This window comes from Pseudomonas sp. GW821-FHT09A09 (assembly GCF_059418405.1).
The window spans coordinates 1-53,375 of record NZ_JBWKPU010000041.1 but is presented as its reverse complement, the minus strand read 5'-3'; the positions used below and the strand labels follow the sequence as shown (position 1 = coordinate 53,375).

Below are 53,375 nucleotides of genomic sequence, written 5' to 3'. Positions count from 1 at the left end.
CCCCCCCCCCCCCCCCCCCCCCCCCCCCCCCCCCCCCCCCCCCCCCCCCCCCCCCCCCCCCCCCCCCCCCCCCCAGGCCTGCTGCAAAATTGGGCAGCGTGCCCACCGGCTGGTTGAATTCATACGGAATCGATACCAGCCCCGCCTCCGTGGCACGCTGCACCACAAAATGCAGGTGCGGCCCGCTGCTGTTGCCGGTATTGCCCGACAGTGCCAGCGGGCTGCCCACGCTCACACGCTGCCCTGTCCTGACACTGACCGAGCCTTGCTTGAGGTGCAGGTACACCGCCTCACTGCCATCGTCATGGCGCACCCGCACAAAATTCCCCGACGCATCATTGCCACGCCCGACTTGCTCGTTCTCGGTTTTCACCACCATGCCACTGCGCGCCGCAATGATCGGCGTGCCTTCGGGCATGGCGATGTCCATGGCGTAGCGGCTTTTGGCGTCGGTATGGCTGAAGTTGCCGTTGGGGCCTTGGGTGAGGCGAAACGGTCCACCACGCCAGGGCAGCGGGTAGCGGTAGGCTTGTTGCGGATAAGTCGGCTTAGGCCTTTCGAGCAACACACGCGCAGGCTTGCGCTCCTGAATCACGAACGCCTGGGCACCGGGGCTTTGCCGGTCGCTGTAGACCACGTTGCCCTGGGCATCGATGGATTTGTAGACGGTCATGGCCAGGGCCGAAGGAACGACCGTGGCCAGCCCGCAGCACAGCAATACGCGCATGAGCATGGCGTGTCCCTGCCAGAATGAATGAACGGCAGGCTAGCAAGCGAACATGACGATTGTAGTGAGCGGGCTTGCCCCGCGCTGGGTGGCGAAGCCGCCCAACACCTGGCAGCGCGGTTTGACTGAAGGGCTGCAGTGCCTGAATGGGGGCGGCTGCGCGGTCCGATGCGGGGCTCGGCGTGGGGCCCGGCGTGGGGCCCGGCGCGGGGCCCGGCGTGGGGCCCGGCGCGGGGCCCGGCGCGGGGCCCGGCGCGGGGCAAGCCCGCTCACTACAGAAGCCCTGCAATCGGGCGATAGGTTTTTATCAGGCGCCTGGCACGAAGTGCTTTTGCGCCGTGCCGCGTGCGATCAGGCGGGAGATGTAGTCGAGCTTCTGCGCGTCCTGGTCGATGAAGCGGAAGGTCAGTTGCAGCCAGTCGCTGTCAGGCTTGGGCTCGTAGGCGACGATGGCGTGCAGGTAGCCGTTGAGGCGCGCCACTTCGGCGTTTTCACCTTGCTCAAGGTCGAGCACCGCGCTTTCCAGTACCTGAGGCAGGACTTCACCACGGCGTACCACCAGCAGCGCTTCCTTGATGCTCAGCGCCTTGATCACGCATTGCTGGTTGCCGCTGGACAAGCGCAGTTGGCCTTGGCCACGACCGCCCGCCGGCGCGGCAGCAGGTGCCTGGACCGGTGGGCTGTTGAGCAGGCCTTTGCTCGGTGCGGGTGCCGCTGCGGCCACCGGTGCCGGGCGTACTGCTTCGGGCTTACCGCCGGTCAGGGCGCTCAAGGAGTCGTTACCGAAAGCCGAGCTCATCTTGGTCGGGGCACTGGCGATCAGGGCGTCGAGGCGGCCGATCTTGTGCAGGGCCTGCTTGACCTTGTTCAGCAACTGCTCGTTGGTGAACGGCTTGCTGACGTAACCGGAGACGCCGGCCTGGATCGCCTGGACCACGTTTTCCTTGTCGCCACGGCTGGTCACCATCACGAAAGGCATGGCCTTCAGATGGGCTTGCTCACGGCACCAGGTCAGCAGCTCCAGGCCCGACATTTCCGGCATTTCCCAGTCGCACAGCACCAGGTCGAAGGTCTCGCGCATCAGGATGGCCTGGGCCTTTTTGCCGTTTACCGCATCTTCAATCTTGATCCCGGGGAAGTAGTTGCGCAGGCACTTCTTCACCAGGTCGCGGATAAACGAGGCGTCATCCACCACCAATACACTGACTTTACTCATCGACCCTTCACCCTATAAACGGCACGCAAGACGCCTGACTGATGGCATTTTGCCAAAACTCGGTAGTCACAGTCGGACTTTATTGCCCCGGCTGCGCAAAAAAATTCATGTGCCACAAACAAAAACGCCCGGCCTGAGGCCGGGCGTTAATTTCTCGGGCAACCTTACTTATCGTCAGGTTCGCCCGGAACATTAGGGATTTGGTCGGCTGTGCCTTCAACTTCGGCTTTCATGCGTTTGAGGCCCATGTGCCGCACGTCGGTGCCGCGCACCAGGTAGATCACCAGCTCAGAGATGTTGCGCGCGTGGTCGCCGATACGCTCCAGGGAACGCAGCACCCAGATAATGTTCAAGACCCGCGAGATAGAGCGTGGGTCTTCCATCATGTAGGTGGCCAGCTCACGCAACGCCGTCTTGTATTCGCGGTCAATGATCTTGTCGTACTGCGCCACCGACAACGCCAGTTCGGCGTCGAAGCGGGCAAACGCGTCCAGAGCATCGCGCACCATGTTGCGCACCTGGTCGCCGATATGGCGCACTTCCACATAACCGCGCGGGGCTTCGCCTTCTTCGCACAGCTGGATGGCACGGCGGGCGATCTTGGTGGCTTCGTCGCCGATGCGCTCCAGGTCGATCACCGACTTGGAGATGCTGATGATCAAACGCAGGTCGGAGGCCGCTGGCTGGCGACGGGCCAGAATGCGCAGGCATTCTTCGTCGATGTTGCGCTCCATCTGGTTGATCTGGTCATCGATCTCGCGCACTTGCTGGGCCAGGCCCGAGTCGGCCTCGATCAGCGCGGTGACGGCGTCGTTGACTTGCTTCTCCACCAGCCCGCCCATCGCCAGGAGGTGGCTGCGCACTTCCTCAAGCTCGGCGTTGAACTGCGCGGAGATGTGATGGGTAAGGCCTTCTTTGCTAATCATGTGGGTGTCCTTGGAGCGTCCGGTAAGGTGCGGAGAACCGCAGCATTCAGTGCAATCAGAACCAGCGTGCTCTAGCCGTAGCGACCGGTGATGTAGTCTTCGGTCTGCTTCTTGGCCGGGTTGGTGAACAGGGTATCGGTGTCGCCGAATTCCACCAGCTTGCCCATGTACATGAACGCGGTGTAGTCGGAAACCCGTGCCGCCTGTTGCATGTTGTGGGTCACGATCACGATGGTGAACTTGGACTTGAGCTCGTAGATCAGTTCTTCGACTTTCAGCGTAGAGATCGGGTCGAGTGCCGAGCACGGTTCGTCGAGCAGCAATACTTCCGGCTCCACGGCGATGGTACGGGCGATCACCAGACGTTGCTGCTGACCACCGGACAGACCGAGTGCCGAGTCGTGCAGACGGTCCTTGACCTCGTCCCACAGCGCCGCACCTTTCAACGCCCACTCAACGGCTTCGTCGAGGATGCGTTTCTTGTTGATGCCCTGGATGCGCAGGCCGTAGACCACGTTTTCGTAGATGGTCTTGGGGAACGGGTTTGGCTTCTGGAACACCATGCCCACGCGGCGACGCAGCTCGGCCACGTCTTCGCCCTTACGGTAGATGTTGCTGCCGTAGAGGTTGATGGCGCCTTCCACACGGCAACCGTCCACCAAGTCGTTCATGCGGTTGAAGGTACGCAGCAGCGTGGACTTGCCGCAGCCCGACGGGCCGATGAAGGCGGTCACGCGCTGCTTGGGGATGTTCATGCTGACGTCGAACAGCGCCTGCTTTTCACCGTAGAACAGGCTCAGGCCCGGGACTTCGATGGCCACGGTTTCCTGGGCCAGGCTCAGGCTCTGCTTGTCGCGACCCAGGGCAGACATGTTGATGCCGTGGGTAGGGGTTTCGTGTTGCATGGGATGCTCCCTGTGCTGTTGTGTGGGAGGGGGCTTGCCCCCGATGGCAGTGTGTCAGTCAGCACATCTGTTTCTGATCCGCCGCTATCGGGGGCAAGCCCCCTCCCACATTTATTCTGCGTTGACTTATAAATCAGCTATCCAGCGCTTTGTATTTCTCGCGCAGGTGGTTACGAATCCACACTGCCGACAGGTTTAGCGTGGCGATCACCAACACCAGCAGCAAGGCGGTGGCGTACACCAGTGGCCGTGCGGCTTCGACGTTCGGGCTCTGGAAGCCGACGTCATAAATATGGAAGCCCAAGTGCATGATCTTCTGGTCCAGGTGCAGGTACGGGTAGTTGCCATCCAGCGGCAGCGACGGCGCCAGCTTCACCACACCGACCAGCATCAGCGGCGCCACTTCACCGGCGGCGCGGGCCACGGCGAGGATCATGCCGGTCATCATTGCCGGGCTGGCCATCGGCAGCACGATTTTCCACAGCGTTTCCGCCTTGGTCGCGCCCAGTGCCAGGGAGCCTTCACGCACAGTGCGAGGAATTCGCGCCAGGCCTTCTTCAGTGGCCACGATCACCACCGGCACCGCCAGCAGCGCCAGGGTCAGCGAAGCCCACAACAGGCCCGGGGTACCGAAGGTCGGTGCCGGCAAGGCTTCGGCGAAGAACAGGCGGTCAACCGAACCACCCAGTACATACACGAAGAAGCCCAGGCCGAACACGCCGTAGACGATGGCCGGTACGCCCGCCAGGTTGTTCACCGCAATGCGGATAACCCGCGTCAGGGTGTTCTGCTTGGCGTATTCACGCAGGTACACCGCCGCCAGTACGCCGAACGGGGTCACGATCATCGCCATGATCAGGGTCATCATCACGGTGCCGAAGATGGCCGGGAAGATCCCGCCTTCGGTGTTGGCTTCCCGCGGGTCGTCGCTGAGGAACTCCCAGACCTTGCTGAAGTAGAAGCCGATCTTGGTCATGGTGCCCATGGCGTTCGGCTGGTAAGCGTGCACCACTTTGCCGATGCCGATTTCCACTTCCTTGCCGTTGCCATCGCGGGCCGTCAGCGAGTCGCGGTTGAACTGGGTGTGCAGGTCAGCCAGGCGCGCTTCGATCTCTTTATAGCGGTTGTTCAGCTCGGCACGGCCCGTGTCCATGTCGGCCTGGGCGGTGGCGTCGAGCTTGCCTTCCAGCTCCAGTTTGCGACCGTGCAGGCGGATGCGCTCCAGCCCGGCGTTGATCGCGCCGATATCGGTTTTTTCCAGACTTTTGAGCTGGGCCGCCAGCTTGTTCACACGGTCGACACGCGCCTGCAGCTCAGGCCATGCGGCCTCGCCTTCAGCAATGACCTTGCCGTCCTGCTTGACGTTGACCAGGGTGCCGTAGAAGTTGCCCCACTCGCGACGCTCGATGGCCATCAACTCGACCGGCTTGGTCTGGTCCTTCAACCATTCGCCGACGATCCAGGTGAAATCGTTGCCGTTCAGGTCCCGGTTACCGACCTTGATCAGCTCGCGGGTCATGAATTCCGGGCCTTGCTCCGGCACAGGCAGGCCAGCGCTTTTCAGGCGCTCGCGCGGCACTTCTTCCTTCTGCACCACTTCGCCGATGACGATATGGTTTTCCAGACCCGGCACGCTGTAGTTGGCCTGGATCAGGTCGGCCGGCCAGAAGTGGCCGAGGCCACGCACGGCAATCACCGCCAGCAAACCAATGGTCATGATGACCGCGATGGACACCGCGCCACCGCTGATCCAGACGCCGGGGGCGCCGCTCTTGAACCATCCATTCAGGGAGTTCTGTTTCACAGACTTCTACCTTTCTTAAAGCGACGAGTATTTCTTGCGCAGACGCTGACGGATCAGCTCGGCGAGGGTGTTCATGATGAAGGTGAACAGCAGCAGTACCAGTGCCGAGAGGAACAGCACACGGTAGTGACTACCGCCCACTTCCGATTCCGGCATCTCGACCGCCACGTTGGCCGCCAGGGTGCGCAGGCCTTCGAACAGGTTCATCTCCATCACCGGGGTGTTACCGGTGGCCATCAGCACGATCATGGTTTCGCCGACCGCACGGCCCATGCCGATCATCAGCGCCGAGAAGATACCCGGGCTGGCGGTCAGGATGACCACGCGGGTCATGGTCTGCCATGGCGTGGCGCCGAGGGCCAGGGAGCCCAGGGTCAGGCCGCGTGGCACGCTGAACACGGCGTCTTCGGCGATGGAGTAGATGTTCGGGATTACCGCAAAACCCATGGCCAGGCCGACCACCAGTGCGTTGCGCTGGTCGTAGGTGATGCCCAGGTCGTGGGAGATCCACATGCGCATGTCGCCGCCGAAGAACCAGGTTTCCAGGTACGGGCTCATGTACAGCGAGAGCCAGCCCACGAACAGGATCACCGGGATCAGGATCGCGCTTTCCCAGCCATCAGGAACGCGCAGGCGCAACGACTCGGGCAAACGGCTGAAGATGAAACCAGCCACCAGGATGCCAATCGGCAACAGCATCAGCAGGCTGAAGATGCCCGGCAGGTGCCCCTCTACATAAGGCGCCAGGAACAGGCCGGCGAAGAAGCCGAGGATCACCGTCGGCATCGCTTCCATCAACTCGATCACCGGCTTGACCTTGCGGCGCAGGCTCGGGGCCATGAAGTAAGCGGTGTAGATCGCAGCGGCAACGGCCAGCGGTGCAGCCAGCAGCATGGCGTAGAACGCAGCTTTCAACGTACCGAACGTCAGCGGAGCCAGGCTCATCTTCGGTTCGAAGTCGGTGTTGGCGGCGGTCGATTGCCAGACGTATTTAGGCTCGTCGTAGTTTTCGTACCAGACCTTGCTCCACAGCGCGCTCCAGGACACTTCCGGGTGCGGGTTGTCCAGCACCAGCGGTTGCAGCTTCCCGCCGGCTTCCACGATCACGCGGTTGGCGCGCGGCGACAGGCCGAACAGGCCTTGGCCATCAACCACCGGATCGACCAGCAGAGTGCGGTGGGCGGTGCTGTGGAACACGCCGAACTTGCCGGACGCATCCAGGGCGGTGAAGCCTTTGCGACGTTCTTCAGCGGTGATTTCCACGATCGGCGCAGTGCCCATCTGGAAGGTGCGGATCTGTTTCAGGCGTTGCTCGCCATCCGGGTCGCGGGCCATGAACCACTGGGCCAGGCCACCCTTGGAGTTACCGACGATCAGCGAGATACCGCCCACCAGTTGAGTGCTGGCAGTGATGTCGGCAGCGCCGTCTTCGAGCAGTTTGTAGCGGCCGTTGAGGCTCTTGTCACGCAGGCTGAACACATCGGCCAGGGCGCGACCGTTGATCACGTACAGCCACTGCTGGCGTGGGTCGATGAAGATCGCCTTCACCGGCTCGGTCATTTGCGGCAGCTCGATACGCTTCTGCTCGCTGGTGACTTCACCGGTCATCATGTTTTCTTCGCGGCTCAGCGACAGCACGTTCAAGTGCGAGCCCGACGAACCGGCGACCACCAGGGAGGAGTCAGTGGCGTTCAGTGCAACGTGTTCCAGCGGGCGACCGCCATCGTCCAGCACGATTGGCGTTTCACCGTAAGGGTATTCGACTGCTGGGTTGATGGTTTTCTTGCCGTCCGGGTACGACACCTTATAGGTGTGGCGGAACACCAGGGATTGGCCATTGGACAAACCGAGGATCACCAACGGGCTGCCCGGCTGATCTTTACCAATGGACACCACTTGGCTGCCAGCCGGCAACGGCAAGTCGACGCGCTTGATCTCAGCGCCGCTGTCCACATCAAAGAACAGCGCCTGGCCCTTGTCGGAAACCCGCATGGCAACCTGGTTCTGCTCTTCCAGAGAGATCATCAGCGGCTTGCCGGCGTCCTGGATCCACGCAGGCGTGAGGGCGTCTTCCTTGGTCAACGAGGCACCCTGGAACAACGGCGCGACGACATAGGCGAGGAAGAAGAAGATCAGGGTGATGGCGCCGAGGACGGCGAGGCCGCCGATCAAGACGTACCAACGGGTCAGGCGATCTTTGAGCGCGCGAATGCGGCGCTTGCGTTGCAGCTCAGGCGTATTGAAATCAATGCGCTTGGGGGGAGAAGTCGTCGTCATGGTGGAATTGGCCAGATCATTCATGCGCACACCCTAGCGATCCTGTATGACAGAAAGATGACAATGCAGTGACGCAAGAAATCCGCCGCGGAGCAGGGCTGGCAGCGGACTAAAAAATAGTGGTGTAGGTAGGCTTGTGTGGGAGCGGGCTTGCCCGCGATGGCATCAACACGATTTCAATCTTGAACCGCGTCGCCAGCATCGCGGGCAAGCCCGCTCCCACAGAAAAGCCTGCCCCTACACAGGGTATTGCAGGCTTAGTTGCCTTCTTTCAGACCCAGGTCAGCCAGGGCCTTGGCGGCGACTTTGGCTGGCAGTGGGATGTAGCCGTCTTTCACTACAACTTCCTGGCCCTGTTTGGACAGAACCAGCTTCACGAACTCAGCTTCCAGCGGGGCCAGAGGCTTGTTCGGGGCTTTGTTGACGTACACGTACAGGAAGCGGGACAGCGGGTATTTGCCGTTCAGGGCGTTTTCTTCGCTGTCTTCGATGAAGTCAGTGCTGCCTTTCTTGGCCAGAGCAACGGTCTTCACGCTTGCAGTCTTGTAGCCGATGCCCGAGTAACCGATGCCGTTCAGCGAGGAGCTGATCGACTGCACGACCGAAGCCGAGCCTGGTTGTTCGTTGACGTTTGGCTTGTAGTCGCCTTTGCACAGGGCTTCTTCTTTGAAGTAGCCGTAGGTGCCGGATACCGAGTTACGACCGAACAGTTGCACTGGCTTGTTGGCCAAGTCGCCGGTCACGCCCAGGTCACCCCAGGTTTTCACGTCGGCTTTGGCGCCGCACAGACGAGTCGAGGAGAAGATCGCGTCGACTTGTTCCATGGTCAGGTGCTGGATCGGGTTGTCCTTGTGCACAAACACAGCCAGGGCGTCTACGGCAACCGGGATAGCGGTTGGCTTGTAGCCGTACTTCTGCTCGAAGGCAGCCAGTTCGGTGTCCTTCATCTTGCGGCTCATCGGGCCCAGGTTGGAGGTGCCTTCAGTCAGCGCAGGTGGTGCAGTGGCAGAGCCGGCAGCCTGAATCTGGATGTTGACGTTCGGGTATTCCTTTTTGTAGGACTCAGCCCACAGGGTCATCAGGTTAGCCAGGGTGTCGGAACCAACGCTGGACAGGTTGCCCGATACACCGGTGGTCTTGGCGTAAGCCGGAATTGCCGGGTCAACACCAGCGGCCACCGCGTGGGCGGTCGCAACGCCAGCAGCGACAAAAGTCATTGCCGCCATCAAACGCTTCAGTTTCATGCCTTGCTCCTAGCAGATAGGGATAGTTGGATCGGGGCCAAGTATCGGTAGGCCGTGTGAACACTCTATGTCTGGAATATGACAATTAGATGAAAGGCCAGCATTTGTGAAAATCCTGACAGGAAGGGCAAAGATCAATAAAACCGGGGCTTGCGGGGGAAAAGCGGGGATTTAGGCGATGTTTCAGAAACACTCTGCAAACGTTGGCATAAACGAAACGTGTAGCGAGGCAGCTTGCGCCCTCGCTACACGGTTATCAGCGAGTCAGCGCCCGCGCTTCCACAGGTAGCCACCCACCAGCGTCCCCATCACACACAGCACGGCGACATAGTAGGCAGGGCCCATCGGGCTTTCCTTCATCAGCAGCGACACCGCCAGCGGCGTCAGGCCGCCGAACACGGCGTAGGCAACGTTGTACGAGAACGACAACCCGCTGAAACGCACCACAGGCGGGAAGGCTTTCACCATCACGTAGGGCACCACACCAATCACGCCCACAAACAGGCCGGTCAGGGTGTACAGCGGGAAGAGCCAGTTCGGGTGCTCGATGAGGCTGTGATACAGCGTCCACGAGGTCGCCAGCAGCAGCAGGCAACCGATCACCAGCACACGGCCTGCGCCAAAGCGGTCGGCCAGGGCACCGGAGGCAATACAACCCAGGCTGAGGGTGACGATGGCCAGGCTGTTGGCTTGCAACGAAACCGTCGGGCTGAAGTGGTAGACAGTCTGCAACACGGTCGGGGTCATCAGGATGACCACCACCACACCGGCTGACAGCAGCCAGGTCAGCAGCATCGACAGCACGATGGCGCCACGGTGGTCACGCAACACCGCACGCAACGGCAGCTCGGCCGCCAGGGCTTTGCGTTGCTGCATTTCGGCGAAGATCGGTGTTTCATGCAGCCAGCGGCGCAGGTACACCGAGAGCAAACCGAACACGCCGCCGAGCAGGAACGGGATACGCCATGCGTAGTCCGAAACCTGTTCCGGGCTATAGACGGTATTGATGCCAGTGGCCACCAGCGAGCCCAGCAGGATGCCCGCAGTCAGGCCGCTGGTCAGGGTGCCGCAGGCGTAGCCGATGTGACGGGGTGGCACGTGTTCGGACACGAACACCCAGGCGCCCGGCACTTCGCCGCCGATCGCCGCGCCCTGGATGACGCGCATCAGCAGCAACAGCAGCGGCGCCCACAAACCGATCTGCGCGTAGGTGGGCAACAGGCCCATGATCAGGGTTGGCACGGCCATCATGAAGATGCTCAAGGTGAACATCTTCTTGCGGCCCAGCAGGTCACCGAAGTGCGCCATGATAATGCCGCCCAGGGGGCGAGCCAGGTAGCCCGCGGCGAAGATGCCGAAAGTCTGCATCATGCGCAGCCACTCGGGCATATCGACGGGGAAGAACAGTTTTCCGACCACAGTGGCGAAAAACACGAAAATGATGAAATCGTAGAATTCCAGCGCCCCGCCCAAGGCAGACAGCGACAGGGTTTTGTAGTCGTTGCGGGTCAGCGGGCGCGAAGGTTGCGCACTGCTTGCGGGCACGGAGGACATGGCAAGGCTTCTCTTATTGTCAGGACGGCGAACGCGAGACCCCGGCAAGCGCCGGGGTCGGTTCGGCACGATAACAAATCGCCCGCAAAAGCACAGCGTTGCTTAACGCCCGCGCTTGCAGAGGTATCCACCCACCAACATGCCCATGACGCACACCAGCGCCACATAGTAGGCCGGGCCCATCGGGCTCTCCTTGAGCAGCAGCGACACGAATACCGGGCTCAGCCCGCCAAGCACGGCATAGGCCAGGTTGTAGGAAAACGACAGGCCACTGAAACGCACGGCCGCCGGGAAACCCTCGACCATGACGAAAGGGGCTGCGGTCACGGTGCCGACAAACAGCCCGGTCAACATGTACAACGGGAATAGCCATTCCGGATGGCCAGCCAGGCTGGCGTACAGCGCCCAGCACGTCACCATCAAGCCGAAACAGCCAAACACCAACACGCGGCCAGCCCCCAGGCGGTCGCACAACTTGCCGGCAATCACCAAGCCCAGCGCCATGCTGATGATCGCCAGGCTATTGGCCTGCAACGCCACTTTAGGGGCGACATGGTAGACACCTTGCAGCAGGGCGGGCGTCATCAGGATCACCACCACCACACCGGCCGACAAGAACCAGGTCATCAACATCGACAACACAATCGATTCACGACTCTCGCGCAGTACCGTGCGCAGCGGCACTTCCCGGGACAACGCCTTGCGCTGCTGCAACTCGGCGAACACCGGCGTTTCATGCAGCCAACGGCGCAGGTACACCGACATCAAGCCGAATACCCCGCCCAGCAGAAACGGAATGCGCCACGCATAATCGGCCACCTGCTCGGGGCTGTACGCACCATTGATACCCGTGGCGACCAGCGAGCCGAGCAGAATCCCCAGGTTCAGGCCCACCGACAACACACCGACGGCATAGCCAATTCGCTTGGCCGGCACGTGTTCGGCCACAAAAATCCACGCGCCCGGTACCTCACCGCCAATCGCCGCGCCCTGGATGATGCGCATCAACAGCAACAGCACCGGCGCCAGCAGGCCGACCTGTGCATACGTCGGCAGCAAGCCGATGGCCAGGGTCGGCAACGCCATCAGGAAGATACTGAGGGTGAACATCTTCTTGCGCCCCAGCAGGTCACCGAAGTGCGCCATGACGATGCCGCCCAAGGGCCGGATCAGGTAGCCGGCCGCAAAAATGCCGAAGGTCTGCACCAGGCGCATCCATTCGGGCATGTCCGGCGGGAAAAACAGCTTGCCCACCACGGCCGCGAAAAACACAAAGATGATGAAGTCATAGAACTCCAGCGCACTGCCCAGGGCGGAAAGCGACAGGGTTTTGTAGTCGCTGCGGGTCAGCGAGCGCGCAAGGGGCGCAGCAGTCGGCATGGCAAGGCTTCTCTATAAAGACGGGTACTTGCCGGAACAACACTCCACGCCCGGTAAATATTCCGTGCAACGAGCACAGTTTCCGGAAAAAGCCCCATTACAGCTGGGATTTGGCGACCAAATGAACGCTGGGAGGTCGTCGCGACGCCAGCGTCTCGATATACTCGGCCCTTGCAAGCGCCAAACCCGCTGTCTTGAGGGGCTGCTGTGCCAAAACGTCGTTGGGTGCCATCCAGCCGATTTGGCAGAGTTTCCCTTTAGTACGCCTTACGAGAAACGCATCACGCGGTGTATGTTGGTGCTGAAACGTTTTTTTCGAAGACGGCTATCCACTTGAAATACCCATGAAGCGTTACGGGTCAGAGGCACCCTTGGCATGATCGAACTCGAACAAGAAGATCCTATCCCGCAAGGCGATCTCGCCCTGCAAATCACCGCGCTCCCGCGTGAAACCAATGGTTTTGGCGATATCTTCGGCGGCTGGCTGGTCGCGCAGATGGACCTGGCCGGCACCGCCATGGCCAGCAAGGTCGCAGGCGGCCGCGTGGCCACCGTGGCCATCGATCGCATGGCGTTCCTGGTACCGGTCGCTGTGGGCGCGCAGTTGTCCTTCTATACCCAGGCCCTGGAAATCGGCCGCAGCTCGATCCAGATGATGGTCGAAGTGTGGAGCGATGACCCGCTGTCCAGCGAATGGCGCAAGGTCACCGAGGCCGTGTTCGTGTTCGTCGCCATCGATGGCAGCGGTCGCACGCGCTCGGTTCCGTCGCGCGCACGTTAAACCTCATCGGGTTTTGACGGTCAATTGCCCCATTGCCTGCCATAAAGAGTGCTTTGTATGCCTGTGCCCCACGTTGAAACCGTGAAAATCGACGAGCTGGACTGCTGGCGCATTCGCCACAACGGCGCTGAATTGATGATCGCCCAACAAGGCGCGCATATCTTCAGTTACGGCCGCGAGGGCGAACAGCCGCTGATCTGGCCCAACCCTGAGGCAGTGTTCAAGCAGGGCAAAGGCATCCGTACTGGCGTACCGGTGTGCTGGCCGTGGTTCGGCGTGTTCGACCGCAACCCGCCCAGCGTGAAGGCCATGCGCCAAAGCGAACAGCCTGCCGGTGCCCACGGTTTTGTGCGCACGGCGCTCTGGGAATTGGCCGGAACCACACTCGAAGGCGAAGCACTGCGCGTGGACCTGGTGCTTCCAGTACCTGCAGGCGGCTTCCCGGGCTGGCCCCACAAGGTCGACCTGAACCTGAGCCTGCTGCTGGACGACCAACTGCACATCCGCCTGACCAGCCATAACCGTGGCACCGACACCGTGACCCTCAGCCAGGCACTGCACACCTACTTCGCCGTGAGCGACGTGCGCAATGTGCACGTCGAGGGGTTGGACGGTGGAACCTACATCGACACCGCCGACGGCTGGACCACCAAGCAACAGGCTGGGCCCCTGCACTTCACCGCCGAGACTGATCGCATCTACCTCGACACCCCGGCGCAACTGAACATCGTCGACAAAGACTGGCAGCGCCGCATCCAGCTCACTGCCGAGGGGTCGACGTCCACCGTAATCTGGAACCCATGGACCGAGCGCGCCAAGGCGTTCGACGACATGGCCGATGATGGCTGGACGGGCATGCTGTGTATCGAGACGGCGAATGTGCTGGATGATGTGGTGACCTTGGCACCAGGCCAACACCACACCTTGGGCTTGAGCATCACCAGTATCGCGCTGTAAACCCGATCCAAATGTGGGAGCTGGCTTGCCTGCGATAGCATCGCCTCGGCGACACTGATACACCGAGGTGCCTGCATCGCAGGCAAGCCAGCTCCCACATTGATAGGTGTTGGGTTTTAGAGATCCGACTCCTTCACCACCCTCACCTTCCCCGCATCCAGCGCATACGCCGCGTCCGCCAGGTCGTTATTGACCTTCTCCACCTTCAGTGTGCCCGTGACCCACAAAGGCGTGTAGATATCATCCAGCCTCAACCCTTTGGGGTAGCGCACCAGCACCAGCTGATTAGGCGGCGGTGGCGGCACATGGATGCAGGCGCCTGGGTACGGCACAAGGAAGAACAAAGTGCTGCGGCCCTTGGCGTCGGTTTCCAACGGCACCGGGTAACCGCCGATGCGGATGTTCTTGCCGTTCATGGCAGCCACGGTCTTGGTGGAGTACATCACCGCCGGCAAGCCTTTGCTTTGCTTCAAGCCACCCTTGTCGGTGAACGTGCCTTGGGCTTCAGGGGAGTTGTGGTCGATCTCGGGCATGGCCTCGAGGGCTTTCTGATCCGACAGTGGCATCAGGTCGAGCCAGTCGGTTTCCGGCAGTTCGCCGGCGTGCGCCAGGCCAGAGCCCAGCAGGAGGAGAGTCAACAGAAGACGGCGCATGGAGAGGCTCGACAAATACAGGTGGCGAGCATTCTAGCCCTCTGCGCCTGCGCAGCGCAGAGGGCTTTGTCGCTTAGATCATTTCTTTTTGATCAGGCCGTAGATCACCAGCAGCACGATGGCGCCGATCAGTGCGCCGATGAAGCCTGCACCCTGGCCCGCCTGGTAGATACCCAACGCCTGGCCACCGTAGGTGGCGACCAGGGAACCGGCGATACCCAGCAGGATGGTCATGATCCAGCCCATGCTGTCGTCGCCTGGCTTGAGGAAACGCGCCAGCAGGCCGACGATCAGGCCGATAAAGATGGTTCCGATGATACCCATGGCATTTCCCTCTGAATGAAGTGAGCTACACGAAAGCCTAGTCAGACTTTGGCGTCCTGCAATCAGAGAGACGACGGTCACCAATGGTTCCCGTCGGACTTGGCTTATTGCTCGGCGATCAGCGCTTCAACCTTGAGGATCTGCGCCTGCAACGTCGCACGGTCCTTGCAACGCAGGTTGGCGTGACCCACCTTGCGCCCGGCCTTGAAGGCCTTGCCGTAGTGATGCAGGTGGCAGTCGTCGATGGCGATGACTTTTTCCACCGCAGGCACGGTACCGATGAAGTTGAGCATGGCGCTTTCACCGACCTTGGCCGTGGAACCCAGTGGCAAGCCCGCTACCGCCCGCAGGTGGTTTTCGAACTGGCTGCACTCGGCGCCTTCGGTGGTCCAGTGCCCGGAGTTGTGCACACGCGGGGCGATTTCGTTGGCCTTGAGGCCACCGTCGACTTCAAAGAACTCGAACGCCATCACACCGACATAATCCAGCTGCTTGAGCACACGGCTGGAGTAGTCTTCGGCCAGGGCCTGCAGCGGGTGGTCGGTGCTGGCCACGGACAGCTTGAGGATGCCGCTGTCGTGGGTGTTGTGCACCAACGGGTAGAAGCGGGTTTCGCCATCCCGGGCACGCACGGCGATCAGCGAGACTTCACCGGTGAACGGCACGAAGCCTTCCAGCAGGCAGGCAACGCTGCCCAACTCGGCGAAGGTACCGACCACATCAGCCGCGGTGCGCAGGACTTTCTGGCCCTTGCCGTCGTAACCCAGGGTGCGGGTTTTCAGCACGGCCGGCAGGCCGATACTGGCAACGGCCGCGTCCAGGTCTGCCTGGGACTGGATATCGGCGAAGGCCGGGGTCGGAATGCCCAGGTCCTTGAACATGCTTTTCTCGAACCAGCGGTCGCGGGCAATGCGCAAGGCTTCGGCGCTCGGGTACACCGGCACGAACTGCGACAGGAAGGCTACGGTTTCAGCCGGGACGCTTTCGAACTCAAAGGTCACCAGGTCGACTTCGTCGGCCAGCTGGCGCAGGTGGTCCGGGTCGCTGTAGTCAGCCCGCAGGTGTTCACCCAATGCCGCCGCGCACGCGTCCGGCGCCGGGTCCAGGAAAGCGAAGTTCATCCCCAGCGGGGTTCCCGCCAGGGCCAGCATACGACCCAGTTGGCCGCCACCGATTACACCGATTTTCATCGTCAACAACCTCAGGCGATGCGTGGGTCTGGATTGTCCAGCACGCTGTCTGTCTGCTCAGCACGGAATTTTTTCAGCACCGCGTGGAACTGCGGGTGCTTGGCGCCCAGGATGCTGGCGGACAACAACGCGGCATTGATCGCGCCCGCTTTGCCGATTGCCAGGGTGGCCACCGGGATACCGGCCGGCATCTGCACGATGGACAACAGCGAGTCCACGCCCGAGAGCATTGCCGACTGCACCGGCACGCCGAGTACCGGCAGATGGGTCTTGGCCGCACACATGCCCGGCAGGTGCGCCGCACCGCCGGCACCGGCGATGATCACCTCGATGCCACGGGATTCTGCTTCATCGGCATACTGGAACAGCAGATCCGGGGTGCGGTGGGCAGAGACCACTTTCACTTCATACGGAATGCCGAGTTTTTCCAGCATATCGGCGGTGTGGCTAAGGGTGGACCAATCGGACTTGGAGCCCATGATCACGCCAACCAATGCACTCATCGTCGTGCCTCTTCTCTCTGGGCGCCCGCAGGCGCGTCAAAAAACAACAAGCCACGCGGGAAATCCGGCGTGGCTTGTTGTACGAAATTTGGCCGGTTGGACCGGCCGAAGGCCGCGCAGTATACCGTAATAATCAAGATAAACAGCCCCTGGCATGACCATCTGTCTAGCGGGGCAAAGTGGCGGTTTTATTGACTCAAGAGTCAGTCAAAACACCCTAAAACCTGTAGGAGCCGGCTTGCCGGCGATAGCGGTGGATCAGTGACACAAATGCTGCCGGACAAACCGCGATCGCCGGCAAGCCAGCTCCTACAGTTAACTGCGTTCGGCGGCCGCCCCACCTTCCAACTTGCGCCACAACAACCGCACATTCGCCTTGCGCACCAGCGCACAGCGATACAGGCGAATCTCCAGCGGCACGTGCCATTGCGGGCCGCCGCACACCACCAATTCACCACGCGCCAATTCAGCCCGCACACTCAACTGCGGCACCCAGGCGATGCCCAGGCCTTCCAGCGCCATGCTCTTGAGGCTGTCGGCCATGGCGGTTTCGTACACGGTGGTGAAGCGCAGGGCGCGCTGGCGCAGCAGCAAGTGCACCGAACGGCCAAGGAACGCGCCTGCGCTGTACGCCAGCAACGGCACGCTGCCTTCGCCTTCCAGATCGAACAACGGCTTGCCCTCGGCATCGGCGGCACACACCGGAAGCATTTCAGTATTGCCCAAGTGCAGCGAAGGGAAAATCTCGGCATCCATCTGCATGGCTGCATCAGGGTCGTAGAACGCCAGCATCAGGTCGCAACCGCCTTCACGCAGGGCGTGTACCGCGTCGCCCACGTTAGTCGCCACCAGCCGTGTGGCGATGTTCAAGCCTTCGTTGCGCAGTTGTGCAATCCAGCGCGGGAAGAAGCCCAACGCAAGGGAGTGAGCAGCAGCCACTTGCATGACCTCGCCCTGCCCGCCTTCCAGATGGTGCAAATGGCGCAGCACTTCACCCAGCTGTTCGACCACGGTACGCGCTGTCACCAGGAACAATTGCCCCGCCGCCGTCAGCTCGACCGGTGTGCGCGAGCGGTTGACCAGCGTCAGGCCCAACGCCGCCTCCAGGCTACGGATACGGCGACTGAACGCCGGCTGAGTTACAAAACGCCGTTCCGCCGCCTGGGAAAAACTGCGCGTCGCCGCCAAGGCGCTGAAGTCTTCCAGCCATTTGCTCTCAAGGTTCATCACTTCCTCCCGCAGGTACGCACCATTTTGGCACACACGCCCGCCATGATAACCGGGTCACACGCACATTATGCCGTTTGTGCATAGGTTAGTGCTTAACAGCATTGGCCCAAAAACTTCTACAAGCCTAGCATTCGCAGCGTTCCGGCCAGTTCCGGGTCCATATCGAGATGATTTCCGTCATGTCCTCCGCTGCATCTTTCCGCACAGAAAAAGACCTGCTTGGCGTACTCGAAGTACCGGCTCAAGCGTATTACGGCATCCAGACCCTGCGAGCGGTGAACAACTTCCGCCTCTCGGGCGTTCCGATTTCGCATTACCCGAAATTGGTGGTCGGCCTGGCAATGGTCAAGCAAGCGGCGGCTGACGCCAACCGCGAGCTGGGTCAGCTCAGCGAGGCCAAGCACGCTGCCATCAGCGAAGCCTGTGCCCGTCTGATCCGCGGCGATTTCCACGAAGAGTTCGTGGTGGACATGATTCAAGGCGGCGCTGGCACTTCAACCAACATGAATGCCAACGAAGTCATCGCCAACATCGCGTTGGAGGCCATGGGCCACAACAAGGGCGAATACCAGTACCTGCACCCCAACAACGACGTGAACATGGCGCAGTCGACCAACGACGCCTACCCGACCGCGATCCGCCTGGGTCTGCTGCTGGGCCATGACGCGCTGCTGGCCAGCCTCGACAGCCTGATCCAGGCATTCGCCGCCAAAGGTGTCGAATTCAGCCACGTGCTGAAAATGGGCCGCACCCAATTGCAAGACGCCGTGCCGATGACCCTCGGCCAGGAATTCCGTGCCTTCGCCACCACCTTGGGTGAAGACCTGGCCCGCCTGAAAACCCTGGCGCCAGAGCTGCTGACCGAAGTGAACCTGGGCGGCACCGCCATCGGCACCGGCATCAACGCCGACCCGCGCTACCAGGCCCTGGCCGTACAACGCCTGGCCGTCATCAGCGGCCAGCCGGTTGTTCCAGCCGCCGACCTGATCGAAGCCACCTCCGACATGGGCGCCTTCGTGCTGTTCTCCGGCATGCTCAAGCGTACTGCGGTGAAGCTGTCGAAGATCTGCAACGACCTGCGCCTGCTGTCCAGCGGCCCACGTACTGGCATCAACGAGATCAACCTGCCGGCACGTCAGCCAGGCAGCTCGATCATGCCCGGCAAGGTCAACCCGGTGATCCCGGAAGCCGTAAACCAAGTGGCATTCCAAGTGATCGGCAACGACCTGGCCCTGACCATGGCAGCCGAAGGCGGCCAACTGCAACTGAACGTGATGGAACCGCTGATCGCCTTCAAGATCTTCGACTCGATCCGCCTGCTGCAACGTGCCATGGACATGCTGCGCGAACATTGCATCACTGGCATCACCGCCAACGAAGCCCGCTGCCGCGAGCTGGTGGAGCACTCCATCGGTCTGGTCACCGCGCTGAACCCGTACATCGGCTATGAAAACGCCACCCGCATCGCCCGTATCGCCCTTGAAAGCGGCCGCGGCGTGCTGGAACTGGTGCGCGAAGAAGGCTTGCTCGACGACGCCATGCTCGACGACATCCTGCGCCCCGAAAACATGATTGCCCCACGCTTGGTTCCACTGAAGGCCTAAGCGTTTGTTGCACCGCTCACCAGGTTGAGGGACTAGACACCTCTCACCTTTTGAGGGCCTGAAGGCTCGTTCTTCAGGCCCTTTTTTTTGCCTCAAGGTTGTGAAATGACGCTTATAAAAAATCCAATATCGCCCTGCAAACCCACTCCCCCCGCCACAGCTCGGCTGAAACCTTTAATCGCCCCGTGCAGACGGATCACGCTCGCCTAGGTATAGTGCCGCCCCTCTTCGCGCCTGCGGCCGTCGGTAACGAGGCCCGGACACAACGCGAAAGCGCATGAATAACAACACCCGCAAAAGGATTGGGGTCCAAGCGTCGTGCACTGCCTGGTGCTGAGCGATGCGTCGGACCGTCCTGCGTTTGCCATTAGAAAAATCAGCGAGGAACACTCCATGCTCGAAGTCATCAACGACTTCCTCTCAGGGAAAGTACTGATCGTGCTCATTGTCGGGCTCGGCGGTTATTTCACGATTCGCTCGCGTTTCGTACAGCTGCGTCACTTTTTCCACATGTTCTCGGTGTTTCGCGACAGCCTGAAGAACAGCTCCGACCAACTCAGCTCGTTCCAGGCGCTGATGCTCAGCCTGGCTGGCCGTGTAGGTGCGGGTAACATCGCCGGTGTCGGCATTGCCGTGACCCTGGGTGGCCCGGGTGCCGTGTTCTGGATGTGGGTCACCGCGTTGGTGGGCATGTCGTCGAGCTTTATCGAGTGCTCCCTCGGCCAGCTGTACAAGCGCACCGATGCCGAAGGCACCTTCCGTGGCGGCCCGGCGTATTACATCCAGCACGGCCTGCAAAAACGCTGGTTGGGTATGGTCGTCGCGTTCTTGTTGCTGGTGACCTTCGGTTTCGCCTTCAACGGCCTGCAAGCCCACGCCGTGACCCACTCCCTGAACAGCGCCTTTGGCCTGGACACCACCTACACCGGCCTGGCCCTGGCCGTGTTGCTGGGCATGGTATTCATCGGCGGGATCAAGCGTATCGCCTCGATCGCCGACCTGCTGGTGCCGGTCAAGACCCTGATCTACATCGCGGTGACCCTGTACGTGATCGTGCTGCAGTTCGACCACGTGCCGGCCATGCTCGCGACCATCGTCAAGAGCGCCTTCGGCCTCGACCAGGCCTTCGGTGGCCTGGTCGGCAGCGCGATCATCATGGGTGTGAAGCGCGGCGTGTTCGCCAACGAAGCCGGCCTGGGCAGTGCGCCTAACGTGGCCGCAGTCGCTTCCGTAGAACACCCGATCGCCCAAGGCGTGGTCCAGGCGTTCAGCGTGTTCCTCGACACCTTCGTGATCTGCACCTGCACCGCGCTGCTGATCCTGCTCTCCGGTTTCTACACCCCAGGCTTCGAAGGCGACGGCATTGCCCTGACCCAGAACTCCCTGGCCGCTGTAGTCGGTGACTGGGGCCGCATGTTCATCTCCGTGGCCCTGGCGTTGTTCGTGTTCACCTCGATCATGTACAACTACTACCTGGGCGAGAGCAACCTGCGTTTCCTGGTTGGCAACAACCGCAAGATGCTGATGGCCTACCGTGCAGTGGTGCTGGCGCTGATTTTCTGGGGCTCGATCGAGAACCTGAGCACCGTGTTCGCGTTCGCCGACATCACTATGACGATGCTCGCATTCGTCAACCTGTTCGCCCTGGCGTTCCTGTTCAAGATTGCCATGCGTATCCTGAACGACTACGACAACCAGCGTGCAGCGGGTATCAAGACCCCGGTGTTCGACTCCAGCCAGTTCTCTGACCTGGATCTGGACCTGAAGGCCTGGCCGGCCAACCCGGTGAAACCGCAAGCGGCCCCCTCGGCTGAACTGAACGCTCAAGCGCAACGCTAAGCGTAGATAGATGACACGCCGCCCGGCCTTGGGCATGCTCTGGGCCCGGCGGCGTTTTTCGTTCAGGAGAATCTCAATGTCAGCATCCAATAACGTCATGGTGCTCTACACCGGCGGCACCATCGGCATGCAGGCCAGCGCCAACGGCCTGGCCCCCGCATCCGGTTTCGAAGCGCGCATGCGCGAACAGCTTGCCGGCCAGCCACTGCCCACCTGGCGTTTCCAGGAAATGACCCCGCTGATCGACAGCGCCAACATGACGCCCGCGTATTGGCAGCGCCTGCGCATCGCCGTGATCGACGCGGTGGACCAGGGCTGCGATGGCGTGCTGATCCTGCACGGCACCGACACCCTGGCTTACAGCGCGGCGGCCATGAGCTTTCAACTGTTGGGCTTGCCGGCACCGGTGGTGTTCACCGGTTCCATGTTGCCGGCCGGCGTGCCGGACAGCGATGCGTGGGAAAACGTCAGTGGCGCCTTGCAGGCACTGGGCACGGGCCTGACGCCGGGTGTGCACCTGCATTTCCACGGCGCAATGATCGCGCCGACCCGCTGCGCGAAGATCCGCAGTTTCGGCCGCAACCCGTTCGCGGCGCTGAATCGCCAAGGCGGTGCAGCCCGTGCAGACACCCTTCCCCTGACTCTGGACTTTCGCCTGCCCAAAGCCCTGGTCACCGTCGGCGTACTGCCGCTGGTGCCGGGTATTGGCGCTGCGCAGTTGGACGCCATGATCGGCAGCGGCATCCAGGGCCTGATTCTTGAATGCTTCGGCAGCGGCACCGGCCCGAGTGACAATGCGGACTTTCTCGCCAGCCTCCAGCACGCCCAGGAGCACGGCATTGTGGTAGTGGCGATCACCCAATGCCATGAGGGCGGTGTGGAGCTGGATGTCTACGAAGCCGGCAGCCGCCTGCGCGGCGTTGGTGTGCTGTCCGGTGGTGGCATGACCCGCGAAGCGGCGTTCGGCAAGCTCAATGCGCTGCTCGGCAGCGGGCTCGACACTCAGGAAGTACGGCGCCTGGTGGAACTGGACCTGTGCGGCGAGTTGCAGTGAATACCCGCCTTACATAAGCACCACCGCACCCGGTTCGACGCTTCCTAGCATGGCAACGCCCAGGTTTTTACTGGGCCTGTTGCCATTCTTTCGTGCAAGGAAGCGTCATGACTGCATCCCCCTCAACCGAACCTCATCAAAGCCTCACTGACGCGCTGATCGCGCAAATGTCCACTGGCCCCGCGTTTCGCGAAGTGGCCGCCACCTTGCTGCGTGAGCAATTGCAGGCGCTGTACCCCACGCTCGATATCGACCCGAATACCGCCGTGGTCGGTACTCCGCTGTGGGACATCGAGGATGACCAGATCGTACCGGCCGGCCGCCATTACCAGGTGCTCACCGACGTGCTCGCCGTGCAATCCGTGTTGGCAGTACCCACGCTCTACATCGAGGGCCAGCATTTTCTGACCCAACTGCCCGTCATTGAGCCAGCGATCCACCTGCCGGTGCGCATCCTCGATATCGCCAGTATCCTCAATACCCTGGCACCCGTGATGTTGCGCGGCTACCAACAGGCCCAACTGGAGTACTGGAACACCACCGAAAGTGACAGCGGCCCACGCTGGCACGGGCTATCGACCGTGCTGCGCGACCACTGGAACCTGGAACAAGTGCCTGGCTGGACCACGGCTGATTGCCAAATGGCACGCCAGCTGTTTCAAACCCCGGACGCGGCTACTCGCAAGCAACAAAACCCAAATGGCGCTCGAGCCTATGTGGTGGATGTCGACCAGATTGATGACGCGGGCAATACCTCCCACCTTGATGAAAACCTGATCAGCGTGCTTATCGGCAAACCGGAAGGCACCGAGGTGGTCCTCACCCATTCACTGATGGCGGGTTTCAAGAAGTACCGCTCCCTCGACGAACTGGGCAAGGACCTGTCACTGCCGGCGGTGTACAAAAAACTGGAGTGGCGCCTGGTCGAACCTGATGGTGATTTTTTCGACTACCTGGCCATTGCTTTCATCGGCATCCAGACCAAGGCGATCGGAGCTATCGACTTTTCCTACCTGCGCGAGCCGAACGTTTCACAGCACGTGCTGGCGCAACCGCCAACCCCCCGCGCCAAACGAAGCACACCGGCCCTGCTCGATTACATCCAAGCGCTCCCCGACTGGCTCACCAGCGCCACTGCGGCAGACCAGGCGGCGTACTCACGCCACCTCAAGGACCTGGCAGCCCTGCATAACGCCAACGAGGGCCGTACTTATGACGAAGGCATCAGCCCGCTCCCTCAATACACGCTCGAACAGCTCTGCGCGGAAATACTCAAGGACCACCCCGACGCACTCACGCAGTGGCTGAGCGACCTCGACATCGTCGTGCGCAGCCCCGTGGTCTGGGGCACATTCGCGGTGCCGGGGCAAATCGACACCACGGTGTTCAGCCTGGTGGAACTGGCCCTGCAAAACCTGATTGCCTTGCCGGTGGGCATCAAGTCCCTGCGCCTGCGAAACCCACACCCGCTGCCGGACTGGCTGACCGTCGAGTACCTGGAAGGCTTGATCAGCCGCGTGGACATCGGCAGCACCTACCTGGCGCTGATCCGCCGGACGCTGCTGGATAACGCTCAAGAGTCCGCACGCCGACGCTCGCTCTACGCCCAGCACTTGCGTATTCAACTGCCGTTATTGGCTTTGCAGTGCAAGTTGCGCCACGAAGATGGCATCGATGAACAAGGCTATGCGTATGTAAAGGCCGTAACACAGGCCGAGACCGCTGAACGCCAGGTACAGGGCCAGCGCATTGTGATGCGAGCGCTGGCGTTCGTGCCGACCCGTCGGCAGGGCAACATTGCCGACCAGGTCACCAATATGTTCGTGATCGGGCCGGAAGACCCGACCACCGGCCCCTGCCTGCTGTACCGGCCGCTGCTGGACAAACCCCTTTCCCAGTTCCCTTCGCAAAGCAACCTGCTCTATGCCTTGCAGCAGTCCAGAAGCCTGCGCGATTCGGTGCTGGCGTGGCTGCCGGATGACGTGCGCGATGATTATGCCCAATACGTGTTTCCCGGCGACCTGCCGTCGCCCTGGGCCGTGGTCGAATTCCTGGTAGACCCGTTCAAGCTATGGATCATGGGCGGGCCGCTGGCGCTCGGCCAGGAGACCATCGAAGGCGACCTGCCCGGCGTACTGTACGATGCCAATGCCAACGCGCTGATCACTCTCGCCGACCGGCAATCGGTGTCCAACGCCGAAGCGCGCTGGGCCACGTTCAAACGCGCCGGCTGGCTGATCTTCAATAGCGCACTGCCGTTTCTGGGGCGCACCGTCGGTGTGGCGGCCTGGATCTGGCAAATCATGGATCAGTTGCAAACCGTGGTCGACGCCCAGGAGCATCCCGAGCAGCGATCCACCTGGGCCGCACTCGCCGAATTGCTGCTCAACCTCGGCACGGCCCTGACCCTGCACAGTGTCACCCGCACCACACCACGCCGACCAACGCTCGGCAACACTGTGGTGGTGCCAAAACAACCCTCCCCTCCAACACCCGTCAGCATCACTCAACTGACGCCGATTGCCTCAGACGCGCTGATCGCCCATGACCAGCCCTTGCACGTCAGCGGCGCAATCAACCGGGCACCTACCCGCCTGGCCACCGTGCTGGACAGCTTCATGGTGGCCAAACCCGACGCGCTGGGAGAAGTCCACAACGAACCTGGGGCTTATCATCTTCTGTATGGCGACGGGCAAAGCTGGTACGCCCCGGTGGCACATCGCTGGTTCAAAGTGTTGGTCGACGAAAACGACGATGTACAGATTGTCGACCCCGCGCAACCCAGTCGTACCGGCCCGCTGTTGATTCACAACAGCAGCGGTCAGTGGTTTATCGATACCCGCCTGCGTCTGCGGGGAGGCGGTCCCAAGCTCCTGACCGCCAAGGCCCGCGCGCAAGCCAGGCAAAAGGCGCAGCAATTGCGCGAGCGCCTGGAGGCCTTCGAAAAAGGTAAACGGGCCGCCCAGGACGCGCTGCAACGGGCCCGGCAAGCGTTGGACGCCGCGCCCTCCTCCTCGGCCGATGCGCTCAGGCACACCTATATCCAGACCCTGGAGACCCAGCGTACGGAATACGAGTCGGCCCTGCAGATGCTCAAGGAGATGAATGTCCACGAACCCAGCGCAGAGTACGCGCCCAAGGCCCTCAACTACATCAAGGCCCAGGCCAGGCTGACCCAGGCCGCGCTCAGCGATATCCTCGCCCGCTTCACCCCCAAGTGGCGCACCGTGCACGATCAGATGCAGCGCCAGATCGAAGTGCCGCAAGAGCGTCATATCGAGGACTTTCGCGAACTGCGCGAGCTGGCCGGCAAGCTGCTCGTGCAGTTGGACTACATGCACGGTCGCTTCATCCAACTCAAGGGCCTGGCCAGGGATGGTGCGCTGTTACTCAATACCCTCAAGGGCTCGATGCCGGTCTACACCCCCGACGACCTCAAGGCGATACGCATATCACTGACGCGCAACCTGTGCCTGCCCGAGACAAGCATCAAGAGCACGCCGCAAGCCTGGTTGGCGATTGACCAGATTGTCGACACCGCCGACATCGCGATCCAATGCCTGCGTGACACCCTGGAGGAGCACAGCGATCGACGCCTGGACGAACGCATTGATACCTTGAGCAGCCTGATCGAACAGTTTCAATTACTGGACGAGCGCTTGCAGGATTTTCCCGTGGAGTTCTCCGAACAAGCTATCACCGATCAACTGCTTGAATTGCGCGGGGAACTGAGCGAGTTCCAGCACCGGGCCACCAGCAACCTCGGCATGCTGAGCCTGGAAAGAACCGCGCTCAGAAACCGCCCCACCCCGCCGTCTACGCCGCCGCGCCCCAGGAAACAATTTATCCACACCCGCTACAACGGCCTGTTGATCGGTGAGCCGCGCCTGACCGACTTGGGCCTGGAAACCGGCCTCGTGGATATTCGCTCACCCCTGACCCAGCAGGTGCTGGCTACCTATCATGAAAAAACCAAGGGCGTCTGGGTTGTACGCGACCGCACCCCGCCGCCGTCGGCCGGGCCCATTGCCGTGGATCTGCAGCAGAGCATCAGCCAGGGCCAGCGCCTGTTGAGTGAGCTGCCCGCATTTCTCGCACGGGCCCGTACCCACGCCAACCTCGCTGATCGTGCACCGTTTGGCATCGAGCACTTGTACCACCAGCATGCCAGTAGGCTGGAGTTGGCGCGTCACTCGATCGAACAGGCCCTGACGCAGCGCAACATCACCGACAGTGAAGCCTTGTCAGCACCGGCCAGCGCCGTGATCAAAGCCCTCGACGACGCCTTGGCCGACCTCTATCAGCAGAGCAATCAGCTGGTGCAACGCACGCTCAAGCTGCGGCCACCCACCGTATCGGGGGTTGAATGGCTCAAGCGGCACAATGTGATATCCATCAAGAAAACCGTGGCCCGCCGTCGCATCAAGTCCATAAACCCGGACTACCTGGATGAATACACCATCAGCGATCGCGTGACGGGGCAGGTGCTGTGGTACGCACATTTTCATTACAGCACTCACTGGACACCGGACAAAGCCTACCTGTCTGCCCGCCTGAAAACCCCGGACGAGTACCGCCTGGGCGCGGCTGCCGATACGGCCAAGGGCCTTGACCGCGCCCGGACCGTGGCGTTCTATCGCAGCGAGATAAGTCTGGAACAGGCCCGCGAACTGTTTTTTCAACGACCGAAGTCCGAGTCCGGGAACTGACACCCGGCATGTAACTTGCTGCCCGTAAGCCATACCCTCTACAGGTTTGCCCATGCTGCACTCACACCTGACCACGCTCAACGCCGTGTCCCTGGTGCTGTCCACCTTCAACGCCCAGGGTCTGGCGAGCGAGGTGTTGCTGGCCGGCAGCGGCATCGGCCTGACGGATCTGCGCCACGCCGACACACGTATCACCACGTGCCAGGAGATGCGGGTGTGTGCCAACGCCGTGGCGCTGCGCCAGGACATCGGCCTGGAGCTGGGCCAGCGCATGCATGTGTCGAGCTACGGTCTGCTGGGTTACGCGCTGCTCACCAGTGCCACCTTAGGTGACGCTTTGCGCCTGGCACTGCGCTACCCGGCGCTGTTGGGAACACTTTTCGAGCTGCGCCTGATGGAGGACGGCGAGCAGGTCTGGCTGACCGCCGGCGACTATCGGGAAGATCCGGCGCTGGCAGCGTTCAACGTGGAGTTTTGCCTGGTGTCGATGAAGGTCATCTGCGATGACTTGCTCGGCTGCGCGCTGCCTTTGCGTGAGGCGCGCTTCGACTACCCGGCGCCGGATTATCACGCCCGCTATGCCGAGCGCTTTGGCTGCCCGCTGCAGTTCGACGCCCCGGTCAACGGGTTTGCCTTTGACCAGGCATTGCTGGAACAACCCCTGCCCCTGGCAGACGCCATCACCCATCGGGCCATGGCCGACCGCTGTCGCAAACAGAACTCCGAGTTCACAGGGCGCCAGGCCTGGCTGAACCGTGTGCGCCAATTGCTGGCCGACCAACTGCATGCCGCTCCCGGCCTTGAGGGCTTGGCCGCGCAGATGAATTGTTCTGCACGCACGCTGCGCCGGCACTTGCAGGCCCTGGGTTGCAGCTACCAGCAACTGCTCGACGAGCTGCGCTTTGAAAAGGCCAAGCTGTGGCTCGCGCAAGACCAGATGCCGATCCACAAGATCGCCGAACAGCTGGGTTTCAGCGAAACCGCCAGCTTTCGCCACGCGTTTGTGCGCTGGAGTGGGGTAGCGCCCAGCCTGATGCGCCATTAAAGGGCGAATTACGGTCACGTTCTTTGGCCACATTTATCCCCTTCTGGCCGCTCCTGCCGTTTTCATGACTCGCGCTGAACGCAACACTGCAAGGCACAACAATGAGCCTGCGGGAGCCACCCATGCTGACGATCTACTCCGACGACCACCACCTGCACCACGGCCGCTGCGAACTGATGGACGGGCAACTGATGCCTTGCTTCGAGATGCCGTCGCGTGCCGACCATGTGTTGCAACGGGTCAAAGCCCGCGAACTGGGCCCAGTGCAGGCTCCCCAGGACTTCGGCCTGGCACCGCTGCAGCGCATCCACAGTCGCGACTACCTCGATTTTTTCAAAGGGGCCTGGGCGCGCTGGACCGAGTTCAACACGGACGGCGACCTGCTGCCATACACTTGGCCCGCCCGCACACTGCGCCGGGTATTGCCCACCAGCCTGCATGGTCAGTTGGGCTATTACAGCTTCGATGGCGGCGCACCGATCACGGCCGGCACCTGGCAAGCGGCCTACAGCGCGGCACAAGTGGCGCTCACCGCACAGCAGGCCATCCAACAGGGTGCCCACAGTGCCTTTGCCTTGTGCCGCCCGCCGGGGCATCACGCCGCCAGTGATTTGATGGGCGGTTATTGCTACCTCAACAACGCCGCCATCGCCGCCCAGGCGTTTCTCGATCAGGGTCACCAACGGGTTGCGATCATCGACGTGGACTACCACCACGGCAACGGCACCCAGTCGATTTTCTACGACCGCAGCGATGTGCTCTTCACCTCCATCCACGGCCACCCAGAGGCGGAGTTCCCGTTTTTCCTGGGGTATGCCGACGAGTTGGGAGAAGGCGCGGGCGAGGGCTTCAATTTCAATTACCCGCTGCCGGCCGGTTCCGGTTGGGAGGTGTGGAGCGCCGCACTCGACGCAGCGTGCCAGGAGACCGAACGCTATGACGCCGACATCATCGTGGTGTCCCTGGGTGTCGACACGTTCAAGGACGACCCCATCTCTCAGTTCAAGCTCGACAGCCCGGATTACCTGGCCATGGGCCGACGCATCGCGCGCCTGGGCAAGCCCACGCTGTTCGTGATGGAAGGCGGTTACGCGGTAGAAGAAATCGGCATCAACGCCGTCAACGTGCTCGAAGGTTTCGAACAAGAAGGAGCCACCCGATGAAGATGCTCGCCTCCCTGGCCCTATGCGCCGCCGTGTTGAGCGGTGCAGTGCAGGCCGAAGAAAAAACCCTCAAGGTCTACAACTGGTTCGACTACATCACCCCCAAGGCGCTGGAAGATTTCAAGGCGCAGAACCCCAGGATCAAGCTGGTGTACGACATCTTCGACACCAACGAAGCGCTGGAAGCCAAGCTGCTGACCGGCAACTCCGGGTATGACGTGGTGGTGCCCTCCAACGTGTTCCTCGCCAAGCAGATCGAAGCCGGCGTGTTCCAGCCCCTGGACCGCAGCCAGTTACCCAACTGGAACCACCTCGATCCCAAGCTGATGAAACTGATCGAAGCCAATGACCCCGGCAACAAATTCGCCGTGCCCTACATGTACGGCACCATCCTCATCGGCTTCAACCCGGACAAGGTCAAGGCGGTGCTGGGGCCGAACGCGCCGGTGGACAGCTGGGACCTGATCTTCAAGGAAGAGAACATCAGCAAGCTCAAGCAATGCGGCGTGGCCTTCCTCGATTCGCCGTCAGAGATTCTACCGCTGGCCCTGCAGCACCTGGGCCTGGACCCCAACAGCAGCAACCCCAAGGACTACGTCAAGGCTGAAGCGCTGTTGATGAAGATCCGCCCCTACATCACCTACTTCCACTCCTCCAAGTACATGGCCGACATCGCCAATGGCGACATCTGCGTGGCCGTGGGCTATTCGGGCAGTTTTTCCCAGGCGGCCAACCGCGCCAAGGAAGCCAAGAACGGTGTGACCGTGGACATGCGCCTGCCTAAGGAAGGCGCACCGATCTGGTTCGACATGCTCGCCATTCCCAAAGGCGCGCAGAACCCGCAGGACGCCTACACCTTCATCAACTACCTGTTGCAACCCCAGGTGATCGCGCCGATCAGTGACTTTGTTGGGTACCCGAACCCGAACAAGGACGCGACCGAACAGGTGGACCCGGCCATTCGCAACAACCCTAACCTGTACCCGACCGAGGCCGCGATGAGCACGCTCTATACCCTCAAACCGTTGGGGCGTGACGCGGAACGGGCCAGGACACGGGCCTGGACCAAGATCAAGTCGGGCACCTAAGCCGGGCTCAAACGGCCAGGAAGACCTGTCGCCCCGCGGCATTGGTGATCGGGCCACGATAGACCTTGCGCCCGGTCTCACGCTCGTACTCGCGGCCCAGTCTGCGCTGGGCCGCTGTTTTCAGGTGAGCAGCCGTGGGTTGGTCGCTGGCGGCCTCAACGCTGGGGTAATGAAAGTGGGCGTACCACAAGGGCTGCCCCTTTTCGGTGAGGTCCAGCACCTCGTATTCCTGCAAGTAGTCCACCACGCCATCGATGGTTTCCGGCACGCGGCCACCGACCCGCTGGATGCGGATCACTTTTTGCTCAAGCAAAAATTGCACGTCACCCAGTGTCGGCGTGGGTGTGTGCCGAGCCATTTCAATACGCAGGCAGCGGCCGTGGGCGCGCAGTTGTACGGCCTCGCCTCGCAACTGAGTGATCATTGGCGCAGCGCTGCTGGTGCGTTGAATGGCCTGTGCCGCGTCGTCGAAACGACGCGCGTTGCGTTCCAGGCCTTCCTCCACTTCTACCGCCAAAGTACCCGGCGCCTGGGACCGCCGGGTCGCGTCGCCGAGCAGCGCAGGCAAGGTGGCACTGAGAGCGGTGCCTGCACTGATTGCACGGCGCGCCGCCGGGCTCAATTGATCAATGTCACGCCGCAGCCTGGGCGCGCGTTGCAACTGCCAGCGGCCACGCGCGTCCGGAGCAAGGCCGGGCCCGTAGACTGTCGGCTGTTCGGGGTTATCGACGATTCGGTGCTCCACGAAGTTGATGTTCACGACGGGTGCAAACCGGTTATTCGATAAAACATTGAAGTGGTTTTCGTCTTTGTTGTAGATGAGCACATTGCCTACGCGATGAAGACCTTTGTGAACCCCCTCACCAATCGGCTGGCCCAGTGGCAACGGTAGCGGGCGTTTCAACTCGGCCAAGCGTTGTTCCTGCTTAACCGACAACGCCTTGCGAGCCCCGGCCCAGGCAGTATCCATCCGCTTGACCCTGGGGTGTGCATTCGCAACCTCGCCGGGATGCGCTGTGCCTGGGCACACCAGCAGCAGCGCCAGGTTACGTAGCAGGCTGACCTCACAGCGCCAGCCCCGCTCAGTGTCGCAGGCCCCCTGAAGGTTGCCGCTCACTTGCTTGAGACGCGCGAGGGTATCCAGGGGATGCTCGAACAGCGACAACCATCGCGAGATGCCGGCGTGGTACAGCACGCTGAACGGATCCTCCAGCGGCGCCCCGGTCTGCGGCGCGAGCATCACCTGCTCGATGACCTGTTGCGCCTCGGGCCGCAGCACCAGCCAGGGACCTTGCAGGGTCGTCGGCGGGCCCAGCAGATAACCGCTGCCATCGAGCAGCGGCATGATCCCCATGGCGACGCCACGCAGCCGCCGGTGCACGGCAAAGGTATTCACCGCTGCGCGCACCGTTCGATACCCCTCATGGGTGACATTGGCCTCATTGCGCAGGCTGCATTCCAGGGCCAGGCGACGCAGCTGAAGAGCCAACTGCCGGCTAAACAAAGCCTGTGCCTGTTCCGCGTCAGCCTCCAGTGCGCCGGCGCCCCTGGATTTCTCGTGGAACCGCGCCAGCGCTTCCAGCCACTGGCTATAAGCCAAGCGGCCGGAGGACGAGGCGTTTTTCAGCCACGGCGGCAACTGCTGTTCCAGCTCGAAACGCAGGCTGTCTTGCTCCGCCTGCAGCCCGAGAAAATCGGCAAAACCAGATGCCCAGGCCAGTTGCCGATCCAACGCCGCCAACGAGGAAAACGCGTCGGGATCGATCCAGGCGATGCGCTGCAACGCCCCCTCCAATGCACCCAGGGCGTACCCTTCGAAGACGTTATGTTCAAGGCGCTCTGCCGGTTTCGGCGGCACCGAGGCGTGATCTTCAATGTCCAGGCCTCGAGCCACGGTGAACATCAGTGGCGCGTCGTTGCCACGGGTAATGGTCAGTGCCAGGCAACCGTGCCGGGTGGTGAGATAAACCTGCGGCGAACGCTCGCCAAGCTGCTGCTCGCGCTCGCCACTGTCGGGGTAGTCCAGGATCGCCTTGACCATTTCCCGCGAAGACGCGGTATTCAACGCCCTGCGAGCGGTGCGCAAACGCCGCTCCAGTTGCTGTGCCAGATGTCGCCAGCGGCTGAACCTGCGGGTATCGGCACCCGTGAAAAAAGCGATCAGGTGCTCGCAGTAGTGTTCGAGCACGCCCTGATAGTGCTGGTCGAGACGGGCTTGGGTAATCCCCAGCGATTGAAGCGTGGGGCGCAGGGCAAACAGTTGGCTGAGCTGCAGCATGAAAGGGTCGAACATGATCATTACCTTGGCAAACACAGGAAACGCCGGGCGCAGATTGCCGCCGGCCTTGCGTGCTCAAGGTAGGGACCCGCGTCCTTGCGGTGTCTGTAGTTAGTTGACACACCCCCAGGCCTTGCGCAGACGCGCCAGCGCCAGGGCAATCCCCGCTTCCGGGACGGCAGCAAAGCCCAGCACCAGGCCGGCGCGCTGATCGTCGGGCGGGGCCGATTGCGCCAACCAGTAAGTGCTCAAGCCATTGATCTCGACATCCGCCGCGTGAGCTTGCGCGAGCAATTGCTGCTCACGGGCCAGGCTGTCCACGCGCACGGTCATATGCAGCCCCGCCGCTACACCAGGCAATGCACCCACACCCGGCAAATCGCGAGGCCAGCCCGCCAGCAAGGCATTACGCCGGCTCAAGGCGGCGCGGCGCATGCGGCGAATGTGCCGCTGAAAATGCCCGGCCGCCATGAACTCGGCCATGACGGCCTGGGTGCTGACTTCCGAGTGGCGCATGTCCACCGCACGGCGTCGGGAGAAGGCATCCACCAGCCGCGCCGGCAGCACCAGGTAGCCCAGGCGCAACGCCGGAAAGGCCACTTTGCCGAACGTGCCGACATACAGCACTCGCCCGCTACGGTCCAACGCTGCCAGGGGCGACAGGGGCGCGCCGCTGTAGCGGTACTCTCCGTCGTAGTCGTCCTCGATGATCCAGCCGCCCGTGCGCTCGGCCCAGGCCAGCAGCTCCAGGCGCCGTGCCAGGCTCATCACCACGCCCAACGGGTATTGGTGGGACGGCGTGACATAGGCCAGGCGACAGTCACCAAGGGTGTTCAACACCTGGCAGTCTATGCCCTCACTGTCCACGGGCACACCGTGCAATCGCCCACCCGCCAAGGCAAACGCATGGCCTGCCGCGCGGTAGCCAGGATTTTCTATGGCCACCCCATCACCCGGCTCCACCAGCAACTGTGCACAAAGGCTGATTGCCTGCTGCGCGCCACTGGTGATCACAATTTGTTCAGCTGTGCACTGCATGCCGCGCGAGCTGCGTAAATAAGCGGCGATCAAACCGCGCAAACGCGCATCGCCTGCGGGGTCGCCATAGCAGAGCTGCTCAAGGTTGGGTTTACGCCAGAACGCCCCGTTCAGCTTGGCCCATACCTCGAACGGAAACAGGTCGAACGCCGGGACACCCACTCGAAATGCCCTTGGCGGCCCCAATGGGACCTGCGCCAAATGGTTATTTTTTATCCGAGCCAAACCCGCGCTGTGGATAACTTCACTGTCCAGATCTTCCGGCAATTTTGCCCATTTTGTGGATAAGGCTGGGGATAAGCCTGTCGATAACCCTGTGGACAGTTTTGTGGATAGTTTTTTTGTGCTCGGCAATTGAGCTACATAGGTGCCATCACCGACCCGACTTTCGATAAACCCCTCGGCATACAACTGGTCATAGGCGCGCACCACGCTGTTGCGGGAGATGGACAAGGCTGCCGCCAGATCACGGGTCGCGGGCAAACGTGTGCCGCTGACCAACCGCCCATCCAACACACGCTGGCGCAGGGCTTCATACAATTGGCGAGTCAAACCGTGGCGGCGATCCAGCTCGATCCCGGCGGGGTTGAAGGACAGCGGTGGCGTGATCGGCGACATATTGGACCTATGAAATTGGCCTTAGATGGCTCTTACAACGAACCATTAGCCTGCCTAGGATGCAGGCATTCGCCAAGGAATATTTCCATGTACACACCCCGCGCCTTTGCCCTCGACGACCTGCCCGAACTGCAGCAACTGATCCAGCACACCCGCCTGGCGCAGTTGGTGACCTTTGGTGAGCAAGGTCTGCAAGCCAGTCATTTGCCGCTGCTGCTCAACCCCGATGAGGGCCCGAACGGCACACTCTATGGCCACCTGGCCAAGGCCAATCCGCAGTGGAAAGACCTGCAGAACGGCAGCGATGCACTGGTGATTTTTGCGGGCGCCGAGGCCTACATCAGCCCGTCGTTCTACCCGGCCAAGGCCGAGCACGGCAAAGTGGTGCCCACCTGGAACTACATCGCCGTGCACGCCTACGGCAAAGCTGAGGTGTTTAGCGATGCCGAACGGTTGCTCGCAGTAGTCAGTGCGCTGACCGACCGCCATGAAGGCGGCCGCGCCCAACCCTGGAAAGTCAGTGACGCCCCGGCCGACTACATCGACGGCATGCTCAAGGCCATCGTCGGTTTTGCCTTGCCGGTCGAACGCCTGATCGGCAAACGCAAACTCAGCCAGAACCGCAGCCCGGCCGACGTTGCCGGCGTACGCGAAGGCCTGGCCGCCAGCAGCGATGTGCGTGACCAGACCCTCGCCCGCTTTATTCCCCAAGGAGTTTCAGAATGAGCCAGATCGATATCCGCCAAGTCACCGCTGCCGACCACGCGGCCTGGCTGCCACTGTGGCAGGCATACTTGAAGTTCTACGAGACTGAACTGCCAGAGGCTGTGACCCAAAGCACCTGGCAGCGCCTGATCGACGCCCATGAGCCGACCCATTCGGCGCTGGCCTGGCAGGACGGCAAGGCGGTGGGCATGGTCAACTTCATTTACCACCGCTCCAATTGGAGCATCGAGAATTCCTGCTACCTGCAGGACCTGTTGGTGGACCCGGCTCAGCGCGGCACCGGTGTGGGCCGCAAGCTGATCGAGTTCGTCTACGCCACCGCCAAGGCCGACGGCTGCTGCAAGGTGCATTGGTTGACCCACGAAACCAATGCCACGGCGATCCAGCTGTACGAACGCATCGCCGAACGCCCGGGTTTCATTCAATTTCGCAAAGGCCTTTAAGGAGCGCAGCATGACCATTTCCCCCGCCGACTGGAAAGGCGTCCCGGCCCCTACCGTGCAACGGCTCGAAGGGCGCTTTATCCACCTGGAAAAACTCGACCCTGCACGCCATGGCGACCAACTGTTCCAAGCCCTGCAAGGCCCCGGAGCCGACCCCAAGTTGTGGGATTACCTGCCTTATGGCCCGTTCCCCGAGCGCGCCGCATTTGATGCCTGGCTCGACAACCATGCCCAGCACGCCGACCCGTATTTCTTCAGCGTGATTGACCGCGCCACGGGCCAGGTGCAGGGCATCCTCAGCCTGATGTCCATCGTGCCGGCCCAGGGCCGCATCGAAATCGGCCACGTGACCTTCGGCGCACCCATGCAGCGCTCGCCAAAAAGCACCGAGGCGGTGTACCTGCTGGCCAAGCATGCGTTCGAACAGGGCTACCGTCGCCTGGAGTGGAAGTGCAACAACGGCAACGCCCGCTCCAAATATGCGGCCGAACGCTTGGGCTTCAGTTTTGAAGGGGTGTTCCGCCAGCACATGGTGGTCAAGGGCCAAAACCGCGATACGGCGTGGTATTCGATTATCGACTCGGAATGGCCCAAGGTGGGGGCGGGCTTTGAGGAATGGTTGTCGGAGGGGAATCAGAGGGGTGATGGCCAGCTGAAAACCTTGGCCGAGTGCCGGGCCTAGCGCCTTGTACGGTTCCCACAAAAGTGGGAACCGTTCTGTCACACCTCCCGTCGCACCTTCACCACCCCCATTTTCAGCCCGAACGGCCTGAACACGGCATTCAGCGATTTCAGTGTCTGATTGCCTTCACCATGCTCAATATGCACCAAGGTGCGCACAGAGATTTTGCACATCCTGGCGAACTGGCTTTGGTGTAGCCCGGTGACTTCAGTGCGAAGACGGCGTACGGCCTCACCCAACTCAAGTGTGCCCTGCGCCAAGCCCAGCTCAACGTCTTCAATGACCTGTGCACGCTGGTCAATGGAAATACTCATATCAAACCCCATTCAGCCAAACGCCGGTCCAGCTCACGCAGCGCGATACGAGGATGGTTCAAGGTGACCTCCGGCAGGCCGCTGGCGACAAGGATGTCGGGCAAGGCTCGCAGACGCTGCGCCTCTTCACGAAGGCGCTCGTAAACCAAGCCTGGGTCAACCACTGGCGAAAGCACGTTGCAAACGCCTCGCCAATCAATGTCCCCCGCAACTTCCAGTGCCCCCGGCCACTTCGTGGTACGGGTGATGCCTTCATCATCCATGACCATTGGGGCCAGGTCGTAGATAGGCGCAAGGCGCAAGCTGCCGGGGCCCCTGATAATGGAGGTATTGCGCCCATGGTTATCGGAGTTACCGAGGATTTTGTTCAGCAAATCACGACGCAGGTAATCGACGATAAGGTCCGTGATTTGCTCGCCCTGACCGGCGGTTTTCCAAAGACTGACCAGCAGTTGCACAACGTTTACATGATCCATGGAACTGCCGGGCGCTGTATTGCCCGCCGCCGAATAAATCGACTCTATCGCAAAACGCTCTACGCCCTTGTCACTGACAGCACGATCAAAGCGGTGCATCCACACACTGGGCTTGCTGGCTTCTTCCAACGCGAGCCCTTCTGCTGCAACCGTTTCAATGCCCAGCGCCTGCAATGCCTTGTAGAAGTGGTATTCGCTCCTGAGGATGTCCTGATCGCGCTGCAAGCCTTGGTTGCGGGCGAACTTGATAAACCAGTGCTGACTAACGTTTTCATCCTCCAGTACCGCATCGGGGTACAGCAGCCCGTCACGGCCTTGAGCAAGCAGCAACTTTGGGGCTTCGCCACCCGCCCCCGTGGCGCCACCAATGGCAGCTCCCTGCTCATAAGCGTACTCAAGAAAGCGGTTATCGCGCTCAACGACCTCTTTGCGCGCAAAGCCGACGACAGGGCGACTTGCCTCTGCACGCACAGACTCCTTGATGCGCATATGGCCGATGGGCGCGGGCGTACTGCGCGCCAGCAGGAACAGGTCCGCGCTGAGGTTGTCGGGTTTTTCTGCGCCAATACGGTTCAGGAGAAAGCGTTTTGCAGCACCTGCCGGGGCAATGTCGTACAGGAACGCGGGCGCCTGATTGAGCGACTCCCGTCCCCAGGTGGGCGGTACTCGTACGCTGACCGCCGCGGAAAACAAAGTCTCAATGTAGTCCAGGTGATTCTCTAGATAGACGCTCTCGTAGGCGTAGCGACAAGGGCCGGCGAAACCGGCTTGTGGCTCGGTAAATTCCAGACTCATCGCGTCCTGCCAGACATCGGCATCGAACACCTGAAGCGTCAATTTGAACGTGGTTTCGGTCTGCAATTTAATGCACCTTAAGTCATCAGGAGGGCAGTTAATCTGCAATATAGTGCATAATTTCGAATGCCGCCGAGCAATTAGCGCAATATAATGCAAACGCATGCCCTTTATGGCAGGGATTTAAGCAATAAACTGCAGATTCACTACTCGTCATCTCCCCGACACATTCCTGTAAACACCCTCCGCTATACAGGTCGACTCGTTTCTTATAACAAGGTCGTCCGTCATGCCCCCGTCGCCCCACCGCCTTGCCTTGGCCATCACTTTATTGGCTGGCAGCGGTTTCGCTGAAGCAGACCCCGCGCCTCCGAAGAACCTGCAAATCACTGCACCCACTACCACCGGGCAAACCCTGGGTGGCAGTGATGCGCTGACCACCTCGGCCACCGGCAGCATCACCACGTCCGGCGTGGCGGTGACCTTGAAGGACGGCACCAGCGGTGCAGGCGTGGTCATCACCAACGCGGGCAAGCTGGTGTCCAGCGGCGGCCGGGGTATCGACAGCTCGGGGACGATTACCGGGGCGCGCAACTACAGCCTCTACAACCTTGCGGGCGGCGTGATCCAGGGCGCCAACGATGCGCTGCGCATCAACAGCAATTTCGCCAGTGGCACGCTGTTGATCGACAACAGTGGCACCATTCGCTCGGCCACCGGCCAAGGGCTGGACCTGGATGCGATCCGCAGCAACAACGTCACCACCACCATTATCAACCGCGCAGGCGGGCTGATTCGCGGCGATGCGAGCGACGGCATGAAGACCGGGGCCAACGCCAGCATCACCAACTATGGCGAGATCTCCACCGGCGACACCTTCTCCCGCGATGATAAATTCGACGGCGTCGATATCGACTCCGCCACCGGCGTGACGGTGACCAACTACGGCCTGATTTCCGGCGGCCGCCACGGCATTACCACCGACCTGGGCGCCACGCTGACCAACTACGGCACGGTGATCGGCCGCAACGGTTCGGGCTTTGGCTCCGACGGCGACGGCACGGTGATCAACCATGGCACCATCACCGGCGCGTTCTCCGGGTTGCAACCGGACGGCGACGGCGATGGCGTGGACATCGACAAGATCGCCCACATCGAAAACTACGGCATCATCCAGGGCGTCGGCGCAGGGGGCGTCGACAAGAACGGCTTTGCCAACGGCAGCGAAGGCATCGCTCTGGGTGGCGGCACGGTGTACAACGCCAAGGGCGCGCTGGTCAGCGGCGCGAACAACGCGATCCTGGTGGATGACGGCAGTGACGGCCCGGGCCTGGCCGCCACCACCCTGGAAAACCATGGCGTCATCCAGGGCTTGAATGGCTTTGGCGTGAAGTTCGTCGGCAACTTTGCCGACACCGTGATCAACAGCGGCACCATCAGTGGCAGCAACGGACTGGCCCTGGACCTGGGCGGCGGCGACGACAAACTGGTGTTGCTGGCGGGCAGCCGGTTTGTCGGCACGGTTGATGGCGGCGCCGGCTATGACCGGGTCACAATGGATGACGCCGCAGGCGGCAGCTTGGGTGACAGCCGCAACTTCGAATGGCTGGACGTCAAGCAAGGCACCTGGACGCTCACCGGCAACGGTGACTTCAGCGACGGCGGCGAGATTTTCAGCGGCGCCACACTGATCAACCAGGGCGGTATCGCGGGCAACGTGACGGTCGACGCTGGTGGTGTGTATGCCGGCAACGGCTCGGTAGGCGGCCTGACCGTCAACGGTACGCTGCAGGCCAATACTACCCAGGGCCCCATCACCATCACCCGCGACCTGGTCCTGGGCAGCAACTCGGTGTTGGCACTCAGTGGCAATTCACCGTGGCAAGGCCATTACACCTTGCTGCAAGCAGGCAACATCAACGGGCAGTTTGCGAAGGTCACCAGCGACTATGCCTTCCTGACCCCAACCCTGGACTACAGCGCCACCCAAGTCGGCCTGACCTATACCCGCAATGACGTCAGCTTCAACACGTTCGCCAGCAGCGCCAACGGCAGCAGCGCCGCCACTGGCCTGGCAGGCCTGGGCAAAGACAACGCGCTGTACAACGCCTTGATCACCACCACGAGCGCTACCGCTGGCGCGGCCATCGAGCAACTGGCCGGCAGCAGCACCGCCAACCTCACCAGCGCCACCCTCGGCGCCAGCGCCCAGGTGGGCGGCAGCATGCTCGCGGCGATGCATCAATTGGGCGGCGGCGCGGGGTTGCTGGTGGGGCTCGACAGCCGCGACACCCCCGTACTGGCGGCCACCGGTGTACCCGCTGCGGCGCGTAACCTCAACGACCCGAACGCCCGCGGCCGCCTGTGGCTGCAAGGCATCGGCAGCTACGGCAAGCTGGACGGCGAGCACGGCAACAGCGGGCTGACCCAACGCACCAAAGGCAGCGTTCTCGGCGCCGACTGGGCACTCGACAGCGACTGGCGCCTGGGTGTGCTGGGCGGCTACTCCAAGACTGACCTGGACACCACCGGCGTCGACGGCAGTGTCGACAGCTGGCACGCCGGCGTCTACGCCCTGCGCCAGAGCGGCCCCTTGGCCTTGCGCCTGGGCGCGGCCTACAGCGGGCACCAGGGTGACAGCAAACGCACAGTCGCCTTCAATGGGTTCAGCGACAAACCCAAAGGCGACTACGACGCCAACAGCCAACAAGCCTTTGCCGAACTGGGTTACGCCATGGGCAGCGGGCGCTTGAGCGCCGAACCGTTCGCCAACCTCGGCTACCAGCGTTACCACCGCAACAGCTACAACGAAAAAGGCGGCGCCGCCGCGCTGCATGTCGACGGCCAGACCCAGGACAACGTCAACAGCACCCTGGGCCTGCGCCTGGCACACCTGAGCCAGTTAGAAAACGGCATCAGCCTCACCCCACGGGTCAGCGCTGGCTGGAAGCACACCTACGGCGATGTCGACAGCAACACACGCCAAGCCTTTCTCGCGGGCGGCACCGCGTTCAATGTCGAAGGCAGCGCCCTGGACCGCGACAGCCTGCTGCTGGAAGCAGGCCTGGACGTCGGCTTGTCGGCCCGCCATACCCTGGGCCTGGGCTACAACGGCGAGATTGGCAGCAACAGCCGCAACCACGCCGTGATCGGACAATGGCAGATGAGTTTTTAATCGCTGCGCACGAGAGACGACTCCTGCAAACCAGGGGTCGATGACCTGACAGTTATCCCCCCGCCACCCCGCTAAATTCCCGACCTCATTCAACAGAGGTCGGGAATTCATGCCCCATATACCCCGTAGATCAGCATTCATCATCAGCCTTGTGGCTGCTGTCGGTTTTCAACTGGCGTATGCCCGTGGTGATATCGAATACCTGCCGTACTCGATCCAACCGTATGACGCGCTTGATGAGTGGTACTCCCCGCCTGAAGAGCCAGCAGCGCCTTTGGACAACTACCTTGCCCGGCAGGCCACCACCCACAATGGTTTGCAGGTGGCCCAGGTGCTCGACCCGGCGCTGATTCGCCTGCTGGAGTCAGGCCAACTGACCTCCGAACAGCTCAAGGCCCTGCAAAAGTTGGACGATGCGCTCAAGAGACAACCGGGTGCCTATGGCGCAGCCCTGGAGCAACTGGCGGGCAGCCAACATGCCAACCTGGCCGCTGCCACCCAAAACACCACACAACAACTGAGCCACCGCTTGCTCACCACCCTGCGCGAATTGCCGACGGACGACGATGGCCACTTCTGGGTAAAAAACCTCGGCAATGAAGGCCGCCTCGACGGACAGCGCGACAGTGCTGGCTTGAAACAGGGCACACAAGGCCTGCTGTTGGGTGCGGATTGGGCATTGGACCATGCCTGGCGGGTCGGCCTGCTGGGCGCAAAGTCCACCCACCGCCTGGACGCCAAACGCTTCGCCGCCGAACTGGACAGCTGGCACCTCGGCGCCTACGCCGTACGCCAGGACGGCCCGCTGGCCGTACGCCTTGGCGCGATCTACAGCAACCATACCGGGCAGAACAAACGTGCTGTCGAGATCCTGGGCTACAAGAACTCGCTCAAAGGCAATTACGACGCGACAAGCCAGACGGCCTTCGCCGAATTCGGCTATCAGCTGGGCCGCGGGGACTTCAGCCTTGAACCGTTTGCCGGCCTGGGCTACCAGCGCTATCAACGCGACGGCTTCCAGGAGCATGGCGGGCTGACGGCGCTGAATGTCCGCGCCCAAACCCAACAGAACTTCAACAGCACCCTCGGCCTGCGCCTGGCGAAGTCGTACCGGTTCGATAACCAGATGATCCTCACGCCGCATTTGAGCACCGGCTGGAAACACCTGTATGGCGACGTGGACAGCCAGGTACGCCAATCCTTCCGATATGGCGGCGGCGCCATTGGCGACTTCACCGTTCAGGGTACGTCCCTGGACCGCAACAGCCTCAACCTGCAGGCGGGGTTGGACCTGGCCCTGACGAACAACCACAGCGTCGGCCTTGCCTACGCCAGCGAGTCCGGCACCCACAGCAGCAGCCAGAGCCTGACCGGGCAGTGGCGCATGCGGTTCTGACCCTCAAATCCCAGGCGAAAAAAAAGGGGGGCACCTGCCCCCCCGAGGATTAAGCGGTAGTGTCGAAGGCTGGATCAGCCTTCGATTTCAATCAGGATTTCACCCGGGTTGACCCGGTCGCCCTTGGCCACATGAACGGCGGTGACCTTGCCGGCGATGGCCGCCTGCACTTCGGTCTCCATCTTCATGGCTTCGGTGATCAGCACGGCCTGACCGGCCTTGACCACGTCGCCTTCCTTGACCAGCACGTCGACGATATTGCCCGGCATCGCCGTGCTGACGTGACCCGGCGCAGTGGCGTGCTTGCGCTTGCTGCCGCCGCTGCTGACGAACTCGTTGAGCGGTTCGAACACCACTTCTTCGGGCATGCCGTCGATGGACAGGTAGAAGTGACGCTTGCCTTCGGCTTTCACGCCAACACCGGTGATGTCCACGCGGTAGCTTTCACCGTGCACGTCGATGACGAACTCGGTCGGTACGCCTTCGCCACCCGGGCGAGCCACGCCGCCGGCTTCAGGGATCGGCAACAGCACTTCTGGCGCCAGGGTGCCCGCGTCGCGTTCTTCGAGGAACTTACGGCCGATGTCCGGGAACATGGCGTAGGTCAGCACGTCTTCTTCGGACTTGGCCAACGCACCGATTTCGCCACGCAGCTTGGTCATTTCCGGTTTGAGCAAATCAGCCGGTCGCACGTCGATCACTTCTTCGCTGCCGATGGCCTGGCGACGCAGCTTCTCGTTCACGGTGCCCGGCGCCTTGCCGTAGCCACCTTGCAGGTACAGCTTCACTTCGTTGGTGATGGTCTTGTAGCGCTCGCCGGCCAGTACGTTGAAGAACGCCTGGGTGCCGACGATCTGCGAGGTCGGGGTCACCAGCGGCGGGAAGCCGAGGTCTTCACGCACACGCGGGATCTCGGCCAGCACTTCGCTCATGCGGTTCAGTGCGCCCTGCTCTTTGAGCTGGTTGGCCAGGTTGGAAATCATCCCGCCCGGCACCTGATTGACTTGCACGCGGGTGTCGACCGCGGTGAATTCGCTTTCGAACTGGTGGTACTTCTTGCGCACGGCGTAGAAGTACAGGCCGATCTCTTGCAGCAGCTCCAGGTCGAGACCGGTGTCGAACTCGCTGCCTTTGAGGGCGGCGACCATCGACTCGGTACCCGGGTGGCTGGTGCCCCAGGCGAAGCTGGAGATGGCGGTGTCGATGTGGTCGGCACCGTTTTCGATGGCCTTGAGCTGGCACATCGCGGCCAGGCCAGCGGTGTCATGGGAGTGGATGAAAATCGGCAGGGTCTGCTCGGCTTTCAGCGCCTTGACCAGCTCGCCTGTGGCGTACGGGGTCAGCAGGCCGGCCATGTCCTTGATCGCGATGGAGTCGCAACCCATGGATTCCAGTTGCTTGGCCTGGGCCACGAATGCTTCGACGGTATGCACCGGGCTCGTAGTGTAGGCGATGGTGCCCTGGGCATGTTTGCCGGCAGCCTTCACGGCTTCGATGGCCACGCGCAGGTTACGCACGTCATTCATCGCGTCAAAGATGCGGAACACGTCGATGCCATTCACGGCAGCCTTGGCGACGAAGGCTTTGACCACGTCGTCGCTGTAGTGGCGGTAGCCCAGCAGGTTCTGGCCACGCAGCAGCATTTGCAGGCGGGTGTTGGGCAACGCCGCGCGCAGTTTGCGCAGGCGCTCCCACGGGTCTTCTTTCAAGAAGCGCACGCAGGCGTCGAAGGTCGCGCCGCCCCAGACTTCCAGGGACCAGTAGCCGACTTTGTCGAGCTTGTCGCAGATCGGCAGCATGTCGTCGGTGCGCATGCGGGTCGCGAGCAACGATTGGTGGGCGTCGCGCAGGATGGTGTCGGTTACGAAGATTTTCTTGCTCATTATTCTTTTCCTCACAGGCCTGCGTGGGCGGCGATGGCGGCGGCGATGGCCAGGGCCAGCTCTTCGGGTTTGCGCTTGATCGAGTAGTTGGTCAGCTCAGGATGGCTTTCCACAAAGCTTGTATTGAACTGGCCGCTGCGGAATTCCGGGTTGCGCAGGATTTCCTGGTAGTAGGCGGCGGTGGTTTTCACACCTTGCAGGCGCATGTCATCCAGGGCGCGCAGGCCACGGTCCATGGCTTCTTCCCAGGTCAACGCCCACACCACCAGTTTCAGGCACATGGAGTCGTAGAACGGCGGGATGGTGTAGCCGGTGTAGATCGCCGTGTCGGTGCGCACGCCGGGGCCGCCGGGCGCGTAGTAGCGGGTGATCTTGCCGAAGCTCGGCAGGAAGTTGTTCTTCGGGTCTTCAGCGTTGATACGGAACTGCAACGCGAAACCCCGGTGCTGGATGTCTTCCTGCTTGACCGACAGCGGCAGCCCCGACGCAATGCGGATCTGCTCACGCACGATGTCGATGCCGGTGATTTCCTCGGTGATGGTGTGTTCCACCTGCACCCGGGTGTTCATTTCCATGAAGTACACCTCGCCCTCGGCGAGCAGGAACTCCACGGTGCCGGCGTTCTCGTAGCCCACGGCCTTGGCCGCGCGCACCGACAGGTCGCCGATGTAGGCGCGCTGCTCGGGGGTCAGCTGGGGGCTTGGGGCGATTTCGATGAGCTTCTGGTTACGACGCTGGATCGAGCAATCGCGCTCGAACAGGTGCACCACGTTGCCAAAGCTGTCACCGAGGATCTGCGCCTCGATGTGCTTGGGGTTGACGATGCATTTTTCCAGGAACACTTCCGCCGAACCGAACGCCTTGGTGGCTTCGGAAATCACGCGGGGGAAGGCTTGTTCGAGTTCTTCGCGGCTGTTGCAACGACGGATACCGCGCCCGCCGCCACCGGAGGTGGCCTTGAGCATCACCGGGTAACCGATGCGGTCGCCTTCGGTCAGGGCTTCATGGATATCGGCGACGTTGCCTTCCGTGCCGGGGGTGACCGGCACGCCAGCCTTGATCATGCTGCGGCGCGCTTCGGTCTTGTCGCCCATGCGGCGGATGACTTCGGCGGACGGACCAATGAACTTGATCCCACGTTCGGCGCAGATGTCTGCCAGTTCGGCGTTTTCCGAGAGAAAACCGTAGCCAGGGTGCAGCGCGTCACAGCCGGTTTCCACGGCCAGGTTCACCAGCTTGCGCGGGTTCAGGTAGCCAGCCAGGGGCTCGGCACCAATGCTGTGGGCTTCGTCGGCACGTTTGACGTGCAACGCATGGCGGTCGGCGTCGGAAAAGACCGCGACCGAGCGAATGCCCATCTCGGCGCAGGCACGCACGATTCGTACGGCAATTTCACCACGGTTGGCGATCAGGATCTTTTTTATCACTTGGAAATTCCCTTGAGCCGATTGCTGCGTTCTTCAACCCGCTAGACCCGGGTCGGCGCGTGACTAAATGTTTCATGACAGTCGCGAGACACACACTAAGCCGCGCAAGGGATTAACAAAAATCAATAATTATTGGGTCGTGCATAAGTAAAGACTTATAGTTGGCCGGACGGCTCAGGGCGAAAGGACAAAAATAATGCGTAAGTCATTGATGCGTATGACATTGCGTCAATTGCAGATCTTCAACGAAGTGTGCGATTTGCGCTCCTACAGCCGCGCCGCCGAGGAAATGTCCCTCACACAACCGGCCGTTAGCCTACAAATTCGCCAGCTGGAAGAGCTGATCGGCCAGCCGCTGTTCGACTACGTCGGCAAAAAGCTCTACATGACCGAAGCCGCCGAAGCCCTGCAGCGAGCCAGCCGCGATATCTTCGGACGCCTGGAAAACCTCGATATGCAGCTCTCGGACATGCAAGGCTCGCTGCAAGGCCAGTTGAAGCTGGCGATTGAGTCCAGTGCCAAGTACTTCGTGCCGCACTTGTTTGCCGCCTTCAAGCGCCAGCATCCGGAGGTGCAATTGCACCTGACGGTGGTCAACCGCGCCCAGGTGATTCGCCGGCTGTCGGACAACCGTGATGACCTGGTGATCATGTCCATGGTGCCCCAGGACATGGGCCTGGAATTCCTGCCCTTCCTCAACAACCCGATTGTCGCCGTGGCGCCACCGGACCATCCCTTGAGCCTGCAAGGCCCGTTGCGCCTGCAGGACCTGGAACCCTACACGCTGCTGCTGCGCGAGCCGGGCTCCGGTACGCGACTGGCGTGCGAGGAGTACTTCAAGGAGAAGCGCGTGCACTTCACCCAGACGGTGGAAGTGGCCTCGGCCGAGGCGCAGCGCGAATGTGTCTGTGCAGGCCTGGGCGTGGCCCTGCTGACGCGTCATGCGGTCAACATGGAGCTGGCCACCGGCGGGCTCAAGGAGCTGCCGGTGGAAGAACTGCCGCTGTACCGCAGTTGGTGCCTGGTGCAAGCCAAGGCCAAGCGCTTGTCACCGGTGGCCCATGCGTTCCTGGGCTTTATCCGCAGCGAACGGGCGCAGATCAGCGTGCTGGCTGAGCGTTTCGCTGGGCAGCCACGGGTGCCTGCCAATGGAGTTCCGGGTAGTCACTGATGCTCTGGAGCAGTTGACGCTCTTCACAACGGTCTTCGATTGCGCGACGGAACGCCATGCGGCGCTGGTCTTCCTGCTGACGACGGGTCTTTACGGCGCTGTTGCTGTCTTCGTAGGGACGTGCCATTTGGAATCTCCCAATGCGAGTACGGGGAGTTCAGGATGGGCTTGGGGGGTTACGGTTTAGCGGCGCGGGGATGACAGGACGATGAATTCGGTGAATTCTCACCGATAACCTGTAGGAGCCGGCTTGCCGGCGATGGCGCCCTCAAGATCGCAATCGCCGGCAAGCCGGGCTCCTACAAGGGTCGTGTAAAGTCAGCAAGGGGTCGGATCAGTCGTCGAGGGCTTTGACGGACTTGGGCGACAACCGCAGGCTGCGCAAGCTGCGCTTTACGCTTTTGAGGTGGTTGACCAGGCTCGGCCCGCGCGCCATGGCCACGCCCATGGCCAGCACGTCGATCACTACCAGGTGGGCGATGCGCGAAGTCAGCGGCGTGTAGATTTCGGTGTCTTCATGCACGTCGATCGCCAGATTGACCGTGGACAGCTCCGCCAATGGCGTCTGGCTCGGGCACAGGGTGATCAGCGAAGCGCCGCTTTCACGCACCAGGTTGGCGGTGATCAGCAGGTCCTTGGAGCGACCGGACTGCGAAATGCAGATCGCCACATCCGTAGGCTTCAAGGTCACTGCCGACATCGCCTGCATGTGCGGGTCGCTGTAGGCCGCTGCGGTGAGCAGCAGGCGGAAGAACTTGTGCTGGGCGTCGGCTGCCACGGCGCCGGAAGCACCGAAGCCATAGAACTCGACACGCTGGGCCTGGGACATGGCGGTCACGGCCTTTTGCAGCTCCACCGGGTCGAGCTTCTCGCGCACTTCCATGAGGGTGTGCAACGTGGTGTCGAAGATCTTCAGGCTGTAGTCGGCGACGGAGTCGTCTTCATGGATCGCAAATTGCCCGAAGCTCGCGCCCGCAGCCAGGCTCTGGGCCAGCTTGAGTTTCAGGTCCTGGAACCCGGAGCAGCCGATGGCGCGGCAAAAGCGCACGATGGTCGGCTCACTGATGCCCACGCTGTGGGCCAGGTCGGCCATGGAACTGTGCATCACGGCCGCAGGGTCAAGCAGCACGTGATCGGCAACCTTGAGTTCCGATTTGCGTAACAGGTGGCGCGACTGGGCGATATGTTGCAACAGGTTCAAAGGGCAGGACTCTTGTTATTGGCAGACGCCAGGGATGTAGCAAGCTTGTAGTTATACTACAAGAATTGCCGTTTTGCCCGCCCGATGCATCACTAAATCGCCCTGCTGCCCTCTGATTCAAAGGGCACAGGCTTTGTAGCCACAGGGGCGCGTCCTGCGTCCCTAAGGAAAATCTGCATTTTTACGTAACAAATCTGCCAGCCCTTGCGCCTGCATCGGCCGGCTGATCAGGTAGCCCTGCACTTCATCGCAGCGTTCCCCGCGCAGGAAATCCAGCTGCTGCTGATCTTCCACACCTTCGGCCACCACCTTGAGCGCCAATCCATGGGCCATGGCGATGATCGCCCGGGTGATCGCGGCGTCTTCGCGGCCCTGGCCAAGCCCACGGATGAAGGTCTGGTCGATCTTCACGTAGTCCACCGGGATGCGCTTGAGGTAACTGAGGGACGAATAGCCCGTGCCGAAGTCGTCAATCGCCAACTTCACCCCCAGGTCACGCAGCTGCTGGAAGGTGGCGATGATGTGCTCAACGCTGTCGAGCAACTGGCTTTCAGTCAGTTCCAGCTCCAGGTATTGCGGATCGAGGCCGGTTTCTTCGAGTACCTGGCGTACCAGGCTCACCAGCTTGCCCTGGCGCAATTGATGCACCGACAGGTTCACCGACACCCGGATCGGCGCCAGCCCCTGGCGCTGCCACTCGCACGCCTGCCAACAGGCCTGGCGCAACACGAACTCGCCCAGCGGCACGATCAGGCCAGTCTCCTCGGCCAGGCCGATGAAATCGCCCGGCGGCACCATGCCCCACTGTGGGTGCTCCCAGCGAATCAGCGCTTCGGCGGCATTCAGCTTGCCAGTGGCCAGGCACAGCTTGGGTTGGTAGAACACCGTGAGCTGGCGCTCGTCGATGGCCTTGCGCAGGTGGTTTTCCAGCTGCAAGCGTTCCAGGGTGCTGGCTTGCAGGCTGTCGGTGTAGAACTGGAAGTTATTGCCGCCCAAGTGCTTGGCGTGTTGCATGGCCATGTTCGATTGGCTGACCAAAGCAGAAATTTCCCGCGCGTTATCCGGCAGCAAGCTGACGCCCATGGACGCACTCACCACCAGCTCATGCCCTTCCACCGTTACCGGCACCCGCAGCTTGGCCAGCAAGCGCGTGGCCACCCGCGCCAGGCTCGACAGGTTGCCATAGGCGTCAAACAACACCGCGAACTCATCCCCGGACAGGCGCGCAATCGTGTCGGCTTCTGGCAGCGCATTGATCAGGCGACGGGACATCTTCTGCAGCAATTGGTCGGCCACTTCATGGCCCAGGCTGTCGTTGAGCAGCTTGAAGCGGTCCAGGTTGATATGCAGCAATGCCAAACTGCGCCCGCCCTGACGCACCCGCGCATGAGCCTCGCGCAAGCGCTCGCGAAACAGCGAGCGGTTGGCCAGGCCGGTCAGTTCGTCATAGTGGGTGAGGTAGCGCATGCGCTCTTCAGATTCACGACGGGCCGAGAGATCGGCGAAAAAGCCCACTATATGACTGACTTTTCCGCGAACATCGCGCACCACGTTCAGCTGCAGCCATTGTGGGTACAGCTCGCCGTTCTTACGGGTCTCCACCAACTCCCCTTGCCAGGTGCCATGGCTGAGCAATGCCTGGCGGATCACCGGAAAATGGCGGCGCGCATCGCGGCTGCTGGGCAGTTCGACGACGTTGCGACCGATCATGTCGTCGATATCAAAGCCGGTGACACGGCTGAAGGCCTGGTTCACGGCGATCAGCACGTAGTTGGGGTCGAGGATGACGATGCCTTCGCTGGCGGCCTCGAACACCGTCGACGCCAGGCGCTGCTGTTCTTCCAGGGCCTTGTCGGCGCTGATATCGCGACGCGTGCCCAGCATGCGCGTGACTCGTCCGCTGGGCGCACGCTCCACGGCGCGGCCACGGTCTTCGATCCATACCCAATGGCCATCACCGTGGCGCACGCGGTATTCGACCTGGTAGTCCTCGCTGCGCCCCTTGAGGTGCTCCACCAGCGCGCGCTTGAGCAATGGCAAGTCTTCGGGGTGCAGGCGCGGCTTGAGGTGGCTGAGCATCGCCGTGACGTATTCGGGCTCCAGGCCAAACAGCTCCTTGAGCTGGGTGTGATGGACTTCGTCGGTTTGCAGGTTCCAGTCCCACAGGCCCAGTTCGCTGGCTTGCAGCGCCATGGCCAGGCGCGCTTCGCTTTTGTTCAGGGCGAGGCTGGCGGCGTCCAGTTCCTGGCTGCGTTGCGCCACGCGGTCTTGCAGGCCGATTTGCGCGTCACGCAGTTCCTGCTCGACCTGACGGCGCTGTTCCACTTCGCGCACCAGCTCCTGGTTCAGTTGCTCGCTGCGTTGCTGCGCCTGCTGCAGGTGTTCGATCAGCGCCTGGTTCTGGAAACGGCGTAGCAACCCACGCTGTATCAGGCGATTGACCTGCCACGCCACCACACTCAATGAGGCCAGCAGGATCAGGCCGAGCACGCCCCAGCCTTGCTGCTGCGGGGCGCCGTTCCAAAACAAGTAAAGGATGGCCGGTACAAGACACGGCACGGCAAAGGACAGGAATGCGGGCAGGCTCACGGCGTAGGCCACGCTGGCCGAGAGCGTCGCGGCGCCAATCAGGCCGAATACCCAGGCCTGTTGCATGAAGCTGTCCACCGGCACCAAGGCGATGGCTGCCGTGGCCAGGGTCAGGCCGCTGACCGCCGAACCGAGCATGAACATGCGCCGCCACACGGGCTGGGCCTGGCGGCTGGGCATGGCCGAATCAAAGGCTGCCACCTGGATCACGCGCATGGCCACCAGGGCGAGCAGCCACACCAGCCAGATGCTGTCGAGCAGGTATTGCTTGGGGTTCCACAACAGCCAGGCGCAAACCAGGCCGTTGACCAGCATCAATAAGGTGGGCAGCAACGAGCCCTGATACAGCAGGCGTGTACGCTCGACCGCCATCTCTGTGGCGTAATGTTTACGGATGACCTGCGCGGGCGCCGCCGAGGGGCCGAACAGGTCGGTGCTGAGGGTCATAGGCAGTGTTCTTATAATGGTGAGCCCGAAACGTCGACGGAGCATACACAAGCACGCGCTTGGGCCAAACTGCTCCAAGTCATAAAAAACGCACGATAAACCGTCGCAAACCTTGGTGCCAGACAGCTTGAGCGAGACGCTGCGCGGGCTGTGGCCCATGACCGACCGGTCATCACCCCCGACAGAATGTTTCAGCCGCCCCGCTCACCCTTGCAGTTTTCCATCGACCACCCGGCATTGGGATTTGCCCCACTCCCCCCGGGGCCATAGAATGCGCCGATGCGCGATGATCTCTCCCTTTTGCTGAACTCCCTCAACGATGCCCAACGCCAGGCCGTAGCGGCCCCCGTTGGCCGTCAGTTGGTCCTGGCCGGTGCTGGCTCCGGTAAAACCCGAGTGCTGGTGCACCGTATTGCCTGGTTGATCCAGGTCGAAAACGCGTCTCCGCATTCCATCCTGTCGGTGACGTTCACCAACAAGGCCGCTGCCGAGATGCGCCACCGCATCGAGCAGTTAATGGGCATCAGCCCGGCCGGCATGTGGGTGGGCACCTTCCACGGCCTGGCGCATCGCCTGTTGCGGGCGCACTGGCAGGAGGCGGGCCTGGCCCAGACCTTCCAGATTCTCGACAGCGACGACCAGCAACGCCTGGTCAAGCGCGTCATCCGTGAGCTGGGCCTGGATGAACAGCGCTGGCCGGCGCGTCAGGCGCAATGGTTTATCAACGGCCAGAAAGACGAAGGCCTGCGCCCGCAGCATATCCAGGCCAGCGGCGATCTGTTTCTGGCCACCATGCGCAGCATTTATGAGGCGTATGAAGCCGCCTGCGTGCGCGCCGGTGTGATCGACTTCTCCGAGCTGCTGCTGCGCGCCCTCGACCTGTGGCGCGACAATCCGGGTTTGCTGGCGCACTACCAGAAACGCTTCCGCCACATCCTGGTGGACGAGTTCCAGGACACCAACGCCGTGCAGTACGCCTGGTTGCGCCTGCTGGCCAAAGGCGGCGACAGCCTGATGGTGGTGGGCGACGACGACCAGTCGATCTACGGCTGGCGTGGCGCGAAAATCGAGAACATCTACCAATATTCCGAAGATTTCCCGGACGCCGAGACCATTCGCCTGGAGCAGAACTACCGCTCCACCGCAGGCATCCTCAAGGCCGCCAACGCCTTGATCGCCAACAACACCGGGCGCCTGGGCAAAGAGCTGTGGACCGACGGCGGCGAAGGCGAAGCGATCAACCTGTACGCGGCCTTCAACGAGCACGATGAAGCGCGCTACGTGGTGGAAACCATCGAGAGCGCCCTGAAAACCGGCCTGGCACGCAGCGATATCGCAATCCTGTACCGCTCCAACGCCCAGTCGCGGGTGCTGGAAGAAGCCTTGCTGCGTGAGCGCATTCCGTACCGCATCTATGGCGGCCAGCGCTTCTTCGAACGCGCTGAAATCAAGAACGCCATGGCCTACCTGCGTTTGCTGGAAGGCCGTGGCAACGATGCGGCGCTGGAACGGGTGATCAACATCCCGGCCCGTGGCATCGGTGAAAAGACCGTTGAAGCGATCCGCGACCACGCACGCCACGCCGACGTGTCGATGTGGGAATCCATGCGTTTGCTCATCGCCAACAAAGGCCTGACCGGCCGTGCGGCGGGTGCGCTGGGTGTGTTTGTCGAGCTGATCGAGAACCTGGCGGCCAAGTGCGCGGAAATGCCCCTGCACCTGATGACCCAGACGGTGATCGAACAGTCCGGCCTGATCGCCTATCACGAAGCGGAAAAAGGCGAGAAAGGCCAGGCCCGGGTAGAAAACCTTGAGGAACTGGTCAGCGCCGCCCGCGCGTTCGAGAACACCGAGGAAGATGAAGAGCTGACCCCGCTCGCCGCGTTCCTCGGCCATGCCTCGCTGGAGGCCGGTGATACCCAGGCCGACGAGCATGAAGACAGCATCCAGCTGATGACCTTGCACAGTGCCAAGGGCCTGGAGTTCCCCTACGTGTTCCTGGTGGGCATGGAAGAAGGCCTGTTCCCCCACAAGATGAGCCTGGAAGAGCCCGGCCGCCTTGAGGAAGAACGCCGCCTGGCCTACGTGGGCATCACCCGCGCCATGCAGAACCTGGTGATGACCTACGCCGAGACCCGACGCTTGTATGGCAGCGAGACCTACAACAAGGTGTCGCGCTTCGTACGCGAAGTGCCGAAGGGGCTGATCCAGGAAGTGCGTTTGTCCAACAGCGTCAGCCGCCCGTTCGGTGGTGGCCAGCAGCAGAGCGCCAGCACTCTGTTCGCCGGTTCCGAGATTCCGGAGACCCAGTTCAGCCTCGGCCAGCAGGTCAGGCATTCGGTGTTCGGTGAAGGCGTGATCCTCAATTTCGAAGGCGCGGGTGCCCAGGCGCGGGTGCAGGTGAATTTCGCCGAAGGCAGCAAGTGGCTGATGATGGGTTACGCGAAGCTCGAAGCGATCTGAGATCCTCTGTAGGAGCCGGGGGTGGGGGGGGGGGGGGGGGGGGGGGGGGGGGGGGGGGGGGGGGGGGGGGGAGGGGGGGG

The 53,375-nt window shown here is 61.9% G+C and carries 38 protein-coding genes and 1 pseudogene; 16 read left to right on the top strand and 23 right to left on the bottom strand.

From position 1 onward, the window contains the following. Positions 1–76: 76 nt before the first annotated feature. The 9 genes and pseudogenes from AC07OV_RS26595 to AC07OV_RS26555 all read right to left on the bottom strand — a co-directional run. A pseudogene (locus tag AC07OV_RS26595) lies at positions 77–733 on the bottom strand (M23 family metallopeptidase); the annotation flags it as partial. Positions 734–1,034: 301 nt separating this feature from the next. Next, positions 1,035–1,943: a response regulator gene (locus tag AC07OV_RS26590; RefSeq protein WP_494997508.1), complete on the bottom strand. Its 909-nt coding sequence runs from the start codon at positions 1,941–1,943 to the stop codon at positions 1,035–1,037. Between the two features lie 164 nt (positions 1,944–2,107). After that, on the bottom strand, positions 2,108–2,869 hold the full coding sequence (phoU, locus tag AC07OV_RS26585) for a phosphate signaling complex protein PhoU (protein ID WP_176994499.1): 762 nt from the start codon (positions 2,867–2,869) through the stop codon (positions 2,108–2,110). 71 nt (positions 2,870–2,940) lie between these two features. After that, positions 2,941–3,774: a phosphate ABC transporter ATP-binding protein PstB gene (gene pstB, locus AC07OV_RS26580; RefSeq protein ID WP_176994500.1), complete on the bottom strand. Its 834-nt coding sequence runs from the start codon at positions 3,772–3,774 to the stop codon at positions 2,941–2,943. A 133-nt stretch (positions 3,775–3,907) separates the two neighbouring features. Next, entirely contained in the window at positions 3,908–5,578 is a 1,671-nt protein-coding gene (gene pstA / locus AC07OV_RS26575; protein WP_176994501.1) for a phosphate ABC transporter permease PstA, read from the bottom strand. Positions 5,579–5,593: 15 nt separating this feature from the next. Beyond that, on the bottom strand, positions 5,594–7,627 hold the full coding sequence (locus AC07OV_RS26570; RefSeq protein WP_176994671.1) for an ABC transporter permease subunit: 2,034 nt from the start codon (positions 7,625–7,627) through the stop codon (positions 5,594–5,596). 485 nt (positions 7,628–8,112) lie between these two features. Next, on the bottom strand, positions 8,113–9,099 hold the full coding sequence (locus tag AC07OV_RS26565; protein WP_053258707.1) for a phosphate ABC transporter substrate-binding protein PstS: 987 nt from the start codon (positions 9,097–9,099) through the stop codon (positions 8,113–8,115). Between the two features lie 264 nt (positions 9,100–9,363). After that, positions 9,364–10,653 carry an MFS transporter gene (locus tag AC07OV_RS26560; protein ID WP_176994502.1) on the bottom strand — a complete coding sequence of 430 codons (1,290 nt, stop codon included), beginning with the start codon at positions 10,651–10,653 and terminating at the stop codon, positions 9,364–9,366. Positions 10,654–10,755: 102 nt separating this feature from the next. Then, on the bottom strand, positions 10,756–12,033 hold the full coding sequence (locus tag AC07OV_RS26555) for an MFS transporter (protein WP_495093287.1): 1,278 nt from the start codon (positions 12,031–12,033) through the stop codon (positions 10,756–10,758). Between the two features lie 376 nt (positions 12,034–12,409). Between AC07OV_RS26555 and AC07OV_RS26550 the strand changes: the two genes are divergently transcribed. Together AC07OV_RS26550 and AC07OV_RS26545 are read left to right on the top strand one after the other, a co-directional pair. Beyond that, positions 12,410–12,814 (top strand): acyl-CoA thioesterase, encoded by a 405-nt coding sequence (locus AC07OV_RS26550; protein ID WP_003176975.1) that lies wholly within the window; start codon positions 12,410–12,412, stop codon positions 12,812–12,814. A 57-nt stretch (positions 12,815–12,871) separates the two neighbouring features. Continuing rightward, entirely contained in the window at positions 12,872–13,771 is a 900-nt protein-coding gene (locus AC07OV_RS26545; RefSeq protein ID WP_495093286.1) for a D-hexose-6-phosphate mutarotase, read from the top strand. 116 nt (positions 13,772–13,887) lie between these two features. Here AC07OV_RS26545 and AC07OV_RS26540 read toward each other — a convergent pair whose 3' ends face one another. From AC07OV_RS26540 to AC07OV_RS26520, 5 genes are all read right to left on the bottom strand, one after another. Beyond that, positions 13,888–14,424 (bottom strand): DUF3299 domain-containing protein, encoded by a 537-nt coding sequence (locus tag AC07OV_RS26540; RefSeq protein WP_494997504.1) that lies wholly within the window; start codon positions 14,422–14,424, stop codon positions 13,888–13,890. A 78-nt stretch (positions 14,425–14,502) separates the two neighbouring features. After that, positions 14,503–14,748, bottom strand: a complete 246-nt coding sequence (locus AC07OV_RS26535; protein ID WP_017253508.1) for a GlsB/YeaQ/YmgE family stress response membrane protein — start codon at positions 14,746–14,748, stop codon at positions 14,503–14,505. 104 nt (positions 14,749–14,852) lie between these two features. Further along, the gene (locus tag AC07OV_RS26530; protein ID WP_176994505.1) at positions 14,853–15,938 is read right to left on the bottom strand and encodes a 5-(carboxyamino)imidazole ribonucleotide synthase; all 1,086 of its coding nucleotides are present in this window, start codon (positions 15,936–15,938) and stop codon (positions 14,853–14,855) included. Positions 15,939–15,949: 11 nt separating this feature from the next. Beyond that, the gene (gene purE, locus AC07OV_RS26525) at positions 15,950–16,441 is read right to left on the bottom strand and encodes a 5-(carboxyamino)imidazole ribonucleotide mutase (protein ID WP_003176980.1); all 492 of its coding nucleotides are present in this window, start codon (positions 16,439–16,441) and stop codon (positions 15,950–15,952) included. A 315-nt stretch (positions 16,442–16,756) separates the two neighbouring features. Continuing rightward, positions 16,757–17,668, bottom strand: a complete 912-nt coding sequence (locus tag AC07OV_RS26520) for a LysR substrate-binding domain-containing protein (protein WP_176994506.1) — start codon at positions 17,666–17,668, stop codon at positions 16,757–16,759. Between the two features lie 182 nt (positions 17,669–17,850). On the opposite strand from AC07OV_RS26520, the gene aspA reads away from it, so the two are divergent. The 7 genes from aspA (at position 17,851) to AC07OV_RS26485 (ending at position 30,173) form a co-directional block, all read left to right on the top strand. Then, the gene (gene aspA / locus AC07OV_RS26515; protein WP_123716599.1) at positions 17,851–19,275 is read left to right on the top strand and encodes an aspartate ammonia-lyase; all 1,425 of its coding nucleotides are present in this window, start codon (positions 17,851–17,853) and stop codon (positions 19,273–19,275) included. Between the two features lie 393 nt (positions 19,276–19,668). After that, positions 19,669–21,114 (top strand): alanine/glycine:cation symporter family protein, encoded by a 1,446-nt coding sequence (locus AC07OV_RS26510; RefSeq protein WP_495093285.1) that lies wholly within the window; start codon positions 19,669–19,671, stop codon positions 21,112–21,114. Between the two features lie 76 nt (positions 21,115–21,190). Then, positions 21,191–22,168, top strand: a complete 978-nt coding sequence (locus tag AC07OV_RS26505) for an asparaginase (protein WP_495093284.1) — start codon at positions 21,191–21,193, stop codon at positions 22,166–22,168. A 107-nt stretch (positions 22,169–22,275) separates the two neighbouring features. Then, a complete protein-coding gene (locus AC07OV_RS26500; RefSeq protein WP_495093283.1) occupies positions 22,276–26,877 on the top strand; it encodes a hypothetical protein in 4,602 nt (1,533 codons plus the stop codon). A gap of 52 nt (positions 26,878–26,929) precedes the next feature. Beyond that, entirely contained in the window at positions 26,930–27,922 is a 993-nt protein-coding gene (locus AC07OV_RS26495; RefSeq protein ID WP_176994510.1) for an AraC family transcriptional regulator, read from the top strand. A gap of 122 nt (positions 27,923–28,044) precedes the next feature. Further along, on the top strand, positions 28,045–29,085 hold the full coding sequence (locus AC07OV_RS26490; protein ID WP_495093282.1) for a histone deacetylase family protein: 1,041 nt from the start codon (positions 28,045–28,047) through the stop codon (positions 29,083–29,085). Continuing rightward, the gene (locus AC07OV_RS26485) at positions 29,082–30,173 is read left to right on the top strand and encodes a polyamine ABC transporter substrate-binding protein (protein WP_176994512.1); all 1,092 of its coding nucleotides are present in this window, start codon (positions 29,082–29,084) and stop codon (positions 30,171–30,173) included. The genes AC07OV_RS26490 and AC07OV_RS26485 overlap by 4 nt, the downstream gene beginning before the upstream one ends. 7 nt (positions 30,174–30,180) lie before the next feature. On the opposite strand, the gene AC07OV_RS26480 is transcribed toward AC07OV_RS26485, so the two are convergent. Next, the gene (locus tag AC07OV_RS26480) at positions 30,181–32,466 is read right to left on the bottom strand and encodes a hypothetical protein (protein WP_495093281.1); all 2,286 of its coding nucleotides are present in this window, start codon (positions 32,464–32,466) and stop codon (positions 30,181–30,183) included. 96 nt (positions 32,467–32,562) lie between these two features. Then, positions 32,563–34,107 (bottom strand): MocR-like pyridoxine biosynthesis transcription factor PdxR, encoded by a 1,545-nt coding sequence (gene pdxR / locus AC07OV_RS26475; protein ID WP_494997497.1) that lies wholly within the window; start codon positions 34,105–34,107, stop codon positions 32,563–32,565. 87 nt (positions 34,108–34,194) lie between these two features. Between pdxR and AC07OV_RS26470 the strand changes: the two genes are divergently transcribed. From AC07OV_RS26470 to AC07OV_RS26460, 3 genes are read left to right on the top strand one after another with little or no spacing between them, the layout of a single operon-like run. After that, positions 34,195–34,833 carry an FMN-binding negative transcriptional regulator gene (locus AC07OV_RS26470; protein WP_494997496.1) on the top strand — a complete coding sequence of 213 codons (639 nt, stop codon included), beginning with the start codon at positions 34,195–34,197 and terminating at the stop codon, positions 34,831–34,833. After that, entirely contained in the window at positions 34,830–35,276 is a 447-nt protein-coding gene (locus tag AC07OV_RS26465; protein WP_494997495.1) for a GNAT family N-acetyltransferase, read from the top strand. Before AC07OV_RS26470 ends, AC07OV_RS26465 begins: the two co-directional genes overlap by 4 nt. A gap of 10 nt (positions 35,277–35,286) precedes the next feature. After that, entirely contained in the window at positions 35,287–35,958 is a 672-nt protein-coding gene (locus AC07OV_RS26460) for a GNAT family N-acetyltransferase (protein ID WP_495093280.1), read from the top strand. Positions 35,959–35,996: 38 nt separating this feature from the next. Here the strand turns inward: AC07OV_RS26460 and AC07OV_RS26455 are convergent, their stop codons facing one another. Then, on the bottom strand, positions 35,997–36,272 hold the full coding sequence (locus AC07OV_RS26455) for a helix-turn-helix domain-containing protein (protein ID WP_176994518.1): 276 nt from the start codon (positions 36,270–36,272) through the stop codon (positions 35,997–35,999). Beyond that, entirely contained in the window at positions 36,269–37,543 is a 1,275-nt protein-coding gene (locus AC07OV_RS26450) for a HipA domain-containing protein (RefSeq protein ID WP_495093288.1), read from the bottom strand. Before AC07OV_RS26450 ends, AC07OV_RS26455 begins: the two co-directional genes overlap by 4 nt. A gap of 289 nt (positions 37,544–37,832) precedes the next feature. Here AC07OV_RS26450 and AC07OV_RS26445 point away from each other — a divergent pair, with 289 nt between their 5' ends. Then, a complete protein-coding gene (locus AC07OV_RS26445) occupies positions 37,833–40,718 on the top strand; it encodes an autotransporter outer membrane beta-barrel domain-containing protein (RefSeq protein WP_494997493.1) in 2,886 nt (961 codons plus the stop codon). A 109-nt stretch (positions 40,719–40,827) separates the two neighbouring features. After that, positions 40,828–42,114, top strand: a complete 1,287-nt coding sequence (locus tag AC07OV_RS26440) for an autotransporter outer membrane beta-barrel domain-containing protein (protein WP_494997492.1) — start codon at positions 40,828–40,830, stop codon at positions 42,112–42,114. 74 nt (positions 42,115–42,188) lie between these two features. Here AC07OV_RS26440 and oadA read toward each other — a convergent pair whose 3' ends face one another. After that, positions 42,189–43,997, bottom strand: coding sequence for a sodium-extruding oxaloacetate decarboxylase subunit alpha (gene oadA / locus AC07OV_RS26435; protein ID WP_016971699.1), 1,809 nt, complete (start codon positions 43,995–43,997; stop codon positions 42,189–42,191). A gap of 11 nt (positions 43,998–44,008) precedes the next feature. Then, positions 44,009–45,424 (bottom strand): acetyl-CoA carboxylase biotin carboxylase subunit, encoded by a 1,416-nt coding sequence (locus AC07OV_RS26430; protein ID WP_016971700.1) that lies wholly within the window; start codon positions 45,422–45,424, stop codon positions 44,009–44,011. A 196-nt stretch (positions 45,425–45,620) separates the two neighbouring features. Here AC07OV_RS26430 and AC07OV_RS26425 point away from each other — a divergent pair, with 196 nt between their 5' ends. Further along, entirely contained in the window at positions 45,621–46,595 is a 975-nt protein-coding gene (locus AC07OV_RS26425) for a LysR family transcriptional regulator (RefSeq protein WP_494997491.1), read from the top strand. Here the strand turns inward: AC07OV_RS26425 and AC07OV_RS26420 are convergent. The 3 genes from AC07OV_RS26420 to AC07OV_RS26410 form a co-directional block, all read right to left on the bottom strand. Continuing rightward, entirely contained in the window at positions 46,525–46,722 is a 198-nt protein-coding gene (locus AC07OV_RS26420) for a PA3496 family putative envelope integrity protein (protein WP_081609292.1), read from the bottom strand. The genes AC07OV_RS26425 and AC07OV_RS26420 overlap by 71 nt on opposite strands. Positions 46,723–46,929: 207 nt before the next feature. Then, on the bottom strand, positions 46,930–47,796 hold the full coding sequence (gene hexR / locus AC07OV_RS26415) for a transcriptional regulator HexR (RefSeq protein ID WP_003177007.1): 867 nt from the start codon (positions 47,794–47,796) through the stop codon (positions 46,930–46,932). A 162-nt stretch (positions 47,797–47,958) separates the two neighbouring features. Then, positions 47,959–50,832, bottom strand: coding sequence for an EAL domain-containing protein (locus AC07OV_RS26410; protein ID WP_176994522.1), 2,874 nt, complete (start codon positions 50,830–50,832; stop codon positions 47,959–47,961). 279 nt (positions 50,833–51,111) lie between these two features. Here AC07OV_RS26410 and uvrD point away from each other — a divergent pair, with 279 nt between their 5' ends. Beyond that, on the top strand, positions 51,112–53,295 hold the full coding sequence (gene uvrD, locus AC07OV_RS26405; protein ID WP_494997490.1) for a DNA helicase II: 2,184 nt from the start codon (positions 51,112–51,114) through the stop codon (positions 53,293–53,295). Positions 53,296–53,375 lie beyond the last annotated feature (80 nt).

Coding starts and splice junctions, on each gene's coding strand:
- AC07OV_RS26530 (WP_176994505.1), bottom strand. CDS start 15,938: ATGAAAATCGGTGTAATCGGTGGCGGCCAACTGGGTCGTATGCTGGCC.
- AC07OV_RS26505 (WP_495093284.1), top strand. CDS start 21,191: ATGTCAGCATCCAATAACGTCATGGTGCTCTACACCGGCGGCACCATC.
- pdxR (WP_494997497.1), bottom strand. CDS start 34,107: ATGTCGCCGATCACGCCACCGCTGTCCTTCAACCCCGCCGGGATCGAG.
- uvrD (WP_494997490.1), top strand. CDS start 51,112: ATGCGCGATGATCTCTCCCTTTTGCTGAACTCCCTCAACGATGCCCAA.
- pstB (WP_176994500.1), bottom strand. CDS start 3,774: ATGCAACACGAAACCCCTACCCACGGCATCAACATGTCTGCCCTGGGT.
- oadA (WP_016971699.1), bottom strand. CDS start 43,997: ATGAGCAAGAAAATCTTCGTAACCGACACCATCCTGCGCGACGCCCAC.
- AC07OV_RS26465 (WP_494997495.1), top strand. CDS start 34,830: ATGAGCCAGATCGATATCCGCCAAGTCACCGCTGCCGACCACGCGGCC.
- AC07OV_RS26520 (WP_176994506.1), bottom strand. CDS start 17,668: ATGAACCTTGAGAGCAAATGGCTGGAAGACTTCAGCGCCTTGGCGGCG.
- AC07OV_RS26480 (WP_495093281.1), bottom strand. CDS start 32,466: ATGTTCGACCCTTTCATGCTGCAGCTCAGCCAACTGTTTGCCCTGCGC.
- AC07OV_RS26565 (WP_053258707.1), bottom strand. CDS start 9,099: ATGAAACTGAAGCGTTTGATGGCGGCAATGACTTTTGTCGCTGCTGGC.
- aspA (WP_123716599.1), top strand. CDS start 17,851: ATGTCCTCCGCTGCATCTTTCCGCACAGAAAAAGACCTGCTTGGCGTA.
- AC07OV_RS26445 (WP_494997493.1), top strand. CDS start 37,833: ATGCCCCCGTCGCCCCACCGCCTTGCCTTGGCCATCACTTTATTGGCT.
- AC07OV_RS26545 (WP_495093286.1), top strand. CDS start 12,872: ATGCCTGTGCCCCACGTTGAAACCGTGAAAATCGACGAGCTGGACTGC.
- purE (WP_003176980.1), bottom strand. CDS start 16,441: ATGAGTGCATTGGTTGGCGTGATCATGGGCTCCAAGTCCGATTGGTCC.
- phoU (WP_176994499.1), bottom strand. CDS start 2,869: ATGATTAGCAAAGAAGGCCTTACCCATCACATCTCCGCGCAGTTCAAC.
- AC07OV_RS26470 (WP_494997496.1), top strand. CDS start 34,195: ATGTACACACCCCGCGCCTTTGCCCTCGACGACCTGCCCGAACTGCAG.
- AC07OV_RS26535 (WP_017253508.1), bottom strand. CDS start 14,748: ATGGGTATCATCGGAACCATCTTTATCGGCCTGATCGTCGGCCTGCTG.
- AC07OV_RS26410 (WP_176994522.1), bottom strand. CDS start 50,832: ATGACCCTCAGCACCGACCTGTTCGGCCCCTCGGCGGCGCCCGCGCAG.
- AC07OV_RS26500 (WP_495093283.1), top strand. CDS start 22,276: ATGACTGCATCCCCCTCAACCGAACCTCATCAAAGCCTCACTGACGCG.
- AC07OV_RS26560 (WP_176994502.1), bottom strand. CDS start 10,653: ATGTCCTCCGTGCCCGCAAGCAGTGCGCAACCTTCGCGCCCGCTGACC.
- AC07OV_RS26425 (WP_494997491.1), top strand. CDS start 45,621: ATGCGTAAGTCATTGATGCGTATGACATTGCGTCAATTGCAGATCTTC.
- AC07OV_RS26450 (WP_495093288.1), bottom strand. CDS start 37,543: ATGAGTCTGGAATTTACCGAGCCACAAGCCGGTTTCGCCGGCCCTTGT.
- AC07OV_RS26550 (WP_003176975.1), top strand. CDS start 12,410: ATGATCGAACTCGAACAAGAAGATCCTATCCCGCAAGGCGATCTCGCC.
- AC07OV_RS26490 (WP_495093282.1), top strand. CDS start 28,045: ATGCTGACGATCTACTCCGACGACCACCACCTGCACCACGGCCGCTGC.
- AC07OV_RS26540 (WP_494997504.1), bottom strand. CDS start 14,424: ATGCGCCGTCTTCTGTTGACTCTCCTCCTGCTGGGCTCTGGCCTGGCG.
- AC07OV_RS26555 (WP_495093287.1), bottom strand. CDS start 12,033: ATGCCGACTGCTGCGCCCCTTGCGCGCTCGCTGACCCGCAGCGACTAC.
- AC07OV_RS26420 (WP_081609292.1), bottom strand. CDS start 46,722: ATGGCACGTCCCTACGAAGACAGCAACAGCGCCGTAAAGACCCGTCGT.
- AC07OV_RS26455 (WP_176994518.1), bottom strand. CDS start 36,272: ATGAGTATTTCCATTGACCAGCGTGCACAGGTCATTGAAGACGTTGAG.
- AC07OV_RS26460 (WP_495093280.1), top strand. CDS start 35,287: ATGACCATTTCCCCCGCCGACTGGAAAGGCGTCCCGGCCCCTACCGTG.
- AC07OV_RS26495 (WP_176994510.1), top strand. CDS start 26,930: ATGCTGCACTCACACCTGACCACGCTCAACGCCGTGTCCCTGGTGCTG.
- AC07OV_RS26510 (WP_495093285.1), top strand. CDS start 19,669: ATGCTCGAAGTCATCAACGACTTCCTCTCAGGGAAAGTACTGATCGTG.
- AC07OV_RS26485 (WP_176994512.1), top strand. CDS start 29,082: ATGAAGATGCTCGCCTCCCTGGCCCTATGCGCCGCCGTGTTGAGCGGT.
- AC07OV_RS26440 (WP_494997492.1), top strand. CDS start 40,828: ATGCCCCATATACCCCGTAGATCAGCATTCATCATCAGCCTTGTGGCT.
- AC07OV_RS26590 (WP_494997508.1), bottom strand. CDS start 1,943: ATGAGTAAAGTCAGTGTATTGGTGGTGGATGACGCCTCGTTTATCCGC.